The sequence below is a fragment of the Caulobacter sp. 10L414 genome (genome assembly GCF_056395525.1).
The window spans coordinates 1-53,700 of the sequence record NZ_JBFTJR010000001.1; the positions used below are offsets into that span (position 1 = coordinate 1).

The 53,700-nt window shown below is 68.5% G+C and carries 58 protein-coding genes and 2 tRNA genes (1 of these 60 only partly in view); 28 read left to right on the plus strand and 32 right to left on the minus strand.

Going from position 1 to position 53,700, the window contains the following annotated elements; all coding sequences use genetic code 11:
• Positions 1 to 43 precede the first annotated feature (43 nt).
• From AC1DCG_RS00005 to AC1DCG_RS00025, 5 genes are read right to left on the minus strand one after another with little or no spacing between them, the layout of a single operon-like run.
• Positions 44 to 946 carry a polysaccharide deacetylase family protein gene (locus AC1DCG_RS00005; RefSeq protein ID WP_477027931.1) on the minus strand — a complete coding sequence of 301 codons (903 nt, stop codon included), beginning with the start codon at positions 944 to 946 and terminating at the stop codon, positions 44 to 46.
• On the minus strand, positions 933 to 1,877 hold the full coding sequence (locus AC1DCG_RS00010) for a polysaccharide deacetylase family protein (RefSeq protein ID WP_477027932.1): 945 nt from the start codon (positions 1,875 to 1,877) through the stop codon (positions 933 to 935). Before AC1DCG_RS00010 ends, AC1DCG_RS00005 begins: the two co-directional genes overlap by 14 nt.
• A 17-nt stretch (positions 1,878 to 1,894) precedes the next feature.
• Positions 1,895 to 2,755 carry an isocitrate lyase/PEP mutase family protein gene (locus tag AC1DCG_RS00015; protein WP_477027933.1) on the minus strand — a complete coding sequence of 287 codons (861 nt, stop codon included), beginning with the start codon at positions 2,753 to 2,755 and terminating at the stop codon, positions 1,895 to 1,897.
• Complete coding sequence (locus AC1DCG_RS00020) at positions 2,752 to 3,240, minus strand: LeuD/DmdB family oxidoreductase small subunit (RefSeq protein WP_477027934.1); 489 nt, start codon at positions 3,238 to 3,240, stop codon at positions 2,752 to 2,754. The genes AC1DCG_RS00015 and AC1DCG_RS00020 overlap by 4 nt, the downstream gene beginning before the upstream one ends.
• A complete protein-coding gene (locus AC1DCG_RS00025) occupies positions 3,240 to 4,532 on the minus strand; it encodes an aconitase/3-isopropylmalate dehydratase large subunit family protein (RefSeq protein WP_477027935.1) in 1,293 nt (430 codons plus the stop codon). The genes AC1DCG_RS00020 and AC1DCG_RS00025 overlap by 1 nt, the downstream gene beginning before the upstream one ends.
• Before the next feature lie 126 nt (positions 4,533 to 4,658).
• On the opposite strand from AC1DCG_RS00025, the gene AC1DCG_RS00030 reads away from it, so the two are divergent.
• Both AC1DCG_RS00030 and AC1DCG_RS00035 read left to right on the plus strand, forming a co-directional pair.
• Entirely contained in the window at positions 4,659 to 5,849 is a 1,191-nt protein-coding gene (locus AC1DCG_RS00030; RefSeq protein ID WP_477041327.1) for an acyl-CoA dehydrogenase, read from the plus strand.
• Between the two features lie 11 nt (positions 5,850 to 5,860).
• Positions 5,861 to 6,583: a hypothetical protein gene (locus tag AC1DCG_RS00035; RefSeq protein WP_477027937.1), complete on the plus strand. Its 723-nt coding sequence runs from the start codon at positions 5,861 to 5,863 to the stop codon at positions 6,581 to 6,583.
• Between the two features lie 117 nt (positions 6,584 to 6,700).
• On the opposite strand, the gene AC1DCG_RS00040 is transcribed toward AC1DCG_RS00035, so the two are convergent.
• From AC1DCG_RS00040 to AC1DCG_RS00085, 10 genes are all read right to left on the minus strand, one after another.
• Entirely contained in the window at positions 6,701 to 7,483 is a 783-nt protein-coding gene (locus tag AC1DCG_RS00040) for an enoyl-CoA hydratase-related protein (RefSeq protein ID WP_477036616.1), read from the minus strand.
• Complete coding sequence (locus AC1DCG_RS00045; RefSeq protein WP_477027939.1) at positions 7,480 to 8,811, minus strand: amidase; 1,332 nt, start codon at positions 8,809 to 8,811, stop codon at positions 7,480 to 7,482. The genes AC1DCG_RS00040 and AC1DCG_RS00045 overlap by 4 nt, the downstream gene beginning before the upstream one ends.
• A gap of 1 nt (position 8,812) precedes the next feature.
• A complete protein-coding gene (locus AC1DCG_RS00050) occupies positions 8,813 to 10,210 on the minus strand; it encodes a phenylacetate--CoA ligase family protein (RefSeq protein ID WP_477027940.1) in 1,398 nt (465 codons plus the stop codon).
• Positions 10,211 to 10,227: 17 nt separating this feature from the next.
• The gene (locus AC1DCG_RS00055) at positions 10,228 to 11,583 is read right to left on the minus strand and encodes an MmgE/PrpD family protein (RefSeq protein WP_477036618.1); all 1,356 of its coding nucleotides are present in this window, start codon (positions 11,581 to 11,583) and stop codon (positions 10,228 to 10,230) included.
• Positions 11,584 to 12,103: 520 nt separating this feature from the next.
• The gene (locus tag AC1DCG_RS00060; protein ID WP_477027942.1) at positions 12,104 to 13,213 is read right to left on the minus strand and encodes a CaiB/BaiF CoA transferase family protein; all 1,110 of its coding nucleotides are present in this window, start codon (positions 13,211 to 13,213) and stop codon (positions 12,104 to 12,106) included.
• On the minus strand, positions 13,210 to 14,367 hold the full coding sequence (locus AC1DCG_RS00065) for a CaiB/BaiF CoA transferase family protein (RefSeq protein WP_477027943.1): 1,158 nt from the start codon (positions 14,365 to 14,367) through the stop codon (positions 13,210 to 13,212). Before AC1DCG_RS00065 ends, AC1DCG_RS00060 begins: the two co-directional genes overlap by 4 nt.
• Complete coding sequence (locus tag AC1DCG_RS00070) at positions 14,367 to 15,548, minus strand: acyl-CoA dehydrogenase family protein (RefSeq protein ID WP_477027944.1); 1,182 nt, start codon at positions 15,546 to 15,548, stop codon at positions 14,367 to 14,369. The genes AC1DCG_RS00065 and AC1DCG_RS00070 overlap by 1 nt, the downstream gene beginning before the upstream one ends.
• A gap of 2 nt (positions 15,549 to 15,550) precedes the next feature.
• Positions 15,551 to 16,072, minus strand: coding sequence for a MaoC family dehydratase (locus tag AC1DCG_RS00075; RefSeq protein ID WP_101717770.1), 522 nt, complete (start codon positions 16,070 to 16,072; stop codon positions 15,551 to 15,553).
• Between the two features lie 10 nt (positions 16,073 to 16,082).
• On the minus strand, positions 16,083 to 16,889 hold the full coding sequence (locus tag AC1DCG_RS00080; protein ID WP_477027945.1) for an HpcH/HpaI aldolase/citrate lyase family protein: 807 nt from the start codon (positions 16,887 to 16,889) through the stop codon (positions 16,083 to 16,085).
• A gap of 5 nt (positions 16,890 to 16,894) precedes the next feature.
• Entirely contained in the window at positions 16,895 to 17,779 is an 885-nt protein-coding gene (locus tag AC1DCG_RS00085) for a polysaccharide deacetylase family protein (RefSeq protein ID WP_477027946.1), read from the minus strand.
• Between the two features lie 121 nt (positions 17,780 to 17,900).
• Between AC1DCG_RS00085 and AC1DCG_RS00090 the strand changes: the two genes are divergently transcribed.
• The gene (locus AC1DCG_RS00090) at positions 17,901 to 18,215 is read left to right on the plus strand and encodes an REDY-like protein HapK (RefSeq protein WP_058348786.1); all 315 of its coding nucleotides are present in this window, start codon (positions 17,901 to 17,903) and stop codon (positions 18,213 to 18,215) included.
• A 2-nt stretch (positions 18,216 to 18,217) separates the two neighbouring features.
• A complete protein-coding gene (locus AC1DCG_RS00095) occupies positions 18,218 to 19,057 on the plus strand; it encodes an SDR family NAD(P)-dependent oxidoreductase (RefSeq protein ID WP_477027947.1) in 840 nt (279 codons plus the stop codon).
• On the opposite strand, the gene AC1DCG_RS00100 is transcribed toward AC1DCG_RS00095, so the two are convergent.
• On the minus strand, positions 19,054 to 19,725 hold the full coding sequence (locus tag AC1DCG_RS00100) for a hypothetical protein (protein WP_477027948.1): 672 nt from the start codon (positions 19,723 to 19,725) through the stop codon (positions 19,054 to 19,056). The genes AC1DCG_RS00095 and AC1DCG_RS00100 overlap by 4 nt on opposite strands.
• Positions 19,726 to 19,882: 157 nt before the next feature.
• Between AC1DCG_RS00100 and AC1DCG_RS00105 the strand changes: the two genes are divergently transcribed.
• Positions 19,883 to 20,881, plus strand: coding sequence for a zinc-binding dehydrogenase (locus AC1DCG_RS00105; RefSeq protein WP_477027949.1), 999 nt, complete (start codon positions 19,883 to 19,885; stop codon positions 20,879 to 20,881).
• A gap of 102 nt (positions 20,882 to 20,983) precedes the next feature.
• On the opposite strand, the gene AC1DCG_RS00110 is transcribed toward AC1DCG_RS00105, so the two are convergent.
• The 3 genes from AC1DCG_RS00110 to AC1DCG_RS00120 all read right to left on the minus strand — a co-directional run bounded on the left by AC1DCG_RS00110 (position 20,984) and on the right by AC1DCG_RS00120 (position 22,835).
• Positions 20,984 to 22,315 carry an MFS transporter gene (locus AC1DCG_RS00110; RefSeq protein WP_477027950.1) on the minus strand — a complete coding sequence of 444 codons (1,332 nt, stop codon included), beginning with the start codon at positions 22,313 to 22,315 and terminating at the stop codon, positions 20,984 to 20,986.
• A gap of 181 nt (positions 22,316 to 22,496) precedes the next feature.
• A tRNA-Lys gene (locus tag AC1DCG_RS00115) sits at positions 22,497 to 22,572 on the minus strand.
• A gap of 187 nt (positions 22,573 to 22,759) precedes the next feature.
• A tRNA-Lys gene (locus AC1DCG_RS00120) sits at positions 22,760 to 22,835 on the minus strand.
• Between the two features lie 84 nt (positions 22,836 to 22,919).
• Between AC1DCG_RS00120 and AC1DCG_RS00125 the strand changes: the two genes are divergently transcribed.
• Together AC1DCG_RS00125 and AC1DCG_RS00130 are read left to right on the plus strand one after the other, a co-directional pair.
• Entirely contained in the window at positions 22,920 to 23,258 is a 339-nt protein-coding gene (locus tag AC1DCG_RS00125; RefSeq protein WP_477027951.1) for an Hpt domain-containing protein, read from the plus strand.
• A 23-nt stretch (positions 23,259 to 23,281) separates the two neighbouring features.
• Positions 23,282 to 24,802, plus strand: a complete 1,521-nt coding sequence (locus AC1DCG_RS00130) for a S41 family peptidase (RefSeq protein WP_477036620.1) — start codon at positions 23,282 to 23,284, stop codon at positions 24,800 to 24,802.
• Here the strand turns inward: AC1DCG_RS00130 and AC1DCG_RS00135 are convergent.
• From AC1DCG_RS00135 to gcvA, 3 genes are read right to left on the minus strand one after another with little or no spacing between them, the layout of a single operon-like run.
• Positions 24,799 to 25,071, minus strand: coding sequence for a hypothetical protein (locus AC1DCG_RS00135; protein ID WP_477027953.1), 273 nt, complete (start codon positions 25,069 to 25,071; stop codon positions 24,799 to 24,801). The genes AC1DCG_RS00130 and AC1DCG_RS00135 overlap by 4 nt on opposite strands.
• Positions 25,068 to 25,403 (minus strand): chorismate mutase, encoded by a 336-nt coding sequence (locus AC1DCG_RS00140; protein ID WP_058348794.1) that lies wholly within the window; start codon positions 25,401 to 25,403, stop codon positions 25,068 to 25,070. Before AC1DCG_RS00140 ends, AC1DCG_RS00135 begins: the two co-directional genes overlap by 4 nt.
• Before the next feature lie 37 nt (positions 25,404 to 25,440).
• Positions 25,441 to 26,397, minus strand: coding sequence for a transcriptional regulator GcvA (gene gcvA / locus AC1DCG_RS00145; protein WP_165255468.1), 957 nt, complete (start codon positions 26,395 to 26,397; stop codon positions 25,441 to 25,443).
• A 225-nt stretch (positions 26,398 to 26,622) separates the two neighbouring features.
• Between gcvA and cobA the strand changes: the two genes are divergently transcribed.
• The 5 genes from cobA to AC1DCG_RS00170 are packed head-to-tail and all read left to right on the plus strand — an operon-like array spanning position 26,623 to position 30,754.
• On the plus strand, positions 26,623 to 27,468 hold the full coding sequence (gene cobA, locus AC1DCG_RS00150; protein ID WP_477027955.1) for a uroporphyrinogen-III C-methyltransferase: 846 nt from the start codon (positions 26,623 to 26,625) through the stop codon (positions 27,466 to 27,468).
• The gene (locus AC1DCG_RS00155) at positions 27,465 to 27,833 is read left to right on the plus strand and encodes a DUF2849 domain-containing protein (RefSeq protein WP_477027956.1); all 369 of its coding nucleotides are present in this window, start codon (positions 27,465 to 27,467) and stop codon (positions 27,831 to 27,833) included. The genes cobA and AC1DCG_RS00155 overlap by 4 nt, the downstream gene beginning before the upstream one ends.
• A gap of 8 nt (positions 27,834 to 27,841) precedes the next feature.
• Positions 27,842 to 29,500, plus strand: a complete 1,659-nt coding sequence (locus AC1DCG_RS00160; protein ID WP_477027957.1) for a nitrite/sulfite reductase — start codon at positions 27,842 to 27,844, stop codon at positions 29,498 to 29,500.
• Positions 29,484 to 30,011: a DUF934 domain-containing protein gene (locus tag AC1DCG_RS00165; protein ID WP_477027958.1), complete on the plus strand. Its 528-nt coding sequence runs from the start codon at positions 29,484 to 29,486 to the stop codon at positions 30,009 to 30,011. Before AC1DCG_RS00160 ends, AC1DCG_RS00165 begins: the two co-directional genes overlap by 17 nt.
• A complete protein-coding gene (locus AC1DCG_RS00170) occupies positions 30,011 to 30,754 on the plus strand; it encodes a phosphoadenylyl-sulfate reductase (RefSeq protein WP_165255477.1) in 744 nt (247 codons plus the stop codon). Before AC1DCG_RS00165 ends, AC1DCG_RS00170 begins: the two co-directional genes overlap by 1 nt.
• Positions 30,755 to 30,757: 3 nt before the next feature.
• Here the strand turns inward: AC1DCG_RS00170 and AC1DCG_RS00175 are convergent, their stop codons facing one another.
• The 5 genes from AC1DCG_RS00175 to AC1DCG_RS00195 form a co-directional block, all read right to left on the minus strand.
• Positions 30,758 to 32,188, minus strand: coding sequence for a glycosyltransferase family 2 protein (locus AC1DCG_RS00175; protein ID WP_477036623.1), 1,431 nt, complete (start codon positions 32,186 to 32,188; stop codon positions 30,758 to 30,760).
• A gap of 3 nt (positions 32,189 to 32,191) precedes the next feature.
• Complete coding sequence (locus AC1DCG_RS00180) at positions 32,192 to 33,235, minus strand: HEAT repeat domain-containing protein (protein ID WP_477036624.1); 1,044 nt, start codon at positions 33,233 to 33,235, stop codon at positions 32,192 to 32,194.
• On the minus strand, positions 33,236 to 34,318 hold the full coding sequence (locus AC1DCG_RS00185; RefSeq protein ID WP_477036625.1) for a YaiO family outer membrane beta-barrel protein: 1,083 nt from the start codon (positions 34,316 to 34,318) through the stop codon (positions 33,236 to 33,238). It abuts the gene before it with no gap.
• Positions 34,315 to 34,719: a response regulator transcription factor gene (locus tag AC1DCG_RS00190; RefSeq protein WP_346764853.1), complete on the minus strand. Its 405-nt coding sequence runs from the start codon at positions 34,717 to 34,719 to the stop codon at positions 34,315 to 34,317. Before AC1DCG_RS00190 ends, AC1DCG_RS00185 begins: the two co-directional genes overlap by 4 nt.
• Before the next feature lie 191 nt (positions 34,720 to 34,910).
• Positions 34,911 to 35,405: a 3D domain-containing protein gene (locus tag AC1DCG_RS00195; RefSeq protein WP_165255486.1), complete on the minus strand. Its 495-nt coding sequence runs from the start codon at positions 35,403 to 35,405 to the stop codon at positions 34,911 to 34,913.
• Between the two features lie 189 nt (positions 35,406 to 35,594).
• Between AC1DCG_RS00195 and AC1DCG_RS00200 the strand changes: the two genes are divergently transcribed.
• The 3 genes from AC1DCG_RS00200 to AC1DCG_RS00210 are packed head-to-tail and all read left to right on the plus strand — an operon-like array spanning position 35,595 to position 37,680.
• Positions 35,595 to 36,182, plus strand: coding sequence for a glutathione S-transferase family protein (locus AC1DCG_RS00200; protein ID WP_477036626.1), 588 nt, complete (start codon positions 35,595 to 35,597; stop codon positions 36,180 to 36,182).
• Positions 36,183 to 36,197: 15 nt separating this feature from the next.
• Positions 36,198 to 37,229 carry a phospholipase C/P1 nuclease family protein gene (locus AC1DCG_RS00205; protein ID WP_165255490.1) on the plus strand — a complete coding sequence of 344 codons (1,032 nt, stop codon included), beginning with the start codon at positions 36,198 to 36,200 and terminating at the stop codon, positions 37,227 to 37,229.
• Between the two features lie 4 nt (positions 37,230 to 37,233).
• Positions 37,234 to 37,680 (plus strand): NUDIX domain-containing protein, encoded by a 447-nt coding sequence (locus AC1DCG_RS00210; protein WP_477027965.1) that lies wholly within the window; start codon positions 37,234 to 37,236, stop codon positions 37,678 to 37,680.
• Positions 37,681 to 37,788: 108 nt separating this feature from the next.
• Here the strand turns inward: AC1DCG_RS00210 and AC1DCG_RS00215 are convergent, their stop codons facing one another.
• Positions 37,789 to 38,118 (minus strand): hypothetical protein, encoded by a 330-nt coding sequence (locus AC1DCG_RS00215; protein WP_477027966.1) that lies wholly within the window; start codon positions 38,116 to 38,118, stop codon positions 37,789 to 37,791.
• 101 nt (positions 38,119 to 38,219) lie between these two features.
• Here AC1DCG_RS00215 and AC1DCG_RS00220 point away from each other — a divergent pair, with 101 nt between their 5' ends.
• Complete coding sequence (locus AC1DCG_RS00220) at positions 38,220 to 38,561, plus strand: (2Fe-2S) ferredoxin domain-containing protein (protein WP_477027967.1); 342 nt, start codon at positions 38,220 to 38,222, stop codon at positions 38,559 to 38,561.
• 25 nt (positions 38,562 to 38,586) lie between these two features.
• The gene (locus tag AC1DCG_RS00225; protein ID WP_477036627.1) at positions 38,587 to 39,318 is read left to right on the plus strand and encodes a TlyA family RNA methyltransferase; all 732 of its coding nucleotides are present in this window, start codon (positions 38,587 to 38,589) and stop codon (positions 39,316 to 39,318) included.
• A gap of 42 nt (positions 39,319 to 39,360) precedes the next feature.
• Here the strand turns inward: AC1DCG_RS00225 and AC1DCG_RS00230 are convergent, their stop codons facing one another.
• The gene (locus AC1DCG_RS00230; protein WP_477027969.1) at positions 39,361 to 40,194 is read right to left on the minus strand and encodes a LytTR family DNA-binding domain-containing protein; all 834 of its coding nucleotides are present in this window, start codon (positions 40,192 to 40,194) and stop codon (positions 39,361 to 39,363) included.
• 134 nt (positions 40,195 to 40,328) lie between these two features.
• On the opposite strand from AC1DCG_RS00230, the gene AC1DCG_RS00235 reads away from it, so the two are divergent.
• Positions 40,329 to 41,546, plus strand: a complete 1,218-nt coding sequence (locus tag AC1DCG_RS00235) for an acyltransferase family protein (RefSeq protein ID WP_477027970.1) — start codon at positions 40,329 to 40,331, stop codon at positions 41,544 to 41,546.
• Here AC1DCG_RS00235 and phhA read toward each other — a convergent pair.
• Positions 41,504 to 42,385 (minus strand): phenylalanine 4-monooxygenase, encoded by an 882-nt coding sequence (gene phhA / locus AC1DCG_RS00240; RefSeq protein ID WP_477027971.1) that lies wholly within the window; start codon positions 42,383 to 42,385, stop codon positions 41,504 to 41,506. The genes AC1DCG_RS00235 and phhA overlap by 43 nt on opposite strands.
• A gap of 82 nt (positions 42,386 to 42,467) precedes the next feature.
• The gene (gene hspQ, locus AC1DCG_RS00245; protein WP_165255501.1) at positions 42,468 to 42,797 is read right to left on the minus strand and encodes a heat shock protein HspQ; all 330 of its coding nucleotides are present in this window, start codon (positions 42,795 to 42,797) and stop codon (positions 42,468 to 42,470) included.
• A 158-nt stretch (positions 42,798 to 42,955) separates the two neighbouring features.
• Between hspQ and AC1DCG_RS00250 the strand changes: the two genes are divergently transcribed.
• The 10 genes from AC1DCG_RS00250 (at position 42,956) to AC1DCG_RS00295 (ending at position 52,351) form a co-directional block, all read left to right on the plus strand.
• Positions 42,956 to 44,077, plus strand: coding sequence for a Ppx/GppA phosphatase family protein (locus tag AC1DCG_RS00250; RefSeq protein ID WP_165255503.1), 1,122 nt, complete (start codon positions 42,956 to 42,958; stop codon positions 44,075 to 44,077).
• Positions 44,074 to 44,781 (plus strand): RlmE family RNA methyltransferase, encoded by a 708-nt coding sequence (locus tag AC1DCG_RS00255; RefSeq protein WP_165255505.1) that lies wholly within the window; start codon positions 44,074 to 44,076, stop codon positions 44,779 to 44,781. The genes AC1DCG_RS00250 and AC1DCG_RS00255 overlap by 4 nt, the downstream gene beginning before the upstream one ends.
• Positions 44,782 to 44,788: 7 nt before the next feature.
• Positions 44,789 to 45,307, plus strand: a complete 519-nt coding sequence (locus AC1DCG_RS00260; protein WP_477027972.1) for a hypothetical protein — start codon at positions 44,789 to 44,791, stop codon at positions 45,305 to 45,307.
• Between the two features lie 79 nt (positions 45,308 to 45,386).
• Positions 45,387 to 45,584: a type II toxin-antitoxin system VapB family antitoxin gene (locus AC1DCG_RS00265; RefSeq protein ID WP_477027973.1), complete on the plus strand. Its 198-nt coding sequence runs from the start codon at positions 45,387 to 45,389 to the stop codon at positions 45,582 to 45,584.
• Positions 45,581 to 45,952 carry a type II toxin-antitoxin system VapC family toxin gene (locus AC1DCG_RS00270; RefSeq protein ID WP_477027974.1) on the plus strand — a complete coding sequence of 124 codons (372 nt, stop codon included), beginning with the start codon at positions 45,581 to 45,583 and terminating at the stop codon, positions 45,950 to 45,952. Before AC1DCG_RS00265 ends, AC1DCG_RS00270 begins: the two co-directional genes overlap by 4 nt.
• A gap of 89 nt (positions 45,953 to 46,041) precedes the next feature.
• Positions 46,042 to 47,505 carry an IMP dehydrogenase gene (gene guaB / locus AC1DCG_RS00275; RefSeq protein ID WP_477036628.1) on the plus strand — a complete coding sequence of 488 codons (1,464 nt, stop codon included), beginning with the start codon at positions 46,042 to 46,044 and terminating at the stop codon, positions 47,503 to 47,505.
• 3 nt (positions 47,506 to 47,508) lie between these two features.
• Complete coding sequence (locus AC1DCG_RS00280) at positions 47,509 to 47,904, plus strand: MAPEG family protein (RefSeq protein ID WP_477027976.1); 396 nt, start codon at positions 47,509 to 47,511, stop codon at positions 47,902 to 47,904.
• A gap of 4 nt (positions 47,905 to 47,908) precedes the next feature.
• On the plus strand, positions 47,909 to 49,186 hold the full coding sequence (locus tag AC1DCG_RS00285) for an RsmB/NOP family class I SAM-dependent RNA methyltransferase (RefSeq protein WP_477036629.1): 1,278 nt from the start codon (positions 47,909 to 47,911) through the stop codon (positions 49,184 to 49,186).
• A 31-nt stretch (positions 49,187 to 49,217) separates the two neighbouring features.
• Complete coding sequence (guaA, locus tag AC1DCG_RS00290) at positions 49,218 to 50,777, plus strand: glutamine-hydrolyzing GMP synthase (RefSeq protein WP_477027978.1); 1,560 nt, start codon at positions 49,218 to 49,220, stop codon at positions 50,775 to 50,777.
• Between the two features lie 317 nt (positions 50,778 to 51,094).
• Entirely contained in the window at positions 51,095 to 52,351 is a 1,257-nt protein-coding gene (locus AC1DCG_RS00295) for a tyrosine-type recombinase/integrase (RefSeq protein WP_101715625.1), read from the plus strand.
• A gap of 163 nt (positions 52,352 to 52,514) precedes the next feature.
• Here the strand turns inward: AC1DCG_RS00295 and AC1DCG_RS00300 are convergent, their stop codons facing one another.
• On the minus strand, positions 52,515 to 53,700 hold the 3' portion of the coding sequence (locus AC1DCG_RS00300; RefSeq protein WP_477027980.1) for a PAS domain-containing protein. It continues 926 nt past the right edge of the window; 1,186 of the gene's 2,112 nt are visible here — the last part of the coding sequence; the start codon falls outside the window, past its right edge; its stop codon occupies positions 52,515 to 52,517.

Below are 53,700 nucleotides of genomic sequence, written 5' to 3' on the forward strand. Positions count from 1 at the left end.
GGGGGAGCTGTCGCGGAGCGACTGAGGGGGCCGCCGCAGGCGGTTACGGCCGCGCGATCCCGCTCGCCGTCATCGCCTTCACACCGATCTCGCCTAGCCCCGACAGCAACCGCCGCAGGGCCGAGATCCGGAACGGTTGCCCCGTCACATACGGCGTCAGCGTGAAGCTCAGCACCCGTCCGCCGAACCGATCTGCGTCCTGAGCGAGGTAGTCGGCCGCTTCCAGGACCTGGATCGCCCACTCGTCCTCGCTCTGGCGGCGGTCGATCATCAGGGCGCGGTCGTCGAGTTCGTTGGACAGCGGCAGGCCGATCACTTCGCCAGCGTCGGTCTTCATCGCCACCGGAACCTCGTCCTGCTCCCAGTCGAGGCAGATTTCGAAGCCGGCGGCGCGGATCAGGTCCAGCGTCGCGAAAGACTGCTGGCGGGCGGGGCTGAGCCAGGCGCGGGGCGCAAGGCCCGCCGCGTCGAAGCGCGCCCGTACCTCGTCCACCCAGGCAGCTTCCGTCTCACGATCCAGGCCGCCCCAGTGGATGTGGGTGGTCGACAGGCCGTAGGCGGCGATCTCGTGGCCGTCGGCGATGATCGCCTCGACCAGCGGCTTCAGCCGTTCCAACTGGTCGGCGTTGATCGGGAAGGTCGCCTTCATTCCCGCCGCCTTCAGGGCGTCCAGGATGCGGTAGACGCCCACCCGGTTGCCGTAGTCGCGCGTCGTGTAGTGGCGCAGGTCTGGATAGGGGGTGACCATGGCGCCGGGGTGCTTGAACGGCTTGCCCGGCGGGTTCAGCGGATGATGCTCGATCGGCACGACGATCATCGCCGTGACCGCTGCGCCGCCGGGAAGCGCGATCGGTGTGCGCTGCGTGACCGGCCGCCAGGCGTAGCGGTCCTGGTCCATGCCGTAGCAGCGGTGCGGATAGATCAGGTGTTCGTCAGGCAGCGGCATTGTCGAACCCCGTTCCCGGCGTGGCGAGGCCGCGGGCGGCGATGTCCGCCACGGTCTGGTCGAAGTAGTTTTCGCGATAGTGCTGCGAGATCTCGCGGGCCGTGGTGATCCAAACCTCGTCGTGGCCGGCGATGTGGCGCAGGGCGTCCTCGAACGGCCGGATGCGGTGCGGCTGGCTGACCAGATAGGCGTGCAGCGGGATGCACATCACTGTGCCCGACTTCTCGCCTTCTTCCAGCAGCTGGTCGAAGTGGCGCTTGAGCACGTCGGCGTAGCGCCAGGGGCTCATCGACAGCGCGCCGTAGGTGATGACGTCGTTGACCTCGAGCGAATAGGGCATCGAGATCAGCTTGCCGGTCTTGGTCTTCACCGGCTGGGGCTGGTCGTCCTGGAAGAGGTCGCAGGTGTACCAGAAGTCGTTTTCGGCCAGGAGGTCGAAGGTCTTTTCGGTGTGGGTCAGGGCCGGGGCCAGATAGCCGCGGATCCGCTGGCCGGTGGCGGCCTCGACCGAGCGGATCGAGTCCTCGATCACGGCCCGCTCCTGGGCCTCGTCCATGCCGTAGGAATAGCGGGTGTTGTAGATGCCGTGGCTGAAGAACTCCCAGTTCCGCGCCACGCAGGCCTCGATGATCTCCGGATGGTGGTCCAGCAGGCCCACCGACAGCGAGATCGAGCCGCGCATGCCGTACTTGTCGAGCAGCTCCATCAGCCGCCAGTGGCCGACCCGGTTGCCCCAGTCGCGCTGTGAATAGCCCACGACGTCAGGCGAAGGCTTGGGCCAGCCGGGACGCTGCGGGTTCTTCGGCGGATCGAACTCATAGTATTCGATGTTCGGCGCGATCCAGAAGGCCAGCTTCTTGCCGTCCGGCCAGACGATCTTCGGGCGGTCCCTATAGGGCCAGTGGTCGTAGAGGTTGGGATCGGCCTGCATCGATAACGCCTCCAGACTCACCCGGCGGCGTAGACCGCGCCGGTGGCGGCCATATCAGCAAGGCCGATGCGCTCGTTCACGCCGCCCATGTCGATCATCCGCTCTGCGAACGGACGGGTCGCGCCATTGGCCTTGAGGCTGGCGAGGAACGCCTCGGCCGTCGGCACCAGGGCGCGCACCAGGGCGCCGGGCGAGATCACCAGCTTGAAGCCGATGCGGCCCAGCTCATTCACGTCCAGCAGCGGGGTCTTGCCGCCCTCGACCATGTTGGCCAGCAGCGGAACCCTTCCGGCGAAGGCATGAGCGATGGCGCTCATCTCGCCGATCGTGCGCGGGGCCTCGACGAACAGCACGTCGGCGCCGGCTTCGACATAGGCGTGGGCGCGGTCGAGCGCGGCCTCGAAGCCTTCCACCCCGATGGCGTCGGTGCGGGCGATGATCAGGGTCTGGTCGCTGGCCCGGGCGTCGAGCGCCGCGCGGATCTTGCCGGCCATCTCGGCGGTCGGAACCAGGCTCTTGTCGGCTAGGTGGCCGCACTTCTTGGGGAAGGTCTGGTCTTCCAACTGGATGGCTGCGGCGCCCATGCGCTCGAAGATCCGGACCGTGCGCTGCACGTTGACGGCGTTGCCAAAGCCCGTGTCGCCGTCGACGATCAGCGGCAGCTTCACACGCTCGGCCACGCGGCCCACCACGTCGGCCACATGGTCGAACGACACTAGGCCGATGTCGGGCCGGCCCAGCTGGGTGTAGGCGATCGAGGCGCCGGAGAGATAGATCGCCTCGAATCCGGCCTGCTCGATCAGCAGGGCCGAGAGGGCGTCATAGGCGCCGGGGGCCAGCAGCGGCGTGTCTTGGGCGAGGCGGTCGCGCAGGCTCATGCGGCGGCTCCCTTCAGGCGGCGTTTCAGGTGCGGGATCAGGCCACCGTCCTCGATCATCGCCATCAGGTGCGGCGGGATCGGCGTCAGGGCGTAGACCTTGCCCGTGGTGATGTTCTCGAGACGTCCGGCGACCGGATCCAGCTGGATCCGATCGCCGTCGCTCACCTCGCCGACCTGGGGAAACACGAAGGCCGGCAAGCCGAGGTTGATGGCGTTGCGGTAGAAGATGCGAGCGAACGAAGTCGCCAGCACCGCCGAGACGCCAAGAAGTCGAAGGGAGACGGCCGCCTGCTCGCGCGACGAGCCGAGGCCGAAATTGGCGCCGGCGAACACCACGTCGCCGGGCTGAACCGTGGACGCGAAGTCCGGCGCGATGGCCCGCAGGCAATGCTGCGCCAGCTGCGCGGGCGGCAGCTTCATCAGGTTGCCGGGGGCGAGCAGGTCGGTGTCGACAGCGTCGCCGAAGACGAAAGCGCGGGACATCAGGCGGCTCCCGTCAGGAAGGGGCGGGGATCGACGATCCGGCCGGCCGCGGCCGCGGCGGCCACGGCGTAGGGCGAGCCGAGATAGACCTTGGCCCCCGCATGGCCCATGCGGCCCTGGAAGTTGCGGTTGGTCGACGAGATGCAGGTTTCGCCCTCGGCGAGGATCCCCGCGCCCATGCCCGCGCAGGCGCCGCAGCCCGACGGCATCAGCACCGCTCCGGCCGCGAGCAGGGTCTCCATCACGCCCTCGCGCGCGGCCAGCTCCGCCGTGCGGGCCGAACCCGGGGCCACCAGCAGGCGCACGCCCGGGGCCACGCGCCGGCCTTTCAGCACGTCGGCGGCCATCCGCAGGTCCTCGATCTTCGCGCCCACGCAGGCGCCGATATAAGCTTGGTCGATGCGAACGTCGGCGAAGTCGGTCGCGTCGCGGGTGTTGGCCGGCGAGTGCGGGGCGGCGATCTGCGGAACCAGATCGGCGGCGTCGAAGCGGTGGACGGCGGCGTAGGTCGCGTCGGTGTCCGAGTGCAGGGCGAGAGCCGCGTTCTCGTCGGTCACCGGCGCGCCGCGCGCCGCGAGATAGGCGAAGGTGACGGCGTCGGGCGCCACGACGCCGGTCTCGGCGCCCAGCTCGGCGGCCATGTTGGCCAGCACCATGCGCTCGGCCATGGGCATCGCCTCAACGAGGGGGCCGGCGAATTCCACGGCCTTGAAGGCGTTGTCCATGCCCAGTTCCCGGCACAGGAACAGCATGACGTCCTTGGCGGTCACGCCGGGCGCGAAGCTTCCGCTCCACTCGACGCGGATCGTTTCGGGCACGGCCAGCCAGGTTTCGCCGGTCGCGGCGATGGCGGCCATGTCGGTGGCGCCGTATCCGGCCGCATAGGCCCCGAAAGCCCCAGCCGTGGGCGTGTGGCTGTCGCCGCCGGCGATGAAGGCGCCCGGACGGATCAGGCCGTGCTCGGGCAGGACAAGGTGGCAGATGCCGACCATGTCGAAGAAGTTGGCGACGCCGTAGTCGCGGGCGAAGTCGCGCGTGGTCTTCAGGATCGCCGCCGATTCCGCGTCGACGGCCGGCACGTAGTGGTCCGAGACGATCGCCACCTTGGACGGGTCCCAAAGGCCCACGCCCAGCTCTTCCAGCAGCGGACGCCAGCGGCGCGGGCCGCTGCTGTCGTGCGCGAAGGCCAGATCGACCTTGGCCGTGACGAGGTCGCCGGCGCGCACGTCCGGCAGGCCCGCGGCCTTGGCGATCACCTTCTCGACGAGCGTTCTTCCGCCCACTTGGCCCATCAACCTAATCGCCTCCCGGTCAAATCCAGCGGCGACCGGGGTAGGCGCGGGGCCCCCGGCTAGAAAGGCGGAAGTTCAGATCAATTGCTGTGCGGTCATTTGCGGCCGCCGGAGGACTAGCCTTCCATGCCCCTCGACGCCGCCCCTCAAGTCGCCGGTTTTGACTGGAAAGACCCGCTCGCGCTCGACGCCCGCCTGACCGAGGACGAGCGCCTGATCCGCGACGCTGCGCGCGACTACGCCCAGGAGCAACTGCTGCCGCGCGTGGTCTCCGCCTATGCCGACGGCCGTTTCGATCGCCAGATCATGACCGAGATGGGCCAGCTTGGCCTGCTGGGCTCGACCCTGCCCGAAGAGTACGGCGGCGCGGGCGTCAGCCACGTGGCCTATGGCCTGGCCGCCGCCGAGATCGAGGCCGTCGACAGCGGCTACCGCTCGGCCATGAGCGTGCAGTCCTCGCTGGTGATGTATCCGATCTACGCCTTCGGCTCGGAAGAGCAGAAGCGCAAGTGGCTGCCGGGCATGGCGCGGGGCGAGCTGATCGGCTGCTTTGGCCTCACCGAAGCCGACGGCGGCTCGGATCCGGGCTCGATGCGCACCGTGGCCCGCAAGGTTGACGGCGGCTACCTGCTCAACGGCGCCAAGATGTGGATCACCAACAGCCCGATCGCCGACGTCGCGTTGGTCTGGGCCAAGCTCGACGGCGACATCCGCGGCTTCCTGGTCGAGCGCGGGACCGAGGGCTTCACCACCCCGAAGATCGACGACAAGCTCAGCTTGCGCGCCTCGATCACCGGCGAGATCGTGCTGCAGGACGTCCTGGTCGCCGACGACGCCATCCTGCCGAACGTGAAGGGCCTGCGCGGTCCGTTCTCGTGCCTGAACAAGGCCCGCTACGGCATCGCCTGGGGCGCGATGGGCGCGGCGCGCTTCTGCCTGGAGACCAGCGCGGCCTATGTCGCCGACCGCGTCGTCTTCGGTCGTCCGCTGGCCGCCCGACAGCTGATCCAGAAGAAGCTGGCCGACATGCAGACCGAAATCGCCCTGGGCTTCGAAGGCGCGCTCGCTCTTGGGCGGAGGCTCGACGCCGGCGACTGGGTTCCGGAAGCCATCAGCCTTCTCAAGCGCAACAACTGCGGCAAGGCGCTGATCATCGCCCGCGAGGCCCGCGACATCCATGGCGGGGCCGGCATCTCCGGCGCCAGCCACGTGATGCGTCACGTTGCCAACCTCGAGACGGTCAACACCTATGAAGGCGCGGCCGACGTCCACGCCCTGATCCTGGGCCGGGCGATCACCGGCCTGGCGGCTTTCTGAGGGGCGGGGCGATGAAACACCGGACCATCCGCGGCAAGATCCTCTACACCTCGCGCAAGCCGGGCCGGGAGGGGCAGGAGCGGGGCCGCGAGCACTTCACCATGACCCGCCACACCGACGGCAAGGTGACGATCCGCGCCCAGTGCGAGATCGACGAGCCGGATCCCACCGTCCTGCGCGACGCCATCTATTCGCTCGACGAGCACGGTCGACCGATGGACCTGCATCTGCGCCTTACGGTCGGCGACCGGTTCATGGGCTCGGGCTGGTTCCGGTTCACCGAGGACTTCATCGAGTGCGAAAGCCACGGCCCGTCGATCGGCCGTCTGTCGCAGAAGATGCCGACCAACGGCTTCTTCGACGGCTTCGGCACCCACCCGATCATCGGCGACGCCTACATCTGCAAGGTGATGGACATCGCCAAGGGGCCGCACAAGCGCAAGCTGCGCATCTTCCTGCCGTCGGTCGACCACCGGGGCGCAACGCCGCCGCAGATCGTCGAGAGCAGCATCACGCTTGAATATCTCGGTGAAGAGGAGGCCACGACGCCGGCCGGAACCTTCGCCTGCCGTCACTTCCGCTTCCTGGGCGAGGACGGCGGCATGGTCAGCAAGGACGGCGAGCACCCGACCTACGACATGTGGGTCACCGCCGACGAGGACCCGCTGTTCGTGAAGGGGGGCGTCGGGGGCTATATGCAGACCTGGTACGAACTGGTCGAATTGGCGCGCTGAGCGCCTTGCGTCCTTCGAGGCCCGCTGCACGGGCGCCTCAGGATGAGGATTTCAGAGCGATGATATCCTCATCCTGAGGTGCGAGCCCGAGGGCGAGCCTCGAAGGACGCACGATCTCTACCGCTCCGGAAACACGGCCTTGCGCTTCTGCAGGAAGGCCGAGCGTCCTTCGATGAAGTCAGGCCCCGACACCGACGCCACGAAGGCCGCGCGCGTGGCCGCGTCATCCTCGACGGCGCCGGCCAGGATGGCCCGGATCGTCGCCTTGATCGCCCGCACCGAGCGCTGTGACGCCGCCGCGATCTCGGCCGCCTTGGTCGCCACGGCGGCGGGAACGTCGACTTCCATCGCATCGATCAGGCCAAGGCGCAGAGCCTCCTCGGCGCCCAGCAGCCGGCCGGTGAACAGGATGTCCCTTGCGGCCGAAGCCCCGACGGCATCCACCAGGCGCTTGGTGTCTTCCAGGCTGTAGGTCAGGCCCAGCTTGGCCGGGGTGATGGCCAGGCGCGCGTTCGGCGCGGCGATCCGCAGGTCGCAGGCCAGGGCGATCGCCAGGCCGCCGCCGACGCAGGCGCCCTCGATGGCCGCCAGCACGGGCTTTTCGAGGCCCGCGATCGCGCCGACCCCGCCGGCGACGGCGGCGTTGTAGTCAGCGGCGCTCTGCGGCGTGGCATAGACGGCTTCGAACTCGCCGATGTCGGCGCCGGCGGCGAAATGGCCGCCGCGGCCGGTGACGATCAGCACCTTGGCGGCGGAGGCCGTGAAAGCCGCGCAGGCCTGCGGCAAGGCCAGCCACATGGCCAGGGCGATGGCGTTGCGCTTGGCGGGCCGGTCGAAGGCCAGGGTGGCGACGTCGCCGTCGATGGCGAGGGCCAGTGCCCCGTCGACGAAAGTGGTCATCGGAAGGCCTCGGGAACGGATGCGGGCGGCAGAGCTTCAGCCAGGCGCGCGGCCAGCGCCTGGGTAGGGCCGTCGGCCATACCGATCACCTGCAGCGACAGCGGCAGGCCGTCAGCCTCGCCGCTGGGCAGGGCGAAGGCCGGCGCGCCCAGCACGTTTCCCAGCGCGGTAAGGTCGGCCTGGCCAGCCGGAACCGCGCTGCCGAAGGCGAAGGCCTGCTGCGGCGTCGTTGGTGTCAGGATCCCGGTGTATGGCGCTGTCGCGGCTATGATTTTTCGTCTCGTCTCAGTCAGAAGGCGATAGGCCTCGGCCAGCTTGGCGGGCGTCTGGCGCGCGCCCCAGGCCAGCAATGACCGCAGCTGCGGCGTGAAGCCTTCCGGGTCCAGCGCCAGGGCGTGGCGGTGCTCGACGCCGCCCTCGACCTCGCTGATCAGCAGGCCCGACCGGCGCAGCGCCCCGAGATCCAGATCGTCGATCCGCAGCCTTTCAAGCCGCCAGCCGGCGCGGGCCAGGTCGTCCAGCGTTCGCGCGAAGCCCTCGGCGACCGCCGGATCCAGCGCGACCAGCCCGTCGAGATCGAGCACCGCCAGCGGCCTGTCGTCCAGCGCAGCGCTCTCCTCGACGCCGCAGGCCTGGGCGACCAGCGCCGCATCGGTCGCCGAGCGGGCGTGCACGCCCACATGGTCCAGCGTCCAGGACAGGGCCGTCACCCCGTCGGTGGCGATCGCTCCCAGGGCCGGCTTGTAGCCGACCGCGCCGCAATAGGACGACGGCAGGCGAACGCTGCCCATGGTGTCGGTGCCCAGGGCCGCGGCGCACAGCCCCGCCGCCACGGCCGCCGCCGAGCCGCCCGACGATCCGCCCGGCGTGAAGCCGGCCCGGTGCGGGTTCTCGCAGCGACCCAGAAAGGCGTTGTCGTTGGTCGCGCCCAGCGCGGCCTCGTGCATGTTCAGGGTTCCGAGGATCACCGCTCCGGCGGCCCGCAGGCGCGCCACGCAGGCCGCATCGGCCGGCGCGATGTTGCGGGCGTAGGCCTTGATCCCGGCGGTATGGGCTAGGCCCTCGACGGCGATGTTGGCCTTCACGGCGATCGGCGCGCCGTCGATCGGCGACAGCGGCTTTCCCGCCGCCCACCGCCGGGCGCTGGCCCGGGCCTCGGCCCGAGCGCCGGCGGCATCGAGTTCGACCACGGCGTTGATCGCCGGATTCAGGCGCTCGATCCGCGCGAGATACGCTTCGGTGACGTCGACCGGGTTGATCCCGGCCGCGTAGAGCCCAGGCAGGCCGGCCACGCCGGCCGCGACGATGGGATCGGAAAAGTCCGCCACCTCAGTAGCGCTCGTCGATCAGACGGATCGGCTTCTGGCGCACGTCGATCTGGGTCAGGCCCGCCGTGGCGCCCTTCGGGGCCAGTTCGACCTCGACCTCGATGCCGATCTTGCGCTTGAGGATTTCGCCGTAGAACGCCGCGATGTCGCGCCATTCGGCCGTATCCGCCGTGGTTTCCGCCGTCACGGCGAAGCTGTCGCGGCCGGTCGTGTCGCGTCGCGCGCGGCAGATGAACTCGCCCGCGAAGGCCGGCGCGTGCTCCAGCATGGCCCCCACGCCCTGCGGGAAGATGTTGATCCCGCGGATCTTGACCATGTTGTCCGACCGCCCGAGGAACCCCTCGATCCGCTGGAACACCACGTCGATCGACGAGGGCTTGGGGATCGCTCGCGTCACGTCGTGGGTGTTGAAGCGGATCAGCGGATAGAGGTCGTCCTTGAACAGGCAGGTGACGACCATGTCGCCCAGCTCGCCCGGCGCCACGGCCGCGCCGGTGTCGATGTCGCAGACCTCCAGGTAGTGGGCGTCCTCGTGCACATAGAGGCCGTCGCGGTCGGGGCCTTCGCCGGCGATCAGGCCAGTGTCGCCCACGCCGTACCAGTCGAAGCACTTGGCGCCGCCCCAGGCCTTTTCCATCGCCGCCCGGTCCTCGCGACCCAGGTGCGCCGAGATCAGCCGCACGGGGATGTCGCGGCCGGGTTCGATGCCCATTTCAAGCGCCGTGTCGGCCAGCTTCTTCAGATAGTCGCCGAAGCCGACCAGCACGCTGGCCTTGAACCGCTTCATCACCTCGACCTGCTGGGCCGAGCGGGTCTCGACCCCGGTGCCGGCCGACAGGAAGACCGCGCTGGTCCAGCGGGTGACGGCCTCGCGCACATAGTGGCCGCCGTTGATCATGCCGTGGCCGTAGACCGAGTGGACCACGTCGTCCGGCCGTAGCCCCTGGAACTGATAGTTGCGGGCCAGCAGCAGGTTCTGCACCTCGCGGCTCTTGGGGCCGAACAGCAACACCTGGGGCGAGCCCGTGGTGCCCGAGGTGGTGTGCAGCATCACCGGCGGCCGCTGGCCTTCGGGATAGCCCTCGAAGCCTGCGAAATCGCCGAACGGCGGGCTGGCTTCCAGCGAGGCCATGATGTCGGACTTGTCGAAGCTGGGCAGGCGCGGCAGGTCGTCGAGCGAGCGGATGTCGCCGGGCTGGATCCCGGCGGCGCCCCACAGGCGCTGGTAGAAGGGCGTCTTCCACGCGCGCACGACGCAGCGCAGGAACAGGCGGTTCTGTCGCCAGCGCAGTTCGTCGCGGGTGGTGGTGGTGGCGAAGCGCGTGAAGTCGTCGCCGATCGGGTGGTCGGCGACGATGGCGGGGTAGTCGAGCGACTGCCAGTAGGTCTGGTGGGGCATGGATACCTTGGGCGCGTTCAGCCGCCGCTGGCGAGGAGGAAGGCCTCGCGGGCGTCGGCCAGGGTGTCGAAGCGGTCGAAGAGATCGGTCAGCGGGCCGTGGGCGGCCTCCATGCCGACGAAGGCCAGGCACGAGCGGGCCTTTTCCAGGTGCTCTTCGCGGCTCATGGGGAACTCGGGCGAACCGAGCTGGGCGGTGACGTCGAGCACGATCTCGCGGCCGTCCTTCAGGCGAGCGACGGCGCGGGCCGGCACGAAGGCGGCGGGATCGGGGTTGCGGTCGCTCTCGACGACGATGCGGGCGGCCAGGGCCAGGATGTCCGGCTCGTTGAGGCGCTCGGGGGTGTAGTCGTCCAGGCCCACGCGGCCGCGTGTCAGCATGACGGCCGCCAGATAGGGCAGGCACAGGCGGGCGTAGGCGGTGTCCATCTCCAGCTTGGCGACGCGGCCCACCAGGTGGCGGATCAGCGGCGGCGCCGAATAGGTGAGGCTTTCGAGATCTGTGGGCGCGACGCCGTGCTCGGTCGCCAGCTTGCGCACGGCAACCAGACCGCCGTGGCAAGCGCGTCCCGTGGGGAAGGGCTTGCAGGCGACCTCGGCGATGCGGCAGCGCTCCTTCAGGTCGGCCAGCACGGGCGCCAGATCGAACCCGGCCTCGAACAGCGGCAGATAGCCGAACGGGCCCTCCAGCCAGTCGCGCGGACCGGGCAGGCCAGCCTCGGCGACGTCGATGGCCTGCAGGGCCGAGCGGGCGGCGGCGGCGACCTGGACGGGCAGGGCGGGCTTGCCCTCGGTATGGGCCTGCATGGTGCCGCTGCTGAAGGCCAAGGCGTAGCCCATGGCGTCCATCGCGGTCTCGCGCGGCAGGCGCTTCAACCGCGCCAGGGCCGCCGTCGCGCCGAACACCCCCGCCGTCGCCGGCCGGAAGAAGCGCAGGGGCGTCGTTGCAGCGACCCCCAGCGCGATGGCGACGTCGACCCCCGCCACCATGGCCGCCAGCACCTCCTGCCCGCTGTAGGGACCAGAGCGGTCCAGTTCGGCGATCAGGGCCGGCACGATCGTCGGCAACGGGTGCAGCACGGCCTTCTCGTGCACGGAGTCGTACTCCTGGCCGTGCAGCTGGAAGGCGTTGACGAAAGCGGCCTGGGCCGGCGGCAGGCGCGCGCCGGGGCGGCCGAGCACCAGGCCGGCGCCTTCACCGCCCCAGCCGCGCGCGGCGGCCAGTATGGCGTCCGAATAGGCCGCGCCGGCTCCAGAGGCGCAGACGGCGACGGCGTCGTGCAGCAGGCGGCGGGCGTCGGCCTGCACGACGTCCGGCAGGGCGTCCCAACGGAGGGAAAGGGCGTGGTCGACGAGGGCTTGCGCGGCGATCATGCGGCGACGCTAGCAGCGGTGCCCGCCGCGCTCGGGTCTGGCGTTCGGGTTTGCGCGCACAGCGGACAACGGTCCGGCTGTCCGCCAGTCGGCCAAACGCGAAATCCCCGCCGCGCCTGGAGCGGACGGGTACAGCCTTCCGTTCGCGGATCTTCCGGGGGGATGGTCCGCGACACAGGAGAGCCGCCATGCTGATGCGTGTTCTGTTGTTGCTGACCAGCGCGTTCCTGCTGATGGAGGCCGGGCCCATGTTGCTGGCCCAGATGGAGCGCGAGCGGACGGGCTCCTGACGTCTTCCTCTTCCGACTTGCTCGTCGTCCCGGCGCTCTGGCTGGGACGACGAGCTTTTAGGGTTTGGGCTGGATCCAGCCTTTCCCTTCAATCCGATGTCCCCCGCGAAGGCGGGGGTCCAATCTGACTTTCAGGATGGAAAGCGGCTGCGGATCATCTCCGGGCTCGGCTTGGATCCCCGCCTGCGCGGGGATGCTCGGAGAAGAGCGACGGCGGTTGCAAAGGAAAGCTACCGCGCCCGCCACCCCGCCGGACCGGCGCCCAGCTCAGGCGGAACCGGGTTGATTACAGCCGGCTCGCGGCTGAACAGGATCGGGGTCCCGACGATCTCGTTCCCCTCGGCGTCGCGCGAGAGCATGCCGCGAGCTTCCAGGGCCGGATCCTCGAAAGTTTCCTTCAGGGTGCGCACGGGCGCGAAGCAGACGTCGCGGCCCTCGAACCAGGCTTCCCATTCCGCTCGCGTCTTGGTGACGAACGCCTCGCGCAGGAAGGCCCGCAGCGGCTCCTGGCCCGGGCCGGGCTGAAGCTCGGCATAGGGCAGCAGGTCCAGACGATCCAGGCCCGCCAAGAGGTTGCGGGCGAACTTCACCTCCGAGCCGCCCAGGCAGATCCACTGGCCGTCGGCGCACTCATAGAGGCCGTACATGGCGTTGCCGCCCCACGAGCGCTCGTCCTTGGGAACGTGGGCATCGCCCGTGGCGAAGATCTTGCCGGTGACGTTGGGCGTCCAGGCCAGCACGCTGTCGAACATGGCCACGTCGACATAGTCGCCCTGGCCCGTCTTCTCCCGCCGCAGCAGGGCCATCAGCACGCCCGAGAGGGCCGTCAGCGAGGCCAGGGCGTCGGCGGCGGGCATGTTCGGCGGGGTCGGCTTGCCGTCGAAACCTTCGCTCAGCGAGACCATGCCGGCCAGGGCCTGCACCGCGATGTCGTGAGCGGGCCGGTCGCGATAGGGGCCGGTCTGCCCGAAGGCCGAGATCGCCACATAGACGATGCCCGGATTGCGCGCCTTCACGGCCTCGTAGTCGAAGCCCAGCCGCTGGATGACGCCGGGCCGGAAAGCCTCGACAACCACGTCGGCCTCGGCGGCCAGGTCAAGCAGCAGGGCGCTCCCCTCGGCGGACTTCAGATCCACCTGCAGGCTGCGCTTGCCGCGACTGGTGTTGCGGAACCAGACGCTCGTTCCGTTCTTGCGGTAGCCGATCTCGCGGGCCGGATCGCCTTCGCCGGGCGGCTCGATCTTCAAGACGTCCGCGCCGTGGTCGGCCATCATCAGGGTCAGCATCGGCCCCGGCAGGAAGAACGACAGGTCGAGAACGCGGACGCCTTCCAGCTTCACGAGGCGGCTCCCAGAACGTCTTGTGTGTGTTCACCGAGCTTCGGCGCGCGGACGCCCGGCATCCGCTCGCCGTCGATCTTCACGGGGCAGGCGAGCATGGCCAAGCCTTCCGCGCGGTCAGGATGGGCGACGACGTCGCGCATGCCCACCTCGGCCACGAAAGGATTGTCGAGCGCGTCCATCATTTCGAGGATCGGCGCGAACGGCACCTTGCCGCCCAGCAGGGCCGTCCATTCGGCCGTAGTGCGCGTCCCGAACAGCACGTCCATCGCCTCGCTCAGCGCCGGGCGGTTGGCGTGGCGGGTGGGGATGTCGGCGAAACGCGGGTCGGCCTTCAGCTCGGGCGCGGCGGCCAGGTCGCACAGCGCCTCCCAGAACTTCGGCGTCTGGCACATGACCAGGCCCCAGCCGTCGGCCGTCTTCACCGCCTGCGACGGGGCGATCGACGGGTGGGCGCCGCGCGGCAGGCGCTGGACCTTGTAGCCCTCGTTCATCGCCCAAACGGCGGGATAGGACAGCTGGTGCAAGGCCACGTCGAACAGCGAGACGTCGACGTCGCAGCCCTCGCCCGTCGTCCGCGCCGACAGCAGAGCGCTGACCACGCCGAAGGCCAGCATGGTCCCGGTCATGAAATCGACCATCGACACGCCCAGTCGGGCCGGCGGCGCATCCGGCTCGCCGGTCAGGCTCATCAGGCCAGCCTCGGCCTGCATCAGGTAGTCATAGCCCGGCCAGCCGGCCCGGCTGTTGCCGCGCCCGTAAGCGGAAAGGTGACCGCAGACGATCTTCGGGTTCACGCCCTTCAGGTCGTCGTAGGTCAGCCGCATCTTCCCCGGCTGATCGCCGCGCAGGTTGTCGACCACCATGTCGGCCTGGGCCACCAGCCCCTCGAAGGCCGCGCGGCCCTCGGGGGTCTTGATGTCGAGCGCGATGGACTTCTTCGACCGCGAGAAGGTCTGGAAGAACTGGCTGTCGGCCTGTCCCAGAAAGAACGGACCGGTGGCGCGGCTGACGTCGCCGCCCATGGCCGGGGCCTCGATCTTGACGACCTCGGCCCCCAGTTCGGCCATCAGCTGGGTGGCGTAGGGGCCGGCGCCGTATTGCTCGACGGCCAGCACCTTGATCCCGGCCAGGGGGCGGCGAACGTTAGCCATCAGACCGGGTTCCGGGCCACGAGCTGGCGGGCGATGATGATCCGCTGCATCTCGTTGGTGCCTTCGCCGATGCACATCAGCGGGGCGTCGCGGAACAGCCGCTCGATCGGATATTCCTTCGAATAGCCGTAGGCGCCGTGGATGCGCATGGCCTCGGTGGCCACGTACAGCGCCGTCTCCGACGCATAGTACTTGGCCATGCCGGCTTCCATGTCGACGCGCTCGCCGCGGTCGTAGGCCTTGGCGGCGTCTTCGACGAGCAGCTCCGAAGCCCGGGTCTTGGCGCCCATTTCGCCCAGCTTCAGCTGGATCGCCTGGTGCTGGGCGATCGGCTTGCCCATGGTCTTGCGGACCTGGGCGTACTTGACGCTTTCCATCAGGGCGCGCTTGGCGATGCCGACCGAGCGGGCGGCGACGTTGATGCGGCCGATCTCCAGGCCGCCGGTGGCCATCAGGAAGCCCTGGCCTTCCTCGCCGCCGACCAGGCACAGCTCGGCGTCGCAGCGATAGTCCTCGAAGATGAACTCGCCGCTGTCGATGCCCTTGTAGCCCAGCTTCTCCAGCTTGCGGCCGTTGCTGACGCCGGCGATAGGCGCGCGGGTCTCGGGATCGATCTTGGGGGTGATGAGCATGCTCATCCCCTTGTGGCGCGGCTGGGCCTCGGGATCGGTCTTGACCAGCAAGGCCGAGACGTGGCCTTCGATGGCGTTGGTGATCCAGGTCTTGGCGCCGTTGACGACGTAGTCGCCGCCGTCACGCCGCGCGACCGTGCGGATGCCCTGCAGGTCGGTGCCGGCGTCCGGCTCGGTCAGCCCCAGGCACCCGCGCATCTCGCCGCTGGCGAAGCGGGGCAGCCAGAAGTCCTTCTGCTTCTGCGTGCCGAACTTCTGGACGACCATGGCCATCATCAGGTGCGAGTTGAAGACGCCGGTCAGGCTCATCCACTCGGCGCTGATCTTGGTGACGATCCGGGAATAGGTCAGGGCCGACAGGCCCAGGCCGCCGTATTCCGGGTCGATCAGGGCCCCGAACAGACCCAGTTCCTTCATGTCCTCGACCAGGGCATGGGGATACTCGTCGTCGTGCTCGAGCTGCATCGCCACGGGGGCGACCTTCTTCTCCAGCCACTTGTCGATGGCGTCGAGGATGGCGCGTTCGTCGGCTTCCGAGATCTCGCTCATCGTCAGTAGTTCCCGACCTTGTCCTCGACGGCGTGGCCGCGCGCCGGGATCAGCATGTTGCGCTTGAAGGTGCAGACGACCGTGCCGTCCTGGTTCTTGCCCGTGGTCAGGATCGTGACGATGCCCTGGCCGGGGCGCGACTTGCTCTCGCGCTTGGCCAGCACTTCGCTCTCGCCATAGATCGTGTCGCCGGCGAACACCGGGGCGCTGAACTTCACCTCGTCCATGCCCAGGTTGGCGATGGCCTTCTGCGAGACGTCAGTCACGCTCATGCCGATCAGCAGGGCCAGGGTGTAGGGGCTGACCACCAGGTTCTTCTTGAACTCCGAGGCCTTGGCGAACTCGGCGTCGAAGTGCATCGGGTGGGTGTTCAGCGTCAGCAGCGTGAACAGGTGGTTGTCGTATTCGGTCACCGTCTTGCCGGGGCGGTGCTCGTAGACGTCGCCGACGATGAAGTCCTCGAAATAGCGGCCGAAGGTCTCGCGATAGCGCTGAGGACCGACCTCTTTCCAGTTCTGCGACATGGGGTGTCTCCTAGACTTGCGCGCGGTCGAGAATGCGCCGTGCGGCGCGGATGACCGGCAGTTCGATCAGCTTGCCGTCCAGCAGGGCGGCGGCCCCGCCGGCGGCGTCGAAGGCCTCGACCACGCGCCGGGCGCGCTCGATCTCGGCGGGCGAGGGGGTGTAGGCGGCGTTCACCGCGGCCACCTGGGTCGGGTGGATGCAGGAGCGGCCGGTGAAGCCCAGGGCCTTGGCCCGCAGGGTCGAGGCGGTCAGGTCGTCGGGATCGGCGATGTTCAGGTGCGGCACGTCCAGCGAGGCGACGCCCGCCCGGCCGCAGGCGGCGACCAGCGTGCCCCGGGCCAGCAGCAAGGCGTCCCAGTCCATGGTCGAGCCGAGGTCTGCCGACAGGTCGGCTCCTCCAAAGAGCGCGCCGGCCACGCCGGGCGCAGCGCAGATCTCGAAGGCCCTGCGCACGCCCTCGGCGGACTCGACCACCGGCCACAGCGCCAGGCCCGGCAAGATCTCGCCGGCGGTCAGCAGGTCTTCCGGTGCGGCGACCTTGGGGATCATCAGGAACGCGGGGCGGGCGTCGCTCTCGACCAGGGCCACGAGATCCTTCAGGCCCTCCAGGGTGCGCACGCCGTTGATCCGCAGGCCGACCACGGCGGTGTGCATCTGGCTGAGGAAGGCGAGGGCGGCTGCTCGCGCCTCGGCTTTGCCGGCCGGAGGTACGGCGTCCTCAAGGTCGATGCAGACGGCGTCGGCGCCGGCGTCCAGCGCCTTGCCGAAGCGATCCGGGCGCGTCCCGGGCACGAAGAGCAGCGAGCGAAAGGTCATAGGCGTCAATCGCCTATCGGCACGGCCTCAGCGAACGCCTGGGCGATTTTTCTCCGACAGGCGATCCAAACGCCTTCTTGGGCGGTCACGTGATCCAGGAACTTGCGGAACGCGCCGATACGGCCCGGACGGCCGATGATCCGCAGGTGCAGGCCAAGACTCATCATCCGCGCGCCGACTTCCTGGCTTTCGGCGTGCAACTCGTCGAAGGTGGCCACGGCGTAGTCCAGCCAGTCCTTGGCGGTCAGCGACGGGGCCAGCCAGAACTTCATGTCGTTGGAGTCCATGGCGTAGGGCAGGATGACCATCGGCTTGGCTTGCCCGTCCGCCGTCTCGACGCTGTCCCAGAAGGGGAAGTCGTCGGAATAGTCGTCCATGTGATAGCTGAACCCCGCCTCTGCGATCAGGCGGCGGGTGTTGTCGGTGTGCAGGTAGCGCGACAGCCAGCCTGAAGGGCGGGTTCCGATCGTGCGCTCGATCGAGTCGGCCGCCTTGGCGATGAATTCGCGCTCCTTCTCCTCATCCATCCAGAACTGGTGGGTCCAGCGATAGCCGTGGGCGGCCACCTCGTCGCCGCGGGCGCGGATGGCGGCGGCCAGTTCGGGAGCGCGCTCGAGAGCCAGGGCCGCGGCCGTCCAGGTGGCTTCGATCCCGTGCTGGTCGAGGAGGCGCAGGATACGCGGCGCGCCAGCCTTGATGCCGTACAGATAGTTGCTCTCGCTGCCGTGCATCCGCATCGGCTTCTTGGGAACCGCGCCCAGCTCGTCGACCGGCTCGGGGCCCTTATCGCCGTCGCGGATGTTGTGCTCGGCGCCTTCCTCGACATTGACGACGATCGACAGGGCGAGGCGCGAACCGTCCGGCCAGCGGAAGTCGTCAGGTGCGGGCATAGGGCTTTCTCCAGTAGGCGATCACTTCGCTCGCGGCGCTCGCGCCCTTCGGTGCGGCGCTCCAGCGTGCGGCCTCCAAATCTTCACGGCGGCGCCCTGGCCGCAACGGAGGGAGCGCCTCATGGCCGTCACGCGGATTGTCGCCCTGTTCAACCTGAAGCCCGGCGTCTCGGTCGCCGACTACGAAGCCTGGGCCAAGGAGCGCGACCTGCCGACCGTCAACGGCCTCAAGTCCATCGACAAGTTCGAGGTCTTCCGCTCGGCCGCCCTTCTGGGGACCGACGCCGCGCCGCCCTATCAGTACGTGGAGATCATCGACGTCGCCGACATGGACGCCTTCGGGGCGGACGTGGCCAGCGAGACGATGCAGGCGATCGCCGCCGAGTTCCAGGCCCTGGCCGACACCACCTTCATCGTCACCGAGAAGGTGGGTTGAGCATGGCGGGACGCTTTTCGGGCAAGACGGCGGTCGTCACCGGGTCCGGTCGGCGCGGGGGCCTGGGGGAGGCCATCGCACGACGCCTGGCGCAGGAGGGAGCGGCGGTGGTCGTTTCCGATATCGGTCGCTCCGTCGATCCTTCTACGCCTGCCGGCATGATCGGCGGGACGCAGGAGATGGAGGCGATCGCCGCCGATCTGCGCCAGTACGGCGGGTCGGCCAGCATCCGGCCCTGCGACGTGCGTCGCTGGGACGAGGTCCGGGCGCTGGCCGACCATGCCGTGGAAGCCCACGGCTCGCTCGACATCTGGGTCAATAACGCCGGCATCGGCTACATCATGAAGCCGCTGATGGAGGTTCGTCCCGAGGACTGGTCGGCGGTCATCGACGTCAATCTGACCGGCTGCTTTCATGGCCTGAAGGCCGCGGCCGAGGTGATGATCCCGCAGGGCAAGGGCGGCCGCATCGTCAACATCGCCAGCCAGGCGGCCAAGTCGGGCTTTCCGCACGCCCAGGCCTACACAGCCTCCAAGCACGGCCTGGTGGGCCTCACCCGTTCGGCGGCCATCGAACTGGGCGCGCACCAGATCACCGTCAACAACGTCTGCCCCAACCACGTGACCACGGGTCTGGGCGCCTGGCAGAACGAGTACTTCGCCAAGGTCACCGGCGCGGCTTCGGTCGAGGCCTATCTGGCCGCCATGGCCGCCCGCATCCCGCTGGGCCGTCCCGGCAAGCCCGAGGACACAGCCGACGCTGTCGCCTTCCTGTGCTCCGATGAGGCCAAGTACATCACCGCCGAGAGCATGAACGTCTCGGGCGGGGAGGAGCCGCACTAGGTCTCGGGAGCGACCTTGTAGCGGTCGGGGACGACGCTGCGCTGGAGCGAGGCGTCGTCGAAAATGTCCGGCGCGGGCAGGTCGCCTTCGACCACGGTCTTGAGCACGCTCAGGACGGTCTTGTTATCCTCGTTCTTGAGCTTGAACGTCGTTCCGAGGATCACGCCGTTCTGGTCGATGTCGTAGATCCTGACGAGTTCGGCGTCGGCTACGCGGATCCGGTCTACCGGGCCGGTCGGCGTTTCCCGCACGCCGACATAGGCCTTTTCGAGAAGCTCATTGTTGCTGTTCACGCCGCAGGCGGAGCGGGCGTACTGGGGGCCTTCGCGGACCTCGCCGCTGGCGATGTTGAAGATTTTGCCCGTGCCTGCGGCGCAGTCGGCCACGATGCGGTCGGCGGGGGTTTCGACGCGATGCTTTGCGCCGCTGTGAAATTCGGCCGACCATTCCACGGTCGGATCTTCGTTCGGCCGCTCGACATTCACCCAGGCATAGGCCGCGTAGGTGGCCTGGGTCTTACGTGACCGTTCTAGCACGGCGTCGACCTTGGGATCGGTCACGGGCTTGGCGGGCGGCGCGCAAGCCGCGGCCGTCAGGATCAGGCCGGCCGCGAGGGCCAGGCGAACGGTTGATGCGAACAAGCAAGGCCCCCAGTTTGAAAGCGTCACTTATTTCATGCATCGGCCGCTCCGCTCAAGGTTGCGGCTGAAGACGCACTGCGCGTGCGCCGGAAAGTTCGGCTGGTGATGAAACTCGTCGCCGATCGGAGATGGCGGGTCGCCGACGGCTAGGGTCGTCGCTCGTTTTTCCTCCGCGAGCAGCGTCATGAGCAAAACCCTGGAAGTCGTCCTCAAGCGTGTCATCGAGGACGTGCCCGTCGCCGCCGACTTCGAGGTGGTCGAGCGCGCCGCGCCGACCGCCGCGCCCGCCGGCCAGTTGCTGGTCCGGGTGCTCTACCTGTCGCTCGATCCCTATCTCGGTTCGCGCCTGCGCGGCCGGCACATGGGCGAGCCGCGTCCGGCGCCTGGCGAGATCCTGCCGGGCTCGGCCGTCGCCGAGGTCATCGCTTCGGGCCATCCGGACTTCGCGCCCGGCGACCACGTGATCGGCGAGGCCGGCTGGGCGCAGATCGGCCTGATGGACGCCAAGTTCGCGCGCAAGGTCGATCCGTCTCTGGGCGTCTCCAATCACCTGGGCGTGCTGGGCATGCCGGGCCTGACCGCCTGGGCGGGCGTCACTCAGCTGGCCAAGGTCGGCGCCGGCGACGTCTTCACGGTTGATGCGGCCGCCGGCAGCGTCGGCGGCACGGCGGGCCAGATCGCCAGGATCCTCGGCGCCAAGGCCGTCGGGATCGCCGGCGGGGCCGACAAGGTGGCGCAGGTGGTCGAGCGCTACGGCTTTGACGCCGCCGTCGACTATCGCAACGAAGGCTGGGTCGACGAGCTGAAGGCCCTGACCGACGGCGGCCCCACGGTTCACTTTGAGAACGTCGGCCTGCCGATCCTCAATCCGGTGTTCGGCCTGCTGAAGACCTACGGCCGCGTGGTGATCTGCGGTCTGTCGGCCCACTACCACGCCGACGGCCCGCCGCCGCAGTTCGGGCTGGGCCCCATCGTCGGCAAGCGCGCCGCCGTCATGGGCCTGGTGGTCTACGACTTCTATCCGCGCTGGAACGAGTGGGTGAAGACCGCCGAGCCGTGGCTGAAGGAAGGCCGCCTGGTGCAGGTCGAAGACCTGGGCGAGGGGATCGAGTCGGCCCCGGCCCAGTTCGAGCGACTGATGAAGGGCGCCAACACCGGCAAGACGCTGGTGAAGGTGGGCTGAGCTCCACGCTCAAGACAACTCGTTATCCCGGAAAGCCCAAAGGGCTTATCCGGGGCCCAGGGGGCGGCGCATCGCGTCGGCCCCTTTGCTTTCTGGCAGGCCTCAAGCCTTCCCGAACTTCGCGTACAGCGCCGCCGCCGCCAGATTGAACGCCGCCGGGGCGTAGGCGAAGGCCACGGCCACGCCGACCAGGGCCGAGCCCGGCTGCGGAGCGCCCGTCACCGCCAGGGCGCTGGAGAAGCCGAAAGCCGACAGCACCAGGCCCGTCAGCAGCGTGCCGCCCAAAGCAAAGCCGATCTTGTCGGCTCCGGTCCACAGCGCCGAGAACACGCCCGCGCGGCTCTCGCCATGCTCGGCCTCGTCCTGGGCGATGACGTCCGAAAGCAGGCTGTAGCCCATCAGGCTCCATCCCGAATTGAAGAGGGCGAAGAGCACGACGACGCCGTAGATCGCGCCGAGCGGAGCGCCGGCCATGACGCCCCACAGGGCCTGGACCAGCGCATGGCCCAGGGCGGCGGCGATGTAGACGCGCTTGCGGCCGAAGGCGGTCGACAGCTTGATCCATAGCGGCTGGGCGGCGATGACCACGGCGCTCATCACCAGCACGATCATGCCGATCTGGGTCAGGGCGTCCTTGCGGCCCATGTTGTAGCTGAGGAAATAGATCATCGCCGCGTAGCCGAGGCCCGAGCCGATCAGCTGCAGCAGGTAGGCGCCCAGCAGCGGGCGGAAGGTCGGATCCACCAGGGCGCTGAGAATCGCCTTCAGGCGCAGCGCCGGCTGGGCGGCCGCCTGCACCACGGGGCGCGGCGAGGCGAGGAAGGCGATCAGCAGGCTGGCGGCGCAGACCCCGGCCAGCACCAGCGACATCTGCGAATAGGCCGGCCGTCCGCCGCCCCAGGTCTGGACCAGCACCGGCGCCAGGGCGTTGCCCACCAGCAGGCCGATGGCCGAGAAGCCCATCCGCCAGGCCATGACCACCGTGCGTTCCTTCGGATCGTCGGACAGTTCCGTGCCGATGGCGAGGTAGGGCACCGAAAACGCGCCGAACACGATCATGTAGAGGCTGAACGCGCCGGCCACATAGGCCGCGCTGGCGGTCGGCGAGCCTTCCGGGACGTGGAACAGTAGAATCAGCGCGAGCGGCGCCAGCAGCGCGCCGGCCAGCAGCCATAGGCGGCGCGGGATCTTCGCCTTCCAGCGGTCGGAGACCAGGCCCACGGTCAGGTCCGAGATCAGGCCCCAGAACAGCTTGGGAAAGAAGATCGCCGCGCCGGCCAGCGCGGGCTCGACGCCCAGCGCGTTGGTCATGAAGAACAGCAGCAGCAGCGAGGGGGCGTCGCGGAACACCTGGCCGGCGATCTGGCCGGCGCCGTAACCGGCGTGGACGAGCAGGGGCAGGCGGTGGGGCGAGGGCGGTTTGGCGGCGGTCATGGCGCGGATCCGTTGACTGGGAACCCGCGACGCTAGGCGCGAAACGCCGCTGCAAGCGGGCGCGCGCGACGGCGCCCGACAGTCGGACAATCCTTGATTGAAGCTTGGTGATCTGCGCGAAGTAGCGGCGCCGGCCGCTTTCGCGGCCATCCGGCTTCAGATCAGAAAATCGAAGAGAGAATGGTGGGTGTACAAGGATTCGAACCTTGGACCCGCTGATTAAGAGTCAGCTGCTCTACCAACTGAGCTATACACCCGTTCGCGTTTCGAAGTCGCTTTCGCGTCCCCGACGGCGAGGCGCGATACATACCCCAAGACGCGGGGAGCGCAATCCGATTTAGACAAGAAGGTGTGGATATATTCGTCGCACCCGGACGAAACGCAGATACGCCAAAGCGCCTCCCCGGGAGGGGAAGTTCTTATCGGATCAAGTATTGAGGAGAATGGTGGGTGTACAAGGATTCGAACCTTGGACCCGCTGATTAAGAGTCAGCTGCTCTACCAACTGAGCTATACACCCATTCGCGATTCCGAAGCGCTGAAGCGTCCCGGCGGCGAGGCGCGGAACATACGCAATGAATTTGAGAGCGCAAGGACTTTTTCGATGGCCAGGCGAGATATCAGCGGAGCCGTGGATTTCGCCTACCTGGAAGGGTTCGCGATGGGCGACGCTACGGTGATCGAAGAGGTGCTGGCCCTGTTTCGCGAACAGGCTTCGCTGTGGACGCCGATGCTGGATCAGGGCCATCCCGGCTGGCGCGACGCTGTCCATACCGTGAAGGGCGCCGCGCGCGGCGTGGGGGCCAATGCCCTGGGCGAGGTCTGCCAGCGTGCCGAAGACGGCCAGGCCAGTCTCGACGAGGTGAAGACCGCGCTCGATGCGGCGCTGCTCGATATCGCCGCCTATGTGCACGAGCAGGCGCTGAAGTCGCTGAAGGGCTGAGCGTTCATCGGGGGCGGTGGGTCGTGGTCGCGAAGAATCGCACCGGCGAGGCGGCGCGATCGGTGACGACGCCCAGATTCGTGCTTGCCGTGCTGGCCCTGTTCCTGGCTGTTCCGGCGAGCGCCCAGCCCTTGCCGTCGATCGACCTGACGCCCGCCCAGGCGCGCGAGGACCTGGAACTGGCGATCGCCGCCGTCGAGGCGGGGCTGCCGGACATCCATTGGCGACAGTCGCGCGGTTCGTGGCGTCAGGCCAAGGCGCGGGCCAGGGGCGAGGTGCAGGGCGTCGCCGACAGCCGCCAACTCTATGCGCTGCTGAGGCCGCTGATGAGCCGGACCGGCGAGGGGCACCTGTCGCTTCGCCGTAGCGAGGCGCTGATCGCGCGGGAGCGCGCCGAGGGACGCTTCCTGCCGCTCGACCTGCATTTCAGCCAGGAGGGCGTCTTCGTCATCCGCGGTTTCGGCGAGGCGGCCGATGTCGCCCGCGGAACCCGGCTGCTGGCCATCGACGGAGAGGGGGCGGACGTCCTGGTGCGCGAAGCCGTGGCCGGCCTGGGCGTCGACGGCGCGATCCCCACGGGAGCGATGCGCGAGGCGGGCGGGCAAGGCTATGCGCGGCTGCGATATCGGCTGCGGGGCCCCGAGGTGAAGTTCCGGCTGAGAATCCAGACCGGCGACGGCGCCGTCGCCGAGCGCGAGGTCGCCGCGATCGCCCATGCCGACCGCCCCGCGACGGCGGACGAGCCTGAGGCGTCTTTGCTGGCCAGCCTGGAATGGCTGGACGAGCGCACGGCCTACCTGTCGGTCCCCAGTTTCAGCAATCGGCGCTACCGCGCGGCCGGCGCGAGCTTCGAGCCGACCATCCGGAAGCTGTTCGAGGAGATCGAGCGGCGCGGCGCGCGCGACCTGATTCTCGACCTGCGCCGCAACGGCGGGGGATCCGAACCGAACGAGAGCATCCTGTTCTCCCACCTCGTCGCCCGCCCCATCCGGAAGTACGCCTCGGTGCAGGCGCGAGGGGCAGTGGTCTCGGTGCGCGATCTTTCAGGACGTCGCTACGAGCATGTGGTGTTCGACGACGAGGAACTGGCCCAGCAGCGCGTGGGCGCGGACGGACGCCTCTATCGCCGCGAGGGCCTGATGAGCCGTCCGGCGCCGGCCTCGCCGGTGTTCGGCGGTCGGCTGGTGGTGCTGACGAGCGGCGACACCTTTTCGGGCGGCGCGGAGCTGGCCTCGATGCTGCGCCACGCAAGGCGGGGCGTCTTCGTCGGCGAGGAGGTCGGCGGAACCCAGGATGGCAACACCAGCGGCTATGGCTGGGAGCTGGTGCTGCCCAATTCAGGCCTGGAGCTGGACGTGCCGTTGCTGCGCTTCCGGCATGCCTGGCGGGCGCAGGTGCGCGATCGAGGCGTCATGCCGGACTGCCCGGTTCCGCCGCACGTCGACGAGATCGGCCAGACGCGCGACGCGGCCTGGCGCGTGGCCGTGACCCTGCTGAGGCAGGACTGGAAGAGAGTGCGTCAGGCCCGCTGTCCGGCGCTTTAGTCGAGCGGCGTCAGGTCCTCGAACGCGCCGACTTCGAGACCCGCGGTCTCCTTGCGGGTGATCACCCTGGTGTCGTAGCCCCGGGCCACGAAGACCCGGATGCCGCGATAGCGCTGGCCGCGCACCGCCGAGACGGTCTCGGTGCGGATCTCCGTGCCGTACAGCCGGTCGTTCAGATAGATCAGGCCTGGACGCAGGTCGTCGTCGCCCTTGGTCGCGGCCTCGGCGGCCATCTCGTCCAGGAGCTTGTCGATCTCTTCCTTGGTCACGCCTCGCCCTTGGTCCGGTCCCAGCTGTCGTATTCGTAGGCGATGCAGCGGTCGATCAGCGTGCGCCACACCGGCTCTGCGATGGCTTCCGACAGGCCGGCCTCGCGGGCGGCGGCCTTGACCTTGTCGACCACGTCCTCGATGCGGGCGCGGTCGAACACCTTGGAGCGGTCGGCCTTGATGCGGGCGGCGGCGTCCATGTAGCCCTGGCGCTCGGTCAGCAGGGCCACCAGGGCCCGGTCCAGCGCGTCCACGCCCTGGCGGACGTCGAGCATGGTCTGGCAGTCGGCGGGAGCGAGGCGCTCGTCGACGGTGAGAGTCGTCTTGATCATGAGCCCCTTTAAGCCGGTTTGGCTGCGCCGTTCCAGCCTAGATGCCGGCTCCGTTGTCGATGGTCAGCAGGGCCGCTTCGTGGGCGGCCGCCTCATCCTTCAGCCAGGTCACGAAGGCCTTCACCTGCGGCAGGCGACCCTTGGCCTTGGGGTGGACGACGTAATAGGCGAAGTCGACCGAGGTGGCGATGTCGAACGGGATCACCAGGCGTCCGGCGTCCAGGTCGGCCTGGGCCAGGGTGCGCTTGGCCAGGGCGATGCCGCGGCCGTTGGCGGCGGCCTCGATCACCAGGCTCGACTGGTTGAAGCGCGGGCCGCGGGCGCCGTCGACGCCCTTGATGCCGCGCGCCGCCAGCCACATGGCCCAGTCCGGGCACGAATCGTCGGCGTCGGGCGAGCCGTCGTGCAGCAGGATGTGACGCGCCAGGTCCTCGGGCGATTCCAAGGGGTTGTCGGCCAGAAGTTCAGGGCTGGCGACCGGCACCACCGTCTCGTTCAGCAGGCGGGTGACTTCGAGGCCCGGATAGCGACCGGAGCCGTAGCGGATCGCCAGGTCCACCTCGCCGGCGGCGAAGTCCACGACCTCCATGCCGGCCGACAGCCAGACGTCGACCTGCGGCTGGGCCTGCTCGAACTTGCCCAGGCGCGGCACCAGCCATTTGGCGGCGAACGAGGGGGCGGCGGTCAGGGTCAGGCGGCGGCCGTCGACGGCGGCGGTGAGCAGGGACGCGGCCTCGGCCAGACGGTCGAAGGCCTCGCGCAGGGCGGGCAGGGCGGTCTGGGCCGCGTCGGTCAGCAGCAGGCCCTTGGGCGTGCGCTTGAACAGGGCCGCGCCGACATAGTCTTCCAGGTTCTGGATCTGCTGACTCACCGCGCCCGGCGTCACCGACAGCTCGTCGGCGGCGCGGCTGAAGTTCAGGTGACGGGCCGCGGCCTCGAAAGCCCGCAGGGCGTTGAGAGGCGGAAGGCGGCGCCGTTCGGTCTGTCGTTCCATGAGTTTTACTGAACGCCCCGGCAGAAGTCCTTGTTTGCGAATTGGCCTGCCCGCGCCCAGTTTGCAAGCGTTCGCTGATGGATTGGCCCTTTTCATCGGCGAGCGAGAGGCGGGGCGGACCCTAGGGTTCGCCCCGCATTTCTTTTGGATCTTGCGGCGGGGTCGTGGCGGCTCGCGCCGCTTTCGCACGTCCATCGGACGCTTTTAGAGGACCTGGGATCGCGCATGGCGTCGCCCTCTGATCGTAAGGCTGCACCTCGTCTGGTCGCGCTTCGGGGCGGCGAGGGCGAACGCGCCTCGGGTCGGGTGACGCTGGTCGGCGCCGGCCCCGGCGATCCCGATCTGCTGACCATCAAGGCCCTGAAAGCCCTGCAGGCCGCCGACGTGCTGGTGCATGACGGCCTGGTCTCGGCCGAGATCCTCGACCTGGCGCCCCAGGCCCGCCGCATCGACGTGGCCAAGCGCAAGTCGCGCCACACGCTGCCGCAGGACGACATCAACCAGCTGCTGGTGGCGCTGGCCCGCGAGGGGCTGGAGGTCGTGCGCCTGAAGGGCGGCGATCCCTTCCTGTTCGGTCGCGGCGGCGAGGAGCTTTCGGCCTGCCGCGAGGCGGGGATCGACTGCACGGTCGTGCCCGGCGTCACCGCCGCCCTGGCCGCCAGCGCCGGCGCCGGCGCGCCCCTGACCCATCGCGGCAGCGCCCAGGCCGTCACCTTCGTCACCGGCCATGCCGCCCACGGCGAGCCTGATCTGGACTGGCAAGCGCTCGCGCGTCCCAACCAGACCGTCGTCGTCTACATGGGCGTCTCTACGGCCGGCCTGATCGCCGACCGCCTGACCGCCGCCGGCCGGGCCGGCGCGACCCCGGCCCTGATCGTCGAGAACGCCAGCCGTTCCGACGAGCGCCGCATCCTGACCACCCTGGCGGGCCTGGCCTTGGCGGCCGAGGGCCTCAAGGGGCCGGCTCTGCTGATGGTCGGCGAGGCCATGGCCATGGCCCAGATTTCAGTCCCCGGCGAGACCGCAACGCTCGCCGTCTTCGAAGTTCAAAACGTGAGTTCGGGCCAATGAAAGCCGTGACCGCCAATCGCCTGATCGACGGGGAGGTCGTCTTCTGGAAGGAAGGCGCGTGGGTGGACGGCTTCGGCGACGCCCAGTTGTTCGACGAGGCGCAGGGCGAAGCCGTCGAGGCCGCCGTCGCCGCCGGCAAGGCCGCGCCGACCGTGATCGTCGATCCCTATCCGATCGACCTCGTGGCCGTCGAAGGCCTTGGCCTGGCTCCGGTCAGCTATCGCGAGCGCATCCGCGCCCTGGGGCCCACCAACGAGCTTCTCCACGGCAAGCAGGCGCAAGGCGGCGCTGTCGTCGAGGCCATCCGTCACGCTTCCGGCGCCGCCCGCTCGACGGGCCGCGTCGACCTGATCCGCCGCAAGTAGGCCGACCCATGTATCAGTACGACGTCATCGATCGCGAGTTCCTGACGGACCGCTCAAACGAGTTCCGCCATCAGGTCACGCGCCGCCTGGCCGGCGAGCTGACCGAGGACCAGTTCAAGCCGCTGCGGCTGATGAACGGCCTCTATCTGCAGCTTCACGCCTACATGCTGCGGGTCGCCATCCCGTACGGCTCGCTCAACTCCCGCCAGGCCCGGCGTCTGGCGTGGGTGGCCCGCACCTACGACAAGGGCTACGGGCACATGACCACGCGTCAGAACATCCAGTTCAACTGGATCAAGCTGAAGGACGCGCCGGACATCCTGGACGCCCTGGCCGAGGTCGACCTGCACGCCATCCAGACCAGCGGCAACTGCATCCGCAACACCACGGCCGATCCCTATGCCGGCGCCACCGCCGAGGAGATCGACGATCCGCGCGTGTGGTCCGAAGTGATCCGCCAGTGGTCGACGCTGCACCCGGAATTTTCCTACCTGCCGCGCAAGTTCAAGATCGCCATCACCGGCGCCCTGACCGACCGCGCCGCGGTGAAGGTGCATGACATCGGCCTGATCCTGCGCCGGGCCCGCGACGGCTCGCTGGGCTTCGAGGTGATCGTCGGGGGCGGGCAGGGGCGCACGCCCTATGTCGGCCCGACCATCAAGCATCACCTGCCGGCGTCCAGCCTGCTGAGCTACCTGGAAGCCGTCCTGCGCGTCTACAACCGCCACGGCCGACGCGACAACATCTACAAGGCCCGCATCAAGATCCTGGTCGCCGCGCTCGGCGCCGAGGAGTTCGGCCGTCAGGTCGAGGAGGAATGGGCCAAGATCGATCAAGGCCGCGCCGACCTGGGCGACCTGGAGCTGGCCCGCATTCGCGGCGCCTTCGCCCAGACCCCGTTCGAGACCCTGCCGGCCCGTTCGGAGGTGTTCGAGGCCGCCAAGGCTGCGAGCCCCGCCCTGGCGCGCTTCGTGCGCAACAACGTCAAGCCGCACAAGAAGCCGGGCTACGCCATCGTCGAGGTGTCGCTGAAGGCCGTCGGCCAGACGCCGGGCGACGCCACCGCCGACCAGCTGGACGTCGTGGCGGATCTCGCCGAGCGCTACGGCCTGGACGACCTGCGCGTGACCCACGCCCAGAACCTCGTGCTGCCGCACATCAAGCTCGACGACCTGCCGGCGGTGCACGCGATCCTCGAGGCCAACGGGCTGGCGACTGCCAATATCGACCTGATCAGCGACATCATCGCCTGCCCGGGCCTGGACTACTGCGCCCTGGCCAACGCCCGCGCGATCCCGATCGCCCAGGACATCGCCAAGACCTTCGCCGACCCCGACCGGGCCGAGACGATCGGCGAGCTGAAGATCAAGATCAGCGGCTGCATCAACGCCTGCGGCCACCACCACGTGGCCCACATCGGCATCCTGGGCGTCGACAAGAAGGGCGAGGAATTCTACCAGCTCTCGCTGGGCGGCTCGGGCGCGGAAGACGCCTCGATCGGCAAGATCCTCGGCCCGGCGCTGCCCGCCGACAAGGTCGCGCCCGCCATCGACACCCTGGTCGACACCTATCTGTCCGCGCGCCAAGGCGAGGAACGCTTCCTCGACACCTATCGCCGCGTCGGCCTCGAGCCCTTCAAGGAAGCGGTCTATGCCCAAGCTGATTAAGCTCGCCGGGTCCGACGCCCAGTGGGCGCAGGACGACTTCGTCCACGTCGCCGACGAGGACGCCATCCCCGAGGCCGGCGACGTCATCCTGTCGCTGACCCGCTTCCAGGCCGAGGGCGACGCGTTGCTGTCGTCCAACAGTCGCCGCGTCGGTGTGCGCATTGAGCCGGCCGAGGAGGTCGAGGCCCTGGCCTACGACCTGCCGCGCCTGTCGGTGGTGGCCCTGGCCTTCCCGAAGTATCGCGACGGCCGCGCCTATACCTCGGCCCGCCTGCTGCGCGAGCGCTTCGCCTATCAGGGCGAGGTCCGGGCCGTGGGCGACGTGCTGCAGGAGCAGGCGGGGTTCATGGTCCGCTGCGGCTTCGACGCCTTCGAGCCTAGCGACGGCGCGACGCCGGAAGCCTGGACCAAGGCCGCCAACCGCTTCCGTCACGTCTATCAGCGCGCGGTCGACGCCCGACCGATCGCCGCCGACGAGCGCGCGGTTCAAGCCAAGGAAGGCGCCCTCTGATGGCCTACGACCAGACCGACGCCGCGCCGACCCTGGCGGCGCGGCTGGACGCCGAACTGCGCGACGCCCATCCGCTGACCATCCTGCGCAAGGCCTACGAGACCTTCGGCGACAAGCTGGCCCTGGTCAGTTCGTTCGGCGCTGAGTCCGCGGTGCTTCTGCACCTCGCCTCGCAGGTCTCGCCGAACATCCCGGTGCTGTTCCTCGACACCGGCATGCTGTTCGGCCAGACCCTCGACTATCGCAAGAGCCTGGCTGCGACCCTGGGCCTGACCGACGTGCGCGACCTGCGGCCCGCCTTCGCGGACCTGGCCGTCACCGATCCTCGGTCGGACCTGTGGCGCACCGACACCGACGCCTGCTGCCACATCCGCAAGGTGCTGCCGCTGGATCGCGCCCTGGAAGGCTTCGAAGGCTGGGTGACCGGCCGCAAGCGCTTCCACGGCGGCGACCGCCTGCGGCTGGCCGTGGTCGAGGAGTCCGAAGGCCAGCTGAAGTTCAATCCGCTGGCCAACTGGAGCAAGGCCGAGCTCGACGCCTATGCGGCCGAGCACAAGCTGCCGGCTCACCCCCTGGTGGCCCAGGGCTTCCCGTCGCTGGGTTGCTGGCCGTGCACCAAGCCGGTGGACGATCCCAACGCCGACGTCCGCGCCGGTCGCTGGCAGGGCCAGGACAAGACCGAGTGCGGCATCCACGTCGCGCGCACGCCGGGCGTGGCCCCCAACGTCGGCGGCGATATCTAGGCTTCAGGGCTGGGACGAGAACCCCTTGCGGGTCATCTTGCCCCAGCCCTGGGCGCCGGTCAGGAACTGCCAGGTGCCGCGCAGCCGCCAGAAGTTGTTGATCTGGCGATAGCCGAAGTTCTCCAGGATCGCCGCGCCCATCAGCACGGCCAGGCTGCGGGCGTTGGGAAACCGGCGCAGTTCGGTCTCCTCCAGCGCCAGGGCGCCGACGCTGATGACGATGCCGAAGCCGAAAGTGACGGCCAGCAGCGCCCAGAGATACGCGATGTCGAGCACGCCCAGCAGCCAGAAGGCCGGGATCAGCACGTAGCCGAAGATCTCGATGATCGGTCCCAGCACGTCGACCACCAGGATGTGGCCGAAGCCCACGACGCCGATCCGGCCGTAGCGCGGGTTCAGGATCATGTCGCGGTGACGGAAGAAGGTTTCCAGCGCGCCTCGATGCCAGCGGGCCCGCTGACGCGACAGCACGGCCATCGTCTCGGGGGCCTCGGTCCAGCAGACCGGCTCGGGCGTGAAGGCCACGCGATACGGCTTGCGTAGGCGGCGGTAGTGCTTGTGCAGCTTGACCACCAGCTCCATGTCCTCGCCCACGGTGCCGTGGCTGTATCCGCCGACGTCCAGCACCGCCTGGCGTCGGAAGAGGCCGAAGGCGCCGGAGATGATGGTCAGGGTCGAGATGCGGCTCCAGGCCAGCCGCGCCATCAGGAAGGCGCGCAGGTATTCGATGGTCTGCAGGCGCGCGAGCATGTTGCGGGGCACCCCGACCTCGACCACCCGGCCGAACGAGATCTTGCAGCCGTTGGCGATGCGGATGGTGCCGCCAACGGCCACCGTGCGTTCGGGGTCTTCGACGAAGGGCGCGACGGCGCGCAACAGGGCGTCGACCTCCAGCAGGCTGTCGGCGTCCATCGAACAGACGATGGGCGAGCGCGACAGGTTGATCGCCGCGTTCAGGGCGTCGGCCTTGCCGCCGTTCTCCTTGTCGACGACGAGCAGGCGCGGCTGGTTGGCGGCGGCGTAAAGGCCCCGGATCTTCTGGCAGGGCGTGGCCAGGTCGTAGTGCCGTTCGACCGGATGCAGTTCGAAGGCGTCGACCAGCACCTGCAAGGTCTCGTCCTTGGAGCCGTCGTTGACCACCACGACCTCGAAGTGCGGGTACTGCAGGGCCAGCAGCGACCTGACGCTCTCCACGATGGTCAGGGCCTCGTTGTAGGCCGGCGCCATCAGGGTGATCGGCGGCGCGGCCTCGGCGTAGCGCCGCCACAGCAGCGCGGCCTGGTTGACTGGCGGGGCCTGCGACAGCGCTCGGGCGGCCAGCACCAGCTGATAGAGATAGAGCGCGTTCTGAGACAGGCCGGTGGCGATCACGGCCCAGGCTATGGTCTCGGCGAAGCGGACGACGATGAGGGCGAGGGTTTCCAGCTCCGGCATGGTTCAACCGATCTCGGCCAGGGCGCGCTCGGCCGCCCGCTGGGCGACGGGGCGCGCGCCGTCGGCGGCGGCGGCATCGAGCTGACCGCGTCCGGCCTTGCCCAGCTTGCCCAGGGCGTCGCCGGCCCGAAACCGAACCCACCATTCGGGATCGTCCAGCAGGGCGGCGACCTGTGGGGCCAAGCGGACCAGTCCGGCGGCGCCGACCGCTTCCGCGCCGGCCGAACGCACCGTCCAGGCTTCGTCGACCAGGGCGGCGGCCAAGGTCGAGGCGGCCGACGGATGCTGCAGCCGTCCGAGACCGCGAACGGCGGCGGTTCGCACGTCCGGGGCAGGATCCTCGGCGGCGAGCGCCAGCGCGGGCACGGCCTCGTAGGCGCCCGAGCGGCCTAGCGCGTCGAGCAGCACGGCCCGCATCAGCGAACTGAGGTCATGTCTCTGCAGGGCCAGGAGCCCATCGGCGGGGGCGGCCGCCACGGCCTGGCGCATCACCTCCGAATAGACCCGCGAGGGCGTCAGTTCGCCCGTTCCGACATAGTCGAGAAGGCGCGAAGGCGTGGGCGGCGCGCCGGCGTCGGCAAGGCCCTTGATCGCGGCCATGCGCACATTGGGGTCCTTCGAGCGGATGGCCCGCCGTAGCGCGGCTTTGACCTCCTCGCCGCCGAGGGCGGCCAGCGCCTCCACGCTGGTCAGGCGCTCGTCGCGCGAGCCGTGGATGATCCGGGCCTCCAGCACCGGGATCAGGCCAAGGTTCCTGAGCGCGCCCATGGCGCGTTCCTGGTCCGCGCCGCGGATCAGGCCCTGGAAATCGAGGACGGCCTCGGCCAGCACCTGGGGCCTGCGCACGAAGGGGGGAAGGATGTCGCCCGCCTCGGCCTGGCCCCGGAGCAGGCCCGACAGCGCCTGGATGATCAGCTTGCGGTCCGCGGTGCGATCGGCGGCCCTGGTCTCCTTGACGAGGCGGGCGAGGATCAGGCCGCTCATCCACGCCAACGCCGCGCCGATCAGGACGAGCGCGATCACCCAGATCAGCGTCAGCGACGACATCTAGAACCGTCTGGTGACGGCGACCCCGACCTCGTCGCGGTCGTAGGCCGTGCGTTTCTCATGCGCCCCGACCACTTGCACCGTCCATCGGGACGTCAGGTCGTAGGCGATCCCGCCCGATATCGCTTCGACGGGCACGGTCGCGCCGTCGGCGCTCTCGGGGGCGTCGGCATAGCCCAGTCGCAGCCTCAGGCGTTCGCTCGCCGACCACTCGCCGTTCAGGGTGTAGCCCGACTGATGCTTGCCCCGTTCGTCCTCGGTGTTGATCGAGCGGACCGTCAGCGATGCTGGCCCTGCCGCCAGCGTCAGGTAGGGCTGCAGGCTCTTGACCTCGCCCACCGCGTATCGCGACCACACGGCGTCCAGTCCCAGCCTGGCTCGCCAGGGCCCGGTGTCGCGCAGGGCGGCCGAACCGCCGACGCGGATTGACAGTTCAGGGCGATAGTCGGCGTCGGGCGCGCCTCCGACGGCCAGAAAGCCGTCCAGGCGCTGACCAAAGCGACGGGCGACCAGCGCCTCGGCATAGGTGTCGGAGACGCCGAAGCGTTCGGTGTGCTCGATGGAGCCGCCGACGGTGGTGGCCGGATCGAGCCGTTTCGACAGGGCCAGCGTCGCCGCGCTCCAGTGCCCCAGGTCCTTGGTCAGTTCGCTGCGGGCATAGGCCAGGTCCAGCCGCCAGGTCGGCTCGCCCGGCATCGCCTGGGTGGCCGCGATCTGCTGCTCCAGGTTCCTGGTCTCCGCATCGTTCGGCGCCGTCGCGAGCAGCTGGGCCAGGCGTCGGCGCGCCAACTCCGGCCGGCCGGAAAACAGCGCCGATCGCGCGTAGGCGATGCGGGCGTCGCGATAGTCCGGCGCCAGGTCCAGGGTCGTCTCGAAGGCCTGGTCGGCCTCGGCGTAGCGCTGGGCGGCCATGCGGGAGAGGCCGAGGTTCAGCCAGACGTCCGGATCCTTGGGGCGCTGTTTCGACAGCAGATCGAAGGCGGCGATCGCCTCGGCGGTGCGTCCGGCCTGGCGGGCCTGCACCGCGGCGGCATAAGCCGGGTCGGCCGTCTCCGGCGCCTGGACCGCCGCCGTCTCGATCATGCGGCCACCGGGGCGATGCGAAACAGGCGCGCCAGCAGTTCGTCGGGGTCGAAGGGCTTGGGCAGATAGTCGGCCGCGCCGAGGTTCAGAGCGGTGACGATGTCGTTCCGCCCCTTCAGCGCGGTCAGCATCACTACGGGAATGTCGCGCAAGGCGTCGTCGCCCTTCATGCGGCGCAGCACCTCGAAGCCGTCGATGATCGGCATCATGCCGTCCAGCACCACGACCTGCGGTCGCTCAGTGCGGGCGGCCTCCAGCACGGCGCGTCCGTCCTCGAACACCGTGACCGCGTAGCCGGCCATGCTGAGCTTATGCTCGAGGATTTCGCGGAGCAGGGCGTCATCGTCGGCGATGAGCACCGAAGGCGAGGACGCAAGGTTACTTTCAGATCGCCTGGACACCAATTCCTCGCCTGCAAGCTGAGCTTCAAGAGAGTCGCGACACCAATTCAGAGTGGTGCAGAACGTTCGGAGAGGCCAGCGCGAACATCTCGCGTTTGGTTAACTTCCCGACATTGCACGCATGCAGCGAAACGGCCGCTTTCGCGGCCGTGTCCAGTGCTCGATCTGTCGTCGGAAGAGGCTCGGGCCGGCTATTCCGGCGGGCAGCCCTTGAACTCGCCGACCTTGGTCACCGACAGGTGCGCAAGGTTCAGGCCCGCCAGCGGCTTCATCGACTTGGCGCCCTGGCCGCTGAACATGTCGATCTTGTTGCCCTTGATCGCGCCGCCGATGTCGGAGGCGTACCAGTAGCCGTCATGCGTCTCGCCGTTGGGCATCGGCAGGCCGACGGTTTCCTTGATGAAGACGATCGTGCGGCGCGGGATAACCTTGGTGTCGACGGCGAGCGTGCGCATGGCCACCACCTTGCAGCCCAGGCTGTCGAGGGCGCGGATGCCCTTGGCGCCGGCGTGATACAGGGTGGCCTTCATCTTGTACTCGATGGAGCCGGGGATCGAGCCGGTCAGAGCCCCGGCGATCAGTTCGCCAAGCGGATCGGTGGCGCGTTCTGAGTCGGGGCCCGCGGCGGCGGGAAGGGCGGCGAACATGGCCATGAAGGCCAAAATTCCGGCGAGCGTGCGTCGCATCGAGGGGGTCCTCTTATCGGCGTATCTGTCGGTTCGGGCCGTTCCTTAAGCCGATCACGGCTCCGTGACAACCCGCTTAAAGTCGCCCGTATAGGGTGGAATCGGACGAAAACTTCTGGTCAAGCTCGGAACTCGTCCGAAGATTCAATCGTTTAGCGCGCCGTTTGAAAAGTGGGGGAGGGTGACCGAATGACGCTGCGGATCTTCGGCGACGGCAAGTCGGGCAACTGCCTGAAGGTGAAGTGGACCGCCCAGCGCCTGCGCCTGCCCTTCGAATGGATCGAAATCGACATCCTCAAGGGCGAGTCCCGCACCGCCGAATTCCTGGCCATGAACCCGGCCGGCCAGGTGCCGGCGGTGATCCTCGAGGATGGCCGGGCGCTGGCCCAGTCCAACGCCATCATGCTGCATCTGGCCGAGGGCTCGGTGCTGATCCCCAGCGATCCCTATCTGAAGGCCAAGATGTACGAGTGGCTGTTCTGGGAACAGTACAGCCACGAGCCCTATGTCGCCGTCGCCCGCTTCCAGGTCGCCTACATGGGCAAGCCGGTGGAAAGCCTGGACGGCAAGCTGGTCGAGCGCGGCCACGCGGCCCTGGCGCGCCTGGAAAGCGGGCTGTCAGGCAGCGGTTTCCTGGTCGGCGATCGCCTGACCCTGGCGGACATCGCGCTGGTGGCCTACACCCGTGTCGCCCACGAGGGCGGTTTCGATCTGGCGCGCTATCCGGCCGTGAAGGCCTGGGTGGGCCGCGTCGAGACGGCCCTCGGCATCGCATAAGTCTTCGGAGCGCGCATGAAGTCGCCGTCGTCCAGCCTGAAAGTTCTCGTCCTCGCCGCCGCCCTGGCCGCGCCGGCCCAGTCKGCCCTGGCCTGGGGGGCTTCGGGCCACCGAATGATCGGCGTGCTCGGCGCTTCGACCCTGCCCGAAGACGTCCCGGCCTTCGTGCGCAGCCCCTACGGCGTGGCCGCGATCGGCGAGTACGCCCGCGAGCCGGATCGCTGGAAGGGCTCGGGCAAGGTGCACGACCACGACCGCGACGCCGCCCACTTCCTGGATCTCGACGACGAGGGCCGCATGTTCGGCGGGCCCAAGTTCACGGTCGAGACCCTGCCGGCCACCCGCGCCGACTACGCCACGGCCCTGCGCGCCGTCGGTCAGGACGAGTGGAAGGCCGGCTATCTGCCGTACGCCATGATCGACGGCTATCAGCAGCTGGTGAAGGACTTCACCTACTGGCGCATCCTGGTGGCCGCCGAGAAGCAGACTACCGACGCCCAGAAGAAGGCCTGGTACGCCGCCGACCTCAAGCGCCGCGAAGAGCTTCTGCTGCGCGACCTGGGCGTCTGGGCCCACTATATCGGCGACGGCAGCCAGCCGCTGCACATGAGCGTGCACTACAACGGCTGGGGCGATTACCCCAATCCCAACGGCTACACCCAGAGCCGCGGCACCCATGGCGCCTTCGAGGGCCCGCTGGTCAAGGCCGTGGCCAAGGACGACGACGTCAAGGCCAAGATGCCGGCGCTGCGCGACTGCGCCTGCAGCTACGAGACCCGCATGGTCGGCTACCTGACCACGACCTGGAAGCTGACTGAGCCGCTGTACCAGCTGGAAAAGTCGGGCGGCATGGTCGCCGCCGACCCGCGCGCCAAGGCCTTCGTCGACGAGCGTCTGGCGGCCGGCGCCGCCGAGCTGCGCGACATGGTCACCATGGCCTGGAAGGCCAGCGCCGACGGCAAGATCGGCTATCGCCCCGAGATCAGCGTCGCCGACGTCGAGTCCGGCAAGGCCGATCCGTGGAACGACCTGTTCGGCAAGGACTGATCGCTTGATCGCGTTCTACGCCCCTGACGCGTCCCTGGACTACGGGGACCGTCACGCCGCCTTCGGCATCGCCGAGGATGCGCGGGGGCAAATCGCGCTGGTGGAGGTCACCAAGCCCGGCAAGGCGCCTTACTTCGACCTGCCGGGCGGCGCGGTGGATGGCGACGAGACGGAAGGCGAGGCCCTTGTTCGGGAGTTCGGCGAGGAGACGGGCCTTGTCGTCGAGGTCGGGACGCTTGTCGTCGACGTCTCGCAGCCGTTCCTGAAGTCCGACGGCCAGCCGGTGCGCAACTACGGCGGCATTTATGTCGTCACGCTGGCGGGCGAGCGTCCGGAGCTCAAGGTCGAGGATGACCACAGGCTGGTCTGGCTGGATCCGCGCGACGCGGTCGTCGCCCTGCGACACGACGCCCATTCGTGGGCCGTCGCGGCGTGGATGCGCAAGGGGTGAGCGAAATCCCCGCCCTTCGACAGGCTCAGGGTGAGGATTTCTACTGCGAGGCCTGCATTTGGTCCTCTTCCTGAGCTTGTCGAAGGACGAGGGCCAGGTTCGGGCGGCCTAGTTCGCCTTCTTCTTCAGCGCCGCCTTGGCCTCGGCTGGGGCGACCTGCTCGAACAGCATCGAAAGGTGCTGGTCCTTGGCGTGGTCGTTGTGAAGATCCCAGGCCAGCGAGATCGGCAGCCGCAGGCGGCCGCCGTCAGGCAGGCGGGCCACCAGCACACGCCAGCTGAAACCGTCGCCCGGATCGCCCAGGGGCCCGAACTCCAGCGGCGCCGGATCGCGCAGGCGGAAGGCGCGGTCGGCCTTGGCGGCGAACCAGGCCAGGTCGTCCGCGGCGGTCGGGTCGACGGCCTTGGGCAGAAGCTCGCCCTTGAGATTGCGGGCCATGACAGCCTCCGAAGCATGAAAGCGCGGGTCTCTAGCACTATGCGCCTCGACTTCCCATGTCCAAGGCTCGGGTTGGGCGCCTGAAACGCAACGAGGCTCTGGTGAGCAAGGAAAGGCCGATCAAGCGCGTGCGCGCCGACTGGAACGATGTCGTCCTGGTCTGCCGCAAGTGTTCGCGCAAGCTGGACGGCGGTTTCGGCAGGGGCGGCGAGCAGAGCTTCGCCAAGGCCCTGCGCAAGGCTTCCGGCGGCGGCAAGGGCAAGGACCGCAAGGCGCCGCTGGCGGTGATCGAGGTCGACTGCTTCGACGTCTGCCCCAAGGACGCCGTGGTCGCGGTCAACGCCTCGCGCCCCCGAGAATGGGTCGTGGTTCCGCGCGGCGCGTCGATGGAGGCGGCAGTCGCGCGTCTAGGCCTAGCGGCCAACGACGCCGAAGCGGCCTGAAGCCGAGTCTGCTATCAGGCTCGCCATGAGCCGAAAACGCGCCGACATCCTGCTGGTCGAGAAGGGCCTGTTCGACAGCCGCGCCAAGGCGCGCGCTGCCATCGAGGCCGGCCGCGTCACCGCCGACGGCAAGGTGGTCGCCAAGGCCTCCGAGACGGTCGATGAGACCGCCGACATCGTCGCCGAGGCCGCTCACCCCTGGGTGGGGCGCGGAGCGCTGAAACTGGTGCGGGCGCTGGAGCTTTGGCCGGTGTCGGTCGAGGGACGCGTCGCCGTCGACGTCGGCGCCTCCACCGGCGGGTTCACGCAGGTGCTGCTTTCGAAGGGCGCGGCGCGGGTGCTGGCCGTCGACGTCGGGCGCGATCAGCTGCACGCCAGCCTGAAGGCGGACGCGCGCGTCGAGGACCTGTCGCCACTGGACGCCCGCGCCCTGACCGCCGAGCACGCGCCGAACAGCGTCGACCTCGTCGTCACCGACGTCAGCTTCATCTCGCTGGAAAAGGCGTTGCCGCCGGCGTTGGCCCTGGCTCGCCCGGGCGCGGACCTCGTGGCCTTGGTGAAGCCCCAGTTCGAGGCCGGCCGCGAGAACGTCGGCAAGGGCGGGTTGGTGAAGGATCCGGAGGTCATCGCCGCCTGCGTCGAGCGTGTCTCGGCCTTCCTCGAAGCGTCCGGCTGGAGCGTGCGTGAAAGCGACGACAGCCCAATCACGGGCGGCGAGGGCCAGGTCGAAAAGCTGCTCTGGGCGGTGAAGCGGTAGCGGGCTTATCCCTTTCCGCATGATCCCAACCTTCGCGGAGATCTAAGGGGGAGGGGCGGGGCTACCCCGCAGCACCGCCAGCGCTTCGGGATATCGCCGCGAAAGCGGCGCTTCGACCGCGCCCAGCTCAACCGCGTAGTCGCCCGAGCCCTCCGGCCGCAGGCCCGTCACCCTCATCGTGTTGACCAGCCACGAGCGATGAGTGCGCACGAAGCCATGCGGGGCGAGCTCATGCTCCAGCGCCGTCAGCGACGACCGCGTCAACGGGCGCCGTCCATCGGCCAGCAGGAACTCGGCGTAGTTGCCGGCCGAGCGCACGGCCAGGATCTCGCCGACGGGCGTGCGGACCAGGCGTGCGCCGTCGCGGATATCGAACATGGCCGGCGCCGCAGCGGCGGGAGAGGCCGTCGCGGGCGCTTCGGCGACCACGTCGCGCGCCATCCTGGCCAGCAGCCAGAACACCACGAAGCCCAGGACATAGGCGATGACGTCCTTGCGCAGTTCGTAGACGAACTCCGGCCCGATCGGCCCGAAGTCGTAGCCTTCGTCGAGGATCAGGCGATGGGCGATCTTTCGCAGCACGACGAAGCCGGTGACGTGCAGGGCCGAGTAGATCAGCAGCGCGACCGCATGGACGGGCAGGGCGCGGAGCAGGGTGGGTCTCGTCCGGTGGGTCCAGAGGGCGACGGCCGCCGGCAGCAGCATGATGAACACCGTCACCAGCCCGCTGGAGATCTCCCAGATCGCCGGCCGCCAAGGGCCCAGCCGCGGTGCGTCGTGGATGATCGTCAGGATGTTGATGACGGTGATCGCCGCCACGATGGCCAGGCCGCACAGCCAACCGCGCAGCAGCAGGCGTCGTTCGGCGCCGCTCATCCCCCAGCGCGCGCCGTTCGTCCCGCCGCCGGCGGCGGCGTCACCGACAGGGCGCTGTTCGTCCCCTGGTGCTTGGCGGGCGGCGGTCGCGGCGGATTTCTCTCCGGCGACGCCATCGTTCGGAACCAACCCCAATGTCCCCTTCGACCTCACAGGACCTCGCCCGCCGCCACGACCTCGACTGGATCCGCGTGGGCGCGTTCTTCCTGTTGATTCTGTACCATGTGGGCATGTTCTACGTGCCTTGGGAGTGGCACGTGAAGTCGCCCCATCCGATCCCGGCGCTCGAGCCGGTGATGATGCTGACCAGCCCCTGGCGGCTGACTCTGCTGTTTCTCGTCTCCGGCGCGGCCACGCGCTTCATGGCCGACAAGGTCAGTGTCGGGAAACTGGCCAGGGGCCGCATCGCGCGGCTGCTGCCGCCCCTGCTGCTGGCCATGATCGTGATCGTGCCGCCGCAGTCCTACTACCAGGTGGCCGAGTACGTGGCCGCGCACCCGCAGGCGCCGTTCGGCGTCGATCCCTGGCCGGTCTTCTGGGGCAAGTACATGACGTCGTCGGGCCGGTGGTGCGGCGAGGACGGCGACTGCCTGATCACCCCGACCTGGAACCACATGTGGTTCGTGGCCTATCTGCTGGTCTACACGCTCGTTCTGGCGCTGCTGCTGGCGATCATTCCCAGGCTGGGCGACAGGCTGCAGGCGGCCTGCGAGCGCATGTTGGCCGGTCCCTGGCTCCTCGTCCTGCCGATCGCGTTCCTGGCGCTGGCTCGCGCGGTGTTGCTGCCGATCTTCGACGTCACCCACGCCCTGGTCGACGACTGGTACAATCACGCGATTTCGTTCGGGGCCTTCCTGCTGGGGTTTGGCCTGGCCAAGTCCTTGGTGCTGCGAGAGCGGCTGATCGCGTTGCGCTGGCCCGCGCTGACGCTGGCGGTCGTCGCCTACGCCATGTTCGCGACCTATGCCTGGATCTATCGGCAGGGCGAGCCGGCCGAGGCATTGCGCCTGGCAATGCGCGGCGTCTACGCGGTGGACCAGTGGTGCGCGATCGCCGCCATTCTCGGGTTCGGCGCCAGGCATCTGAACCGGGGCGGGCCGGTGCTGCGCTACCTGACCGTGGGCGTCTTCCCGTTCTACATCGCCCATCAGACGGTGACGGTGGTGCTGGCTCACCACTTGGCCAAGGCCGGACTGCCGCAAGGTCTGGAGGCGCTGATCCTGGTCGCGGGAACCTTCGGCGCCTGCTTCGCCACCTACGAGATCGTCAGGCGTGTTCCTGGCGTGCGGGTGCTGTTCGGCCTGCGGGCTCAGCCCGCCGCCGAGGCCAGCCGCCCGCCGGCCTTCGCATAGGCCTGGGTCCCACGGGTCAGCACCTGGTCGGCGCCCACGATCTCGGCGATGTCGATGTCGCCGGCGCCGGCCAGCCGCTCGTAGAGCGCGGAGAAGTCGCGCAGGGTCACTTCCTGCAACGTCTGGATCGACGGGATCACGAAGTAGACCTGCTGGAAATCGTCGATGCGGTAGGGCGTGCGCATCACCCGCTCCAGGTCGAAACCGATGCGGTTGGGGGAGGGGTCTTCCAGGGCGAAGATCGACTCCGTCCGCGACGAGACGATGCCCGCGCCGTAGATCCGCAAGCCCGCCGGCGTGGCCATCAGGCCGAACTCGACGGTGTACCAGTAGAGCCTGGCGAGGTTGGCCAGCCGTCCAAGGCCCAGCGCCCGCTGGCCGCCCTTGCCATAGGCCTGCATRTAGTCGGCGAACACCGGGTCGGTCAGCATCGGCACGTGGCCGAACACGTCGTGGAAGACGTCCGGCTCTTGCAGGTAGTCCAGTTCATGCGGCTTGCGGATGAACTGGCCGGCCGGAAAGCGGCGGTTGGCCAAGTGATCGAAGAACACGTCGTCGGGCACTAGGCCCGGCACGGCCACGACGCTCCAGCCGGTCAGGCGCTGGAGCTCGTCGTTGATCCGGTTGAAGTCGGGAATGCCGGTGCGGTGCAGGTCCAGCGCATCCAGGCCGCGCAGGAACTCGTCGCAGGCGCGGTTCTGCAGGACCTTGGCCTGGCGCTCGTACAGCGTGATCCAGACATCATGCTCGGCCTGACTGTAGCTTTCCCAGCCCTGGTCGATCGTCCAATCGGGCCGCGCCCCTGGGGGCGGCCCACCGCTGAAACCGTCTGCGCTCATGAAACGACGTTACGCCCGCTGTCGGGCAAGTTCCGTTCGATTTTTGCGCGCAACCGGCAGGGCGGCGGTGAGACCTTGCGAGCTAGTGCGAGATCCGGGGGCGAAGCTTGTAGGCCCCGTGGTCGAAGGATTCGAAGATCAGCGCCGCTTGCGGATGGTGCACGGGTTCACCCGTGTCGTCGGCCAGCAGGTTCTGCTCGGAGACATAGGCGACATAGGTGTTGTCGTCGTTCTCGGCCAGCAGGTGATAGAACGGCTGGTCCTTGGACGGCCGGATGTCCTCGGGAATGGACTCCCACCACTCTTCCGTATTGGCGAACACCGGGTCGACGTCGAACACCACGCCCCGGAAAGGGAAGATGCGGTGCTTGACGACCTGGCCGATCGCGAATTTGGCGAGTCTCTCGTTCATGATGAAGATATTACGACGAGTCTCCTGACTGAATCCTGAACGTAAACGGCGTTCATTGTTGGGTCACGCCGCCTTCCGGTGCATCGACACGGTTGCTATGGTCGCACCCGAAGTGAGGCGGTTCGTGACGAATCGCCTGCGAGACAAGGTGAAAGACCATGTCGGAGGCGCCGAGAGCGCCCGGCGGACCCCGTGGCCAGCCAGGCCAGGGCTCGCGCCGGTCTCCGGGCGAGCAGCCGTGCTATGCGGCGCTCGATCTCGGAACCAATAACTGCCGCCTCCTGGTGGCGACGCCTTCGCCGCGCGGTTTCCGCGTCGTCGAGGCCTATTCCCGCATCGTCCGCCTCGGCGAGGGGCTGTCGCAGACCGGCCAGCTGTCGGACGCGGCGATGGAGCGCTCGATGGCCGCGCTCAAGGTCTGCGCCGAGAAGATCCGCCGCCGCAAGGCCGTGCGGGTCAAGGCCGTGGCCACCCAGGCCTGTCGCGGCGCCAGCAACGGCACCGAGTTCGTCCGCCGCGTGGCGGAAGAGACCGGCCTTCGCCTGCAGATCATCACCCCGCGCGAGGAGGCCCAGCTCTCTGTCGCCGGCTGCATGAGCCTGTTCGACCGCGAGGCCGACGCGGCCCTGGTGGTCGACGTCGGCGGCGGCTCGACCGAGCTTTCGTGGGTCGACCTCAAGGGCGGCGGCCTCGACGCCAAGCCGCGCCAGTTCGAGGCCTGGAAGCTGCCGATCCGCGCCTGGCTGTCCATTCCCATCGGCGTCGTCACCCTGGCCGAGCGCTTTCCCGAGGGCGAGCGGGCCGACGACGGCTGGTTCCGGGCCATGGTCGAGGAGGTGAAGTCGAAGATCTCGGCGTTCCCGCATGCCGCGCCGATGCGCAAGACCTTCGACGCCGGTCGCGCTCACATGGTGGGCACCTCGGGCGCCATCACCAGCCTGGCGGGTCTGCACCTTGGCCTTCCGCGCTATGACCGCAACGTAGTCGACGGCCTTTGGATGCAGCGTTCCGACTGCGAAGCCGCCGCCGGGCGCCTGCTGCAACTGACCGCCAAGGAGCGGGCGCTGGAGCCCTGCATCGGGGCCGATCGGGCCGACCTGGTGCTGGCCGGCGCGGCCATTCTGCAGGCGGTTCAGGAGCTTTGGCCGTGTTCTCGCGTGCGAGTCGCCGACCGAGGGCTTAGAGAAGGACTTCTGATGTCTTTGATGTCGGATCGGCAGAAGCGCCCCCGCCGCCGGCGGCGCGGCGGAGCCGGTTCGGCCCGAACGGTGAACGCATGAACGACGAAATCCCCCGCCGCCGGATGGTCAAGCCGCCCACGGGCGGCAACGCCGACGGCCGCGCCAAGCCCGCGCGTCTGAAGACCGCCGACGGCCGCACGCCCAGCCAGCAGGCCTGGCTGGAGCGTCAGATCAACGATCCGTTCTCGGCCAAGGCCCGGGCCCTGGGCTATCGGAGCCGCGCGGCCTTCAAGATCAGCGAGATCGACGAGAAGTTCCGCTTCTTCAAGAAGGGCGCGCGCGTCATCGATCTGGGTTGCGCGCCGGGCGGCTGGCTGCAGATCGCGGTCGAGCGCGGCGTCACCCAGCTCGTGGGCGTTGATCTGCTGCACGTCGATCCGGTCGAGCCGGCCCACATCATCGAGATGGATTTCACCGACCCGGCCTGCCCCCCCAAGCTGATCGAGCTCCTGGGCGGCGCGCCCGATCTGGTGATGTCCGACATGGCCCCCAACACCGTGGGCCACCGCGAGACCGACCACCTGCGCATCGTCGGGCTTATCGAGATCGGCGCGGAGTTCGCCATCGAGACCCTGCGTCCGGGCGGCGCCTTCGTGGCCAAGGCCTTTCAGGGCGGCGAGACCTCCGAGGTCATCGCCCGGCTGAAGAAGCACTTCGAGAAGGTCCAGCACTTCAAGCCCAAGGCCAGCCGCCAGGACAGCTCCGAGGTCTTCCTCGTGGCCACGGGGTTCAAGGGGAGGTAGTCATCCGATGGTCGCTGCGCTGGTTTCTCTGATGATCGCGGCGACCGTATCGACGCCAGACTGCGTCATCACCGAAAACTCGTCGGGCGACAGCCTGCGGTTCGACTCTCATCCGGCCAAGGCCTGGAGCGGCGTTCCGGCCAAGCCCGTCCTCGATACGCCGGACAAGCGGCTGTTTCGCACTGCCCTACGTGAGGGCGCGGCCCAAGGGCCGAACTTCGCGGGCCACATGACGATCGTCCGGTGGGGCTGCGGGACCTCCTGCGTGGCCTGGGCCGCGGTGGACGCGCGGACAGGCCGGGTCACGAAACTGCCTGGCGCGGACTACATGGATACGAACCACGTGGGCGGAAAGCTCGGCGGCGTAACCTTCAAGCGAGGCAGCCGCGTCATCGTGCTGGCTGGCGCGCCGCGAGAGGATCAGGCCCGCGAGGGTGTCTATCGCTATCTCTGGACCGGCGATGGCTTCCGACTGCTGAGCTACGTTCCGCGGGCCAGGAGCTGCGAACCGTTTGACGCGCCCTGAACGAACGCGTGCAAGGGCGAACCTGGCATGGATGTCGGCGCCATTTGATGCTATTTTCGTGCTGCAAGGAGTTCGCGGCATGCGCACGACACTGGCCCTCGACGATGACCTGCTGGACCGGGCTGCCGCACTTACTGGAATCCAGGAAAAGGCGGCGTTGGTGCGTGAGGCCCTGAAGGCTCTCATAGAGCGCGAAAGCGCGCGTCGCCTGGCGCTGCTCGGTGGGAGCGAGCCGGATCTCGAGCTTGTTCCTCGCCGGAGGTCTCAGTCGGCGTGATCCTCGTCGATAGCTCGGTATGGGTAGCGCATCTGCGCTCAGCCGACGCCTTACTGGTGCGGCTGTTGGAAGAGAGCAGGGTGCTCCTCCACCCGTTCGTCGTCGGTGAACTGGCGCTTGGCAATCTCAAGAACCGAACGGCCTTTCTGGAAGCGCTTCGGCAGATGCCGGTGGCGACCCTGGCGACTGATGGCGAGGTGCTTGACTTCGTCGAAAGGCATCGGCTTCACGGGCGCGGAATTGGTCACGTCGACGCGCACCTTCTGGCGGCCGCGCGGTTGACCGCTGGGGCCCGTCTTTGGACGCAGGATCAACGCTTGGGCGGGGTGGCGCGGGATCTGGGACTGGAATTCGATCCCGCTTCCTGAGCCTGCAGATTTCCGACCGCAAGCCGCTCTCCACGCCTCGACAAACGCCCACCTCGCGACTATACGAGCGCCGCAAAATGGAGAATCCTATGGAGATTCGCGAAGGGCTCACCTTCGACGACGTTTTGCTCGAACCTGGTCCGTCCGACGTCATGCCGACGCAAGTGACGACCGAGACCAAGTTCACGCGTGAAATCAGTCTGAACATCCCGCTCGTGTCCGCCGCCATGGACACGGTCACTGAAAGCCGTCTCGCCATCGCCATGGCGCAGGCCGGCGGCCTGGGCATCCTGCACCGCAACCTCTCCAACGAGGAGCAGGCCGACCACGTCCGCGAGGTCAAGCGCTACGAAAGCGGCATGGTCATCAACCCGCTGACCATCCACCCCGACACCACCCTGGCCGAGGTCCGCGAGATCACGGCCCGCCGCAAGATCTCGGGCTTCCCGGTGGTCGAGCGCGACACGGGCAAGCTGGTCGGCATCCTGACCAACCGCGACATGCGCTTCGAGGGCGACGCCAACGTTCCGGCCTCGGCGCTGATGACCCGCGAGAACCTGATCACGGTCGGCGAGGGCGTGGATCACCGCGAGGCCCGCGAGCTTCTGCGCAAGCACAAGATCGAACGCCTGATCGTCGTCGACGAGGCCTATCGCGCTGTCGGCCTGATCACGGTGAAGGACATCGAGAAGGCCCAGGCTCACCCCCTGGCCGCCAAGGACGACAAGGGCCGCCTGCTGGTCGGCGCGGCCTCGACCGTCGGCGACGCCGGTTTCGAGCGCTCCATGGGCCTGGTGGACGCCGGCGTGGACGTCGTCGTCATCGACACCGCCCACGGCCACTCCAGCCAGGTCGCCGCGGCGGTCTCGCGCCTGAAGCGCGAAGCCAACCGCGTCCAGATCGTGGCCGGCAACATCGCCACCTACGACGCCGCGCGGGCTCTGATCGACGCCGGCGCCGACGCGGTGAAGGTGGGCATCGGCCCGGGCTCGATCTGTACCACCCGCATCGTGGCGGGCGTGGGCGTGCCGCAGCTGACCGCGATCATGGAAGCCGTTCGCGCCAGTCGCGAAGCCGGCGTGCCGATCATCGCCGACGGCGGCATCAAGTACTCGGGCGACCTGGCCAAGGCCATCGCCGCGGGCGCCTCGACCGCCATGATGGGCTCGATGTTCGCCGGCACCGAAGAGGCGCCGGGCGAGGTGTTCCTGTACCAGGGCCGCTCTTACAAGAGCTATCGCGGCATGGGTTCGGTGGGCGCCATGGCCCGCGGCTCGGCCGACCGTTACTTCCAGAAGGAAGTGACCGACAGCTTCAAGCTCGTTCCGGAAGGCATCGAGGGCCAGACCCCGTTCAAGGGTCCGATCTCGCCGGTGTTGCACCAGCTGGTCGGCGGTCTGCGCGCGGCCATGGGCTATGTCGGCGCGCCGACCATCCCCGAGCTGCAGGAACGCGCCCGCTTCGTCCGAATCACCGGCGCCGGCCTGCGTGAAAGCCACGTCCACGACGTGATGATCACGCGCGAGGCTCCGAACTATCCGAGCGCGGTCTAGGCCATGCAGATGGCCTTCGAGCTGCGAATGCTGGCGGTCGCGGTCGTCATCGGGCTGGTCCACCTCCTGTGGGCCAGCGCGGCGGCCCAGCCCCAGCGCGGCTTGAAGTGGAATGTCGGCTCGCGGGAGACGCCTGTCGTGCTGACCGGTATGGCCGGACGGCTCGAAAGGGCCTTCGCCAACTTCCGCGAGACGTTCCCGTTCTTCGTCGCCGCCGTGCTGGCCGCCTATCTGGGCGGCCGGCTCGGCGCGCTGACCGCCGCCGGCGTTGCGCTCTATGTCGGCGCCCGGGCGGTCTATGTCTTTCTCTATGCGTTCGGCGTGCCGGTCGTTCGCAGCCTTGTCTGGGTCGCCTCGATGGCGGGCCTGGCCATGGTCCTTCTGGCGTTGGTGATTTAGCTCCATGCGTGACGGAGGACGGGTTTCCGCGGCGATCGAGGTTCTGACCGAGATCGAGACGCGGCATTTCCCTGTGAAGATGGCGCTCAAGCGCTGGGGCGAAGCCGCGCGCTATGCCGGCTCTAAGGATCGGGCCTTCGTCTCGGGCCTTGTGCTCGACGCCCTGCGCCGCAAGCGCTCGCTGGGCTGGATGATGGGCGAGCCCGCCGCGCGCGGCGTGGTGCTGGGCGTCCTGGCCTTCGTCTGGAAGTGGCCGCTCGAGCGTATCGGCGAGGCCGCTTCGGAAGAGCACGGCTTTGGCGCGCTCACCGAGGCCGAGCAGGCTCGCCTGAAGGATCCTGTTTCGCTGGACGACGCCCCCGCGCCCGTGGCCGGCGATTATCCCGACTGGCTGGAGCCGCACCTGGCCCGCGCCCTGGGCGCCGACCAGGCCGTCGAGATGGCCGCGCTGTCCGAGCGTGCGCCGGTCGACCTGCGGATCAATACGCTGAAGACCGACGCCGAACGCGGCGCCAAGGCCCTGGCCCCGATCAACGCCGCGCCGGCGGGGATCCTGCCGACCGCCTTCCGCATTCCCGCGCCCGCCGCCGCCGATCGCACGCCCTCGGTCGAGGCCGTTCCGGCCTTTTCCAAGGGCTGGTTCGAGGTCCAGGACCTGGGCTCGCAGATCGCCGCCGCCGTCGCCGGCGCGGTCAAGGGCAAGCAGGTGCTCGATTTCTGCGCCGGGGGCGGGGGCAAGACGCTCGCCCTGGCCGCCGCCATGGGCAACAGCGGCCAGATCTTCGCCCATGACGCCGACGCGCGCCGCCTGGCCGACACCATCCGTCGCGGCCAGAGGGCAGGGGTGCGCAACCTGCAGATCCGCTCGCCGATCGAGGCCGAGCCGCTGAAGGGCCTGGAAGGCAAGATCGACGTCGTCTTCGTCGACGCGCCCTGCACCGGCGCCGGCACCTGGCGGCGCCATCCCGACGCCAAGTGGCGGCTGTCGCCCGATCAGCTGGCCAAGCGCCAGATCGAGCAGGACAGCGTCATGGAGGACGCCTCCACCTTCGTGAAGGCCGGCGGCCGGATGATCTACGTCACCTGCTCGCTGCTGACCGAGGAGAACGAGGACCGCGTCGCGGCCTTCCTCGAACGCCACCCCGAATTCACCGTCAAGCCGATCGCCCTGGACGGCGTCACCCACGTGACCCCGGAAGGCTATCTGCGCCTGACCCCGCACCGCGCCGGTACGGACGGCTTCTTCGCCGCCGTGCTCGAGCGCTCGACCTACGCGCCGTAACGCCCTGACCGACACGCTGGAGACCTTGCCGATGACCACCGAAACCCACCACCAGCGCGTCCTGATCGTCGATTTCGGCAGCCAGGTGACCCAGCTGATCGCGCGCCGGGTGCGCGAGGCCGGCGTCTATTGCGAGATCCATCCGTTCGACAAGGCTGAAGCGCTGGTCGACGACTACCAGCCCTCGGCGATCATCCTGTCGGGCGGTCCGGCCAGCGTGCTCGAGGCCGACAGCCCGCGCATCGGCCGCAAGCTGTTCGATCTCGGCCTGCCGATGCTGGCCATCTGCTACGGCCAGCAACTGCTGTGCGACGTGCTCGGCGGCAAGGTCGAGGGCGGTCACGCCGGCGAGTTCGGCCGCGCCGAACTGACCATCGGCAAGGCGAGCCCGCTGTTCGAAGGTCTGGCCGGCGTGGGCGAGCTGGAAACCGTCTGGATGAGCCACGGCGACCGCGTCACGGCCATCCCTGAAGGCTTCGAGGTGGTGGGCACCTCGAACGGCGCGCCGTTCGCCGCCATCGCCAACGACGCCAAGAAGATCTACGCGCTGCAGTTCCACCCCGAGGTTTACCACACCGTCAACGGCCCGCAGATCTACAGGAACTTCCTGGCCCTGGCCGGCCTGAAGGGCGACTGGACCATGGCGGCCTTCCGCCAGGAGATGGTCCAGAAGATCCGCGACCAGGTCGGCGACGGCAAGGTGATCTGCGGCCTGTCGGGCGGCGTCGACAGCTCGGTGGCCGCCGTGCTGATCCACGAGGCCATCGGCGACCAACTGACCTGCGTGTTCGTCGACACCGGTCTTCTGCGCAAGAACGAGGCCGACCAGGTCGTGACCCTGTTCCGCGACCACTACAACATCCCGCTGGTCCACGTAGACGCCGGCGACCTGTTCCTGGGCGAGCTGGCGGGCGTCTCCGACCCCGAGACCAAGCGCAAGACCATCGGCAAGCTGTTCATCGACGTCTTCGACAAGGAAGCCGCCAAGATCGACGGCGCGCAGTTCCTGGCCCAGGGCACCCTCTATCCCGACGTCGTCGAGAGCGTTTCGGCCCGCGGCGGCCCGTCGGCCGTGATCAAGAGCCACCACAACGTGGGCGGCCTGCCGGACTACATGAAGCTCAAGCTGGTCGAGCCGCTGCGCGAGCTCTTCAAGGACGAGGTCCGAGCCCTGGGCGTCGAACTGGGCCTGGCGCCGGCCTTCGTCGGTCGCCATCCGTTCCCCGGCCCGGGCCTGGCCATCCGCATCCCGGGAGAGATCACGCCCGAGAAGGTCAAGGTGCTGCAGGACGCCGACGCCATCTATCTCGAAGAGATCCGCAACGCCGGCCTCTACGACAAGATCTGGCAGGCCTTCGCCGTGCTTCTTCCCGTCAAGACGGTTGGGGTCATGGGGGATGCACGCACCTACGAAAACGTCCTGGCCCTGCGCGCGGTTACCTCGACCGACGGCATGACCGCCGACTTCTTCGAGTTCCCCTGGGAGATCCTCGGCAAGACCGCCACCCGGATCATCAACGAGGTCCGCGGCGTCAACCGCGTCGTCTACGACGTGACCAGCAAGCCGCCCGGCACGATCGAGTGGGAATGATTCAGGCCCCTCCGGCGACGTTCGCGACCTATCGCGAATGTCGTCTAAGGTGTTGAAATAATTTGTGATTCTCGCCGCCAAGTATCGGCAACTATCGGTGAGCAGAATTTCAAATGTCGTCTAATTGACGGGCCGGAGCGCACCTTGCTCCTGCGCCGGGTCGGCTGGTACCGTCAGCTCACGTCGGGCCTGACGGTACTTTTTCCAGCAACAAGTTCCTGAAATCGCAAAAGAATTTCGCCACCGTGCCTCCCGAAATCGGGTGACGGTATAGCGGCGGCTTTTGCGCGCTTTCAGGGGTGCGGAGACCGTCCCCAATGCTAACCGACGCTGCTCTCAAGAGCCTGAAACCAAAGAGAAAACCCTATAAGGCGACCGACCGTGACGGTATGTACGTCGTGGTCTCACCAGCAGGGGGCATCACGTTCCGCCTCGACTACCGCCTGAACAATCGGCGTGAGACCCTGACCCTGGGTCGCTACGGGTCTGGCGGCATCAGCCTGCTCAAGGCGCGCGAGCTCGTCATGGAGGCCCGCCGACAGGTGCGGGAAGGGGTGTCTCCCGCCATGGAGAAGCAGCGCGCCAAAGCGAAGATCAAAGCCGCCAAGACGTTCGGCGAGTTTGGTCGCAAATGGCTCGAGGAGGGGAGGATGGCCGAAAGCACGCGCGCCATGCGGCGTAGCGTTTTCGAGCGCGACATCGTCAAGGCGTTCGAGAACCGGCTTCTGACCGAGGTCGAACCGCAGGACGTCCGGGCGCTTTGCCAGAAGGTGAAGGATCGAGGCGCGCCCGCGACGGCCGTGCATATCCGCGATCAGATCAACTTGATCTACGCCTTCGCCAGGCTCCACGGCGAGAAGGTAGAGAACCCCGCCAAGGAGGTTAACCCGTCGTCGATCTGGACGTTCACGCCGCGTGAGCGAGCGTTGTCGCCGCGAGAGATCCGACTGTTTTACACGCTCCTGGAGCAGGTCCCGACCCTGCCGACGATCCGGCTGGGCCTGAAGTTCATCCTTCTGACCATGGTCCGTAAGAGCGAACTCCAAGACGCGGTGTGGAGCGAGATCGACTTCGTCAACGCGGTTTGGCAGATTCCCAAGGAACGGATGAAGTGCGGGAGAGCCCACAACGTCTACCTGTCGACCCAGGCCCTCGACATCCTGATCGCGCTGAAGACCTGCTCGGGTGGGTCACGCTATGTCTTGCCGTCGCGCTACGACGCCAACGAGCCGATGTCGCGCGCGACCTTTAACCGGGTGACAATGTCTATCGCCGAGCGGGCCAAGGCCAACGACCTGGCTCTGCCTCCGTTCACGGTCCACGACCTCCGGCGGACCGGATCGACCCTCCTGAACGAAATCGGTTTCGATGAGGACTGGATCGAGCGCTGCCTGGCTCACGTCGATCGGCGGACCTCACGTCGGGTCTACAATGTCGCCGAGTACGCGACGCAGCGCCGCCATATGCTCCAGGAGTGGGCCGACATGATTGACGCCTGGGTTTCCGGGCAAAAGCACCTGCCGACGCTCAAGCCAACGGTTGAACACGGCATCACGTTGGATCCGGCGGTGTAGGCGGGCGCCGCCCTTCAGGCAGTTTGCAGGGCGCCAGCCAATTGGATGGCCAGCGCCATGCGGATTGGTCAGCCCGCGCCAGGCTATTGGGGAGGTCGGATGTCCGCTTTCGCAGCGGTCGCTATTTTCCGACTACCCCCGTTCTGGTCACCACGGACGGTGTCTATCGCGAGATCATCTCTTGAATCCGAGCGCCCAAGACGTCGACCGCAAAGGGCTTGGTCAGCACCGTCATGCCTGGAACGAGGCGGCCGTTGCCGACCAGGGCGTTCTCGGCATAGCCGGTTATGAAGAGGACCTTCAGGTCGGGACGCCGGGCGCGGGCGGCGTCGGCGAGCTGGCGACCGTTCATGCCGCCCGGCAGGCCAATGTCGGTCACCAGGAGGTCGATGCGCGCGTCCGATTGCAGAACCAGCAGGCCCGCCTTGGCGTCGGCGGCCTCGATCGAGGTGTAGCCCAGTTCGGCCAGGACGTCGGTGACCAGCATGCGCACGGTCGGCTCGTCGTCGACGACGAGCACGCACTCGCCATCCCCCGCGCGCTCGACCGGTCTTGTGATCGGCGCCGTCGGCGCCTCGGCCTCGCCCATGTGGCGGGGCAGATAGATGGACATGGTCGTGCCGATGCCGACCTCGGAATAGATCCGCACCTGGCCATCGGACTGCTTGGCGAAGCCATAGATCATCGACAGACCTAGGCCTGTACCCTGGCCGAGCGGCTTGGTGGTGAAGAACGGATCGAAGGCCTTGGCGATCACGTCCGGGGTCATGCCCGTGCCGGTGTCGGTCACCGACATCGATACATATTGGCCAGGCGGCATATCGTGCGTCTTGGCGGCCGCGTCGTCGATCCAGCGGTTGGCAGTCTCGATGGTGATCCGGCCGCCATCGGGCATGGCGTCGCGAGCGTTGATGCAGAGGTTGAGGAGGGCGTTCTCGAGCTGCGGCGGATCGACCAGGGTCGTCCAGAGCCCTGCGGTTCCGACCGTCTCGATATGAATGGCCGGGCCGACCGTGCGACGGATCAGGTCTTCCATGCCGGCGATCAGCTGGTTGACGTCGGTCAGCTTGGGATCGAGCGTCTGCTGGCGCGAGAAGGCCAGGAGGCGATGGGTCAGGGCCGCCGCGCGGCGGGTCGCGCCCTGAGCCGCGATCATGTAGCGATCGATTTCCGGGATCCGGCCCTGGACGATGCGGCTCTGCATCAGCTCCAGCGATCCGGAAACGCCGGCCAGCAGGTTGTTGAAGTCGTGGGCGAGCCCGCCGGTGAGCTGGCCGACCGCCTCCATCTTCTGCGCCTGGCGCAAGGCCTCTTCGGCGGCCATGAGTTCGCGGACCGCCGCGTCGACC

Bases quoted from the DNA above. Each gene is read 5' to 3' on its own strand.
- AC1DCG_RS00165 (WP_477027958.1), top strand. From the start codon at position 29,484: ATGCCCAAGCTGATTAAGCTCGCCGGGTCCGACGCCCAGTGGGCGCAG.
- AC1DCG_RS00235 (WP_477027970.1), top strand. From the start codon at position 40,329: ATGTCCCCTTCGACCTCACAGGACCTCGCCCGCCGCCACGACCTCGAC.
- AC1DCG_RS00155 (WP_477027956.1), top strand. From the start codon at position 27,465: ATGAAAGCCGTGACCGCCAATCGCCTGATCGACGGGGAGGTCGTCTTC.
- AC1DCG_RS00250 (WP_165255503.1), top strand. From the start codon at position 42,956: ATGTCGGAGGCGCCGAGAGCGCCCGGCGGACCCCGTGGCCAGCCAGGC.
- AC1DCG_RS00105 (WP_477027949.1), top strand. From the start codon at position 19,883: ATGAGCAAAACCCTGGAAGTCGTCCTCAAGCGTGTCATCGAGGACGTG.
- guaB (WP_477036628.1), top strand. From the start codon at position 46,042: ATGGAGATTCGCGAAGGGCTCACCTTCGACGACGTTTTGCTCGAACCT.
- AC1DCG_RS00020 (WP_477027934.1), bottom strand. From the start codon at position 3,240: ATGTCCCGCGCTTTCGTCTTCGGCGACGCTGTCGACACCGACCTGCTC.
- AC1DCG_RS00025 (WP_477027935.1), bottom strand. From the start codon at position 4,532: ATGGGCCAAGTGGGCGGAAGAACGCTCGTCGAGAAGGTGATCGCCAAG.
- AC1DCG_RS00140 (WP_058348794.1), bottom strand. From the start codon at position 25,403: ATGATCAAGACGACTCTCACCGTCGACGAGCGCCTCGCTCCCGCCGAC.
- AC1DCG_RS00010 (WP_477027932.1), bottom strand. From the start codon at position 1,877: ATGCAGGCCGATCCCAACCTCTACGACCACTGGCCCTATAGGGACCGC.
- AC1DCG_RS00170 (WP_165255477.1), top strand. From the start codon at position 30,011: ATGGCCTACGACCAGACCGACGCCGCGCCGACCCTGGCGGCGCGGCTG.
- AC1DCG_RS00230 (WP_477027969.1), bottom strand. From the start codon at position 40,194: ATGAGCGGCGCCGAACGACGCCTGCTGCTGCGCGGTTGGCTGTGCGGC.
- cobA (WP_477027955.1), top strand. From the start codon at position 26,623: ATGGCGTCGCCCTCTGATCGTAAGGCTGCACCTCGTCTGGTCGCGCTT.
- AC1DCG_RS00185 (WP_477036625.1), bottom strand. From the start codon at position 34,318: ATGATCGAGACGGCGGCGGTCCAGGCGCCGGAGACGGCCGACCCGGCT.
- AC1DCG_RS00175 (WP_477036623.1), bottom strand. From the start codon at position 32,188: ATGCCGGAGCTGGAAACCCTCGCCCTCATCGTCGTCCGCTTCGCCGAG.
- AC1DCG_RS00160 (WP_477027957.1), top strand. From the start codon at position 27,842: ATGTATCAGTACGACGTCATCGATCGCGAGTTCCTGACGGACCGCTCA.
- AC1DCG_RS00260 (WP_477027972.1), top strand. From the start codon at position 44,789: ATGGTCGCTGCGCTGGTTTCTCTGATGATCGCGGCGACCGTATCGACG.
- AC1DCG_RS00065 (WP_477027943.1), bottom strand. From the start codon at position 14,367: ATGGCTAACGTTCGCCGCCCCCTGGCCGGGATCAAGGTGCTGGCCGTC.
- AC1DCG_RS00225 (WP_477036627.1), top strand. From the start codon at position 38,587: ATGAGCCGAAAACGCGCCGACATCCTGCTGGTCGAGAAGGGCCTGTTC.
- AC1DCG_RS00040 (WP_477036616.1), bottom strand. From the start codon at position 7,483: ATGACCACTTTCGTCGACGGGGCACTGGCCCTCGCCATCGACGGCGAC.
- AC1DCG_RS00005 (WP_477027931.1), bottom strand. From the start codon at position 946: ATGCCGCTGCCTGACGAACACCTGATCTATCCGCACCGCTGCTACGGC.
- AC1DCG_RS00070 (WP_477027944.1), bottom strand. From the start codon at position 15,548: ATGAGCGAGATCTCGGAAGCCGACGAACGCGCCATCCTCGACGCCATC.
- AC1DCG_RS00180 (WP_477036624.1), bottom strand. From the start codon at position 33,235: ATGTCGTCGCTGACGCTGATCTGGGTGATCGCGCTCGTCCTGATCGGC.
- hspQ (WP_165255501.1), bottom strand. From the start codon at position 42,797: ATGAACGAGAGACTCGCCAAATTCGCGATCGGCCAGGTCGTCAAGCAC.
- AC1DCG_RS00015 (WP_477027933.1), bottom strand. From the start codon at position 2,755: ATGAGCCTGCGCGACCGCCTCGCCCAAGACACGCCGCTGCTGGCCCCC.
- guaA (WP_477027978.1), top strand. From the start codon at position 49,218: ATGACCACCGAAACCCACCACCAGCGCGTCCTGATCGTCGATTTCGGC.
- AC1DCG_RS00255 (WP_165255505.1), top strand. From the start codon at position 44,074: ATGAACGACGAAATCCCCCGCCGCCGGATGGTCAAGCCGCCCACGGGC.
- gcvA (WP_165255468.1), bottom strand. From the start codon at position 26,397: ATGGAACGACAGACCGAACGGCGCCGCCTTCCGCCTCTCAACGCCCTG.
- AC1DCG_RS00080 (WP_477027945.1), bottom strand. From the start codon at position 16,889: ATGACCTTTCGCTCGCTGCTCTTCGTGCCCGGGACGCGCCCGGATCGC.
- AC1DCG_RS00265 (WP_477027973.1), top strand. From the start codon at position 45,387: ATGCGCACGACACTGGCCCTCGACGATGACCTGCTGGACCGGGCTGCC.
- AC1DCG_RS00095 (WP_477027947.1), top strand. From the start codon at position 18,218: ATGGCGGGACGCTTTTCGGGCAAGACGGCGGTCGTCACCGGGTCCGGT.
- AC1DCG_RS00280 (WP_477027976.1), top strand. From the start codon at position 47,509: ATGCAGATGGCCTTCGAGCTGCGAATGCTGGCGGTCGCGGTCGTCATC.
- AC1DCG_RS00090 (WP_058348786.1), top strand. From the start codon at position 17,901: ATGGCCGTCACGCGGATTGTCGCCCTGTTCAACCTGAAGCCCGGCGTC.
- AC1DCG_RS00200 (WP_477036626.1), top strand. From the start codon at position 35,595: ATGACGCTGCGGATCTTCGGCGACGGCAAGTCGGGCAACTGCCTGAAG.
- AC1DCG_RS00195 (WP_165255486.1), bottom strand. From the start codon at position 35,405: ATGCGACGCACGCTCGCCGGAATTTTGGCCTTCATGGCCATGTTCGCC.
- AC1DCG_RS00285 (WP_477036629.1), top strand. From the start codon at position 47,909: ATGCGTGACGGAGGACGGGTTTCCGCGGCGATCGAGGTTCTGACCGAG.
- AC1DCG_RS00055 (WP_477036618.1), bottom strand. From the start codon at position 11,583: ATGATCGCCGCGCAAGCCCTCGTCGACCACGCCCTTTCCCTCCGTTGG.
- AC1DCG_RS00215 (WP_477027966.1), bottom strand. From the start codon at position 38,118: ATGGCCCGCAATCTCAAGGGCGAGCTTCTGCCCAAGGCCGTCGACCCG.
- AC1DCG_RS00075 (WP_101717770.1), bottom strand. From the start codon at position 16,072: ATGTCGCAGAACTGGAAAGAGGTCGGTCCTCAGCGCTATCGCGAGACC.
- AC1DCG_RS00110 (WP_477027950.1), bottom strand. From the start codon at position 22,315: ATGACCGCCGCCAAACCGCCCTCGCCCCACCGCCTGCCCCTGCTCGTC.
- AC1DCG_RS00035 (WP_477027937.1), top strand. From the start codon at position 5,861: ATGAAACACCGGACCATCCGCGGCAAGATCCTCTACACCTCGCGCAAG.
- AC1DCG_RS00050 (WP_477027940.1), bottom strand. From the start codon at position 10,210: ATGCCCCACCAGACCTACTGGCAGTCGCTCGACTACCCCGCCATCGTC.
- AC1DCG_RS00085 (WP_477027946.1), bottom strand. From the start codon at position 17,779: ATGCCCGCACCTGACGACTTCCGCTGGCCGGACGGTTCGCGCCTCGCC.
- AC1DCG_RS00030 (WP_477041327.1), top strand. From the start codon at position 4,659: ATGCCCCTCGACGCCGCCCCTCAAGTCGCCGGTTTTGACTGGAAAGAC.
- AC1DCG_RS00295 (WP_101715625.1), top strand. From the start codon at position 51,095: ATGCTAACCGACGCTGCTCTCAAGAGCCTGAAACCAAAGAGAAAACCC.
- AC1DCG_RS00125 (WP_477027951.1), top strand. From the start codon at position 22,920: ATGGCCAGGCGAGATATCAGCGGAGCCGTGGATTTCGCCTACCTGGAA.